This window comes from Oceanobacillus luteolus, from assembly GCF_042678205.1.
GTDB classification, from domain to species: Bacteria; Bacillota; Bacilli; order Bacillales; family Amphibacillaceae; genus Oceanobacillus; species Oceanobacillus luteolus.
The window spans coordinates 1-50870 of sequence record NZ_JBHUDE010000159.1; the positions used below are offsets into that span (position 1 = coordinate 1).

Consider the following 50870-nt stretch of genomic DNA (forward strand, 5'->3'; position numbering starts at 1 on the left):
CTGGGCCATGGTGATGAACCAGCTTCTTCTTCATGATGAACTGAAAGATAGGGTGTTAAAGTACCTTGAGTAAATGGGGACTTACACACTTTATTTGACAAGCCCTATTCGTCTAGAAAAACGAATACCACTTTTTCTCTTTGTCGAGATATTTTAAGCGAAATGTTTTTCGCCCGACAGACGACGGTTCGTTCCGAATAAGTTTTCCCGGAAAGTGTTGCCTTGATAATCTTTTTGGACCAACCCTCGTTCCTGTAGTACAGGCACTACATAGTCTACGAAATCTTTGAAAGTTCCTGGTGTGGTCGCGTAGGCGATATTAAAACCGTCGATTCCGGTTTCATCCACCCATTCTTCCATGGTGTTCGCTATTTGCTCGGGAGACCCTATCGCAGAAGCACCCATTCCCCCAATACCTATCGCATCAATGACATCCTGTACGGTGGAGGCACGATCCGATTTTAATTTCGTGAAGTTTTCTAAGGCTGAACGAATAGCGTCATTTTCAATATACTTGATTTCCTGATTTGGTGCGTAGCCGGATACATCGACTCCAGTCCAACCGCCAAATAATGCGAGCGCACCTTCTTTACTGATATAGCTTTTATAATCCTCATATTTCCGTTTCGCTTCTTCTTCTATACTGCCAGTAATTGGAACGAACATCGTAATAATTTTTACGGCATCTTGTGGTTTTCCTGCTTTTTTCACTTCTTCACGAATTTTCCGGACGGTTTCTTTGGCTACATTTTTATTTGGTGCACCGATGAAAATTACTTCGGCATGTCTTGCTGCAAAAGCTCTTCCCTTTGTAGAGGCTCCGGCTTGGAATATAACTGGCGTCCGTTGTGGAGATGGTTCACTCAGATGTGCACCTGGTACTTTAAAGTATTTCCCCTCATGCTTGATGTCGTAAACCTTAGTCGGATCGGTATAAATCCGGTTGATTTTATCTACTTTGACTGCATCATCTTCCCAGCTTTCTTCCCAAAGCTTCAAGCAAACTTGCAAATATTCCTCTGCAATATCGTATCGTTCATCGTGGGAAATCTGTTCATCAAGCCCCATATTTACAGAGGCACTCTTCAAGTAGGACGTGACGATATTCCAGCCGACGCGGCCATTCGTCAAATGATCCAGTGTACTTATTTTCCGTGCAAAAGTATACGGGTGTTCGTGAATCACGGAGGAGGTTACACCGAATCCAAGATGTTTCGTTACCGCTGACATCAGTGGCACGATGAGAAACGGGTCATTCACCGGTGATTGTACACCATGTGCAACCGCAGTGTCTCTTGATCCGCCGTATACATCGTAGGTTCCCAGCACATCAGCAATAAACAGCCCATCAAAACGTCCTTTTTCTAAAATCTTAGCAAGCTCTATCCAATATTCACTATCCTTGTATCGATGGGATTGGTCTTCGGGATGAGCCCATAAACCTGGAGATTGATGCCCAGGTGTATTCATGTCAAACGCGTTTAAATAGATTCGTTTTTTACTCAATGCTATTCCTCCTATTGTTGTAAAAATACTGGTGTAGCTTGTTTTTGCCTGTTCACGAGATGGATGAAATAGTTCAGTTGTTTTTCTGCACGTTGTAGAAGTTCTTCATCGATTATCGGGGTATCTTTTCGTTTATCGATTTGTTCGTTTATGAGATAAATGCCTTTTAAATTATGTGCTTTAAGACTTGCCAGCAGAGGTTTCAGGGAGTACTCGAGTGCCAATAGATGGGAGGCGCTTCCTCCACTCATCAATGGGAGTACTGGTTTATGTTCAAATACATCTGGTGGCAGCAGATCAATCAGTGCTTTTAATACGCCGGTGTAGGAACTTTTGTATACTGGTGAGCCGACGAGTACACCTTTTGAATTCTGAATGAGTCTGGTGATGCCGACGACAGAAGGACTATTATATCTCCCTTCAAACAAATCTTGATAAGGGACATCTTTTACGGAAAGGTGGGTTACAGATAAACCTTCCTTCTCCAGTAAGGAACCTAAATATAACAATACTTTGTCAGAACCCGAATTTTCAGAAGGACTTCCGGAAAGTATAATAATTTCACTCATGATATAACTCCTTTCTAAGAGTATTTTCATATTTTAAGGTTTCGAATCAGTAGATAACGAACGGCGACTTAGACACTGTTCATCATTTAGAGCATTAAAAAAATCCCTCTCTTTCATAAACTTGAGAAATAGGGATTGGTTACATTCATCTCTTATCTCTCAAGAATTATTTCTTGCCGGATTTAGCACCTTTCTGATTCGATAAATCAGAGGTTGCTGAAGCTTCATCGGGCCAGGTCCCTCAGCTTCTCTTGATAAGAACTCTTAATTATTAAATTATTTCATATTCTATGTGAATTATTCCGATAAGTCAAGTGCGATTTTTTTAATTGACAAATGATTTTAATTACTTTAGGATTGGTAATAATCGAATAATTTCTTATCAAGAGAGGTGGAGGGATATGGCCCACGGAAGCCTCGGCAACAGGTTCTAACAGAGAATACTGTGCTAATTCCATCAAGCATGTATTGCTTGGAAGATAGGAAGAGGAAAGTAATATTGTGATTGGACCCTTTTTCTATTTTTTAGAGAAAGGTTTTTTTATTTTATATAGATTAAGAGAGAGATGAGGAGTGGGGAAGATGAAATATGGATTTTGGTTGCCGATTTTTGGAGGATGGTTACGTAATGTAAAAGATGAAAAAATGCCACCTACTTATGAATATGCGAAGAAAGTCATCCAATCTGCGGAAAATTGGGGCTATGATACAACGTTAATTGCTGAGTTGTACTTGAATGACATCAAAGGTACAGATCACGATTCATTAGAGGCGTGGTCAACCGCAGCTGCATTAGCGGCAGTGACGGAGAAAATTGAAATCATGACAGCCGTCCGCCCAATTTACCATAATCCAGCAGTTACAGCGAAAATGGCTGCAAATATCGACCATATTTCTAATGGACGCTTTACGCTGAATATAGTCTCTGGCTGGTGGGAAGGGGAAGCAAAACAATACGGCGGTGAATTCACAGCGCATGACGAGCGTTATGCACGAACCGAAGAATTCATTCAAATATTAAAAGGCTTATGGACGGAAGATACGTTCTCCTTTAAAGGCAAGTTCTATCATATCGAGGATACGAAACTAGAACCAAAGCCAGTTCAACGTCCAAACCCGATTCTTTATGCAGGCGGAGAAAGTGAAAAAGGAAAACAGGTCATTTCCTCCTTATGTGATGCGTATGTGATTCATGGCCATAAGGTGGAAGAAGCAAAAACGAAAATCGATGAAATAAAGGAACGGAGAAAGCAAGCGGGACGTGAGCCTTTCCGTACAATCGGGATGGCGGCATATGTGATTTGCCGGGATACGGTGGAAGAAGCGCAAGCCGAGTTGGAACGGATTACGACCGTAGATGATTTAAGCGGATATGCTGGATTTAAAGACTTTACAACGAAGTCTGAGCTAGAGCAGAAGATTGCATTACAAGATTATTCTGTATCGAATCGTGGGCTTCGTCCGAATTTAATCGGAACACCTGAGCAAATAGCGAAACAGATTTTAGCGTTTGAGGAAGCAGGAGTAGATTTATTATTATTACAAAGTTCTCCCCAGCTAGAAGAACTCGAACGATTTTCCAAACAAGTCATGCCTAAAGTAGAAGAATTACGCAGCGAGTTAGCAAAAAACTAAACAATAGGAGAGTATGTTGATGAGTAAAATATATGTTCTGCATGAAAATAAAGAATGGACCGATCATTTGACGAAACGCTTGGAGGAATTGAATCTGCCTTATGAAGAATGGCATTTGGATAAGGGGACGGTGGATCTGGCTTCTGTACCACCAGAAGGAGTCTTCTACAGTCGTATGAGTGCGTCGTCCCACACGAGAGGTCATCGTTTTGCTCCGGAGTTGACGAGTGCGGTCTTAACTTGGCTGGAACAACATGGTAGAACCGTGATCAATGGCAGTCGCGTATTGCAGCTGGAAGTCAGCAAGGTTCTGCAATATTTGGAACTTGAGAAGTTTGGGATTGAAACTCCACGGACGGTAATAGCAGTTGGAAAAGATGAGATCTTGAACGCAGCTGAAAACTTCCGAGGCAAGAAGTTCATAACAAAACATAATCGTGCTGGAAAAGGACTCGGCGTCCGATTGTTCGATTCTGTTGAAGCGTTACAGCGTTATGTCGAAAGTGAAGAGTTCGAAGAGCCGGTGGACGGAATTACACTGCTGCAAGATTATATCGAATCACCGGAATCATATATTACACGCTGTGAATTTGTGGGCGGTAAATTCCTTTATGCGGTTCGTGTAGATACATCAGAAGGGTTTGAATTATGTCCGGCAGACGCTTGCTCCATAGAGGATGCTTTTTGCCCAGTCGGTGAAGAAAGCGAAGCGCCAGCTAAATTCAAAGTGAGGGAAGGCTTTGATCATCCTATAATTGACAAATATGAAAAACTCCTTCAAGCGAATGGCATCCAAATCGCAGGTATCGAATTTATTGAGGATAAGGACGGAAAAATCTATACGTATGACATCAACACAAATACGAACTACAACAGTGATGCCGAAGCTGTAAGTGGAAAGTATGGGATGTTGGAGGTTGCGAAGTTTTTAGGGAAGGAATTGGAGAAAACAGCAGTTGTAGTTAATTAATGATGGTACGTAACCATGTTAAAAGTTGGGTAAAAAACCGATGTTCCTTCAGAATTGATGAAGGAACATCGGTTACTCTTATATTACTGATAGTTTATAAGTAATTTCATATTTCTTTTCGGTATTAGCAGGTAAGACAATATCTCCAAAATCAGGGTGATGATTAGCATCAGGTAAAGTTTGGGGTTCCAATGCTACAGCCATATGAGGGAATAGATGATTCCCCTCATTCACCTTTATGTGAGGATGAGTTTTGTTTAATGAATAAAAAACTAGACCGTTTCGATCGGATTGGATTTCAACAATTCGTCCATTATTTAAATTGCTTAATCTAGCAGCCTTTGGCCCGGTTACATGATAAGGATGATCATATCCTGATATATTGAGCTGTTTTAGTGAGTGCAGCATTTCTGATAGATTTTGTTCTTTCCGAAAGTCGAAGGGTGTGTTTGTTACATTTATAAATTCTCCAGTTGGAATTTGTTGCTGGTCCAGCTCTAACAGCTGTTCGGCGCTGATGGATAGTTTATGATTATTCAATCCCTTTAACTTATCATTGTTTAAATTGAAATAAATATGTGTAGTGGGATTAAAGAGTGTAGGTGTATCGGATTTATTTATAGCATAAAATTCAACATGAAATTGATTGTTTTCTCCCCATCTATATGTAATAGTAACTTCCAACTTGCCAGGAAAGCCATCCATTTCCGGATTAATTACTTTAGTGAAAGTTAGTCCCTTTTCAGTTTCCGAAACATCCCACCACATATGATGAAAGCCGTTAACCCCACCATGTAAGGTGTTGTCTCCTTCATTCCTAGGTAATAGGAATTCCTGATTTTTATAGTGGAACAGACCACCTTTTATTCTCCCACCAACTCTGCCGATTGCCTTTCCGAAGAAATACGTCTGGTCATTCAAAAAGTCTGTGGGTCCGTTAAAACCGAGCAAGATGTTATCTATGATTCCATTTCTATCTGGCATCATAATAGAAGTTAATGTAGCTCCATAATTCAAACAGGTAAAAGCGTATCCATTACCATTATTAACAGTATATTGCATAAGAGGACGCTCTAAGTTACTTGCTATTTCTTTTCGTGTAATCACTTGATTCACCAACCTATAGATATTTTAATAAATCGTTAAGTTGAATTGCGCTTGAATTTAGCTTTTGGCAAGCGTTTACAATAAAACATTACCAGTTATACGAATGAAATTTATGTATCTTAATTAGTCCGTATTAAAATGCTTAATTTAAGTATAACTCAATTGACTTGTACGTACAAATATAATATGATGACATTAGTATGAAGAGAATAATACGTAGAGTTAATAGAAGTTTTGAGGCAATCTTTCAAATGATCCATCCAACTTGAACTAAAAAAATGCTAAAAAGGATGACTGATTATGTTAGAACAGCTAAAACTAGAAGTTTATGAAGCGAACATGTTACTTCCGAAATATAATCTTGTTACTTTTACATGGGGAAATGTTAGTGGAATAGATAGAAATGAAAATTTAATTGTTATTAAGCCTAGTGGCATACCTTATGAAGAACTGTTGCCAGAGCATATGGTGGTCGTTGATTTGAAAGGTAATGTTGTTGAAGGGGAATTGAATCCATCGAGTGATACAGCAACGCATGTTGTTTTATATAATCAATTTCCTAATATTAAAGGCATTGTTCATACACACTCTCCTTGGGCTGTAACATTCGCCCAAGCTGGTATTGATATTCCGTCATCAGGAACTACTCATGCTGATACATTTTATGGCCCCGTCCCTGTAACAAGGAAGATGACAGAATCTGAAGTATCTAGTGAATATGAAAGACAAACTGGAGATGTTATCGTTGAGACGTTTGAAGAACGTAAGATTAATCCAGATTATGTTCCAGCAGTGTTAGTCAATGATCATGGTCCTTTTACATGGGGGAAATCTGCACAAGATGCTGTACACCATGCGGTCGTATTGGAAGAGGTAGCTAAAATGACTTACCATACATTACAATTGAATCCACATGGAATTGAGATGGATTCTTATCTTTTGGATAAGCACTTTTTGAGGAAGCATGGCGCAAATGCTTATTACGGTCAAAAATAGTCTTATAGAGTTATAATTAGATTCAAATCTTTCAAGATACTGCCATTAAGAAGCATTCTAATTTCTTAATGGTTTTTTTATTTGATGCAAGTTAAACGTACCTAAATCTTACCGTATAGGTTTAGACTTTTTATTTACAACCAATAATAATGATTATAGGTATGCTATAATTAAACTTGTCTACACATAATAGAAATTTCTGTATATAGAAAGATTATTCTTTATTATAGGTCGTATGGAATTAAAGGGGATTCAATATGGTTAAAAAATATGAACGAATCAAACAAAATATACAAGAAAAAATCCTATCGGAAGTATATCAAGTAAATGATAAATTGCCTACTGAGTCAGAAATGATGAAGGTTTACGATGTCAGTAGATTTACAGTAAGACGTGCGATTGATGAACTTGAAAAAGATAATTATGTATACCGAATTCAAGGTGCTGGAATATTTGTTAACGATTGGAAAAGTAAACCGAAAACACAAATTCAACATAAGACAATCGGGCTTATTTCCACACATATCGCTAATTATATTTTCCCGAATATCATTACAGGAATCGATAATTACCTATCTAATTATGGTTATTCCATTCTCATAACAGACACGCAAAACAGTCCTGAGAAAGAGCGTAGAAGCCTTACAAATCTACTAAATAATAATTTATCTGGTATAATTATTGAGCCAACCAAAAGCGCTCGGAATGATTACAATAAAGGAATTTACGATAATATCAAATCGATGGGTATCCCCATGTTGTCGATTAATGCAGTTTATGATGACCTCGATATACCATATTTGATCATGGATGATGTAAAGACTGGTGAACTTGCGACTAACTATCTAATTTCCAAGGGACATAAGCAAATCGTTGGTATATTTAAAGTGGATGATAAGCAGGGGATTGATAGAATGAATGGTTTTATCAAAGCTTATCAAGAGCAGCCGGAGTTATTAAATATGGGCGATATTATGATGTTTCAGACGGAAGAAAATATTGATAACTTGTTTAAAAAACTTCACATGATGCTGACCCGTTCGAACGATGTACCAACTGCTATTGTTTGCTATAACGATCAATTAGCTATTCAAGTAATTAAATTTGCTAAAGAAATTGGTTTGAGTGTCCCACAAGATATTTCGATAATTGGGGTAGATGATTATCGATTCTCGAATTATATCAACCCACGACTGACAACGATCCGGCATCCACAGGAAAAAATGGGGTTGGACGCAGGAAAAATGATGATTGATCTGATAAATAAACAAGAAGTTACTTCAAAAGTATATGAACCTGAAATCATTGAGCGAGATTCAGTACTTCCCCTAGCTTCTAAGGAAATTATAGAAAAAGAGAGCTGAGACAAACTACGAGTTGTGTCTCAGCTCTCTTTTAAATGGATGCGTCAAATTAAATATATTTTATCGCTGCCTCTTCAACGGGTAAGCCGGCTTTGTAATTATTGATGAATGTCTCATACCCCTCAACCCCTTGAGGTTCCGGACTTAAGGTAGAGCTATTAGGATTTACGAATACATACTGGTCTAAGAAGTCCTCCAAGTTCATATTCTCATTCCCAAACTTGGTGTATGCAGCCAATACCGCCATACCCCAAGCTCCGCCTTCACTCGCAGTGTTCATAACAGTGATTGGCGTATTTAAGGCATTGGACAAAATCTGTTGAGCAATGACTGTTGTTTTGAACAGACCTCCTTGGGCTATTAAGACATTTGTTTGAATCTCCTCTTCATTGTACAAGATATCCATACCAATTTTTAAAGGAGCAAAAGCAGCATATAACTGTGTGAGAATAAAGTTCGCCAATGTAAACGAACTATTGACATCCCTTACAAATAGGGGACGTCCTTCCGGCATTTTTGTAATGTTCTCACCCGAAAGATAACTGTAATTAATCAATCCTCCGGCATCTGGGTCTGCTTTCGTAGTAGTAAGAAATAGGGATTCATATAATTTGTCGGGCTCGATTTCTATACCGAGCCTTTCTGCGAATTCTTTAAATATATTTGCCCAGGCATTAATATCAGATGAACAATTATTGGTATGGACCATTGCAACAGGATTCCCTGTAGGAGTAGTAACAATGTCGATATCTCTATAAACCTTTTTTAGTGGTTTATCAAGCACAATCATTGAAAACGCTGAAGTTCCAACAGAAATATTTCCTGTTTGTTTGCGTACACTGTTCGTACTGACCATACCGGTTCCTGCATCCCCTTCTGGTGGAGCCATGAAACTTCCCGCCTGTAAATATCCGTTCACATCAAGCAGCTTAGCTCCTTCCTCTGTTAAGTTGCCTGCTACATCGCCTGCTTTTAATACAGTTGGTAATATACTTCTAATATTCCACTCATAAGCTGATACACGTTTCATATTTTCAAATTTAAGTAGAAGTTCCTCAGAATAATTACCAGTATTCTCGTCAATAGGGAACACACCAGAGGCATCACCAATACCTAAAACTTTTTCTCCTGATAATTTCCAATGGACATAACCAGCTAAAGTCGTTAAAAAGTTAACATCCTCAACATGTGATTCCTCGTCTAGGATTGCTTGGTAAAGATGAGCGATGCTCCATCTTTCTGGTATATTGAATTGAAATAATTCCGTAAGTTCAATTGCAGCTTTCTCTGTTGTATTATTGCGCCATGTTCGAAAAGGAGTAAGCAGTGTACCATCCTGTGAAAAAGCTAAATAACCATGCATCATGGCACTTACACCAATAGAGCGAATCTTAGTTAGTTTCGTGTGGAATTTGCTCTCCACATCTGCTGCCATTTGGAGGTAACTACTTTGGATCCCTTTCCACACATCATCAAGTGAATAGGTCCAGATACCGTTTTCAAACTTATTTTCCCATGCATAACTTCCAACGGAGATGGTTTCATATTTATCGTTGATTAAAACAGCTTTAATCCGAGTAGATCCTAATTCTATTCCAAGATATACATCACCACGTTGAATTGCCTGAGATGTTTCCTTAATGTACATTATTTCTCCTCCATTCCTGTTGAGCTGTTTCGACTAAGCTCCTTTTTTTTCCAATCCTTTTCTTTCCCCAATCTTCTCAATCTCCTCTAAAGTGCGACCCATAGTTTCAGGGACACGAATGCGGATAAAGGCTACTCCAAGTAAACAGATGACACCGAAAATGGCAAACACAGCTTCTTGAGCCATGGATGCAGTCATTATTGGGAACAGTAGACCAACTAGGAATGAACCTATCCAGTTAAAGGATGAGGCTAAGCCGGAAGCACGTCCACGTATTAATAACGGGAAAATCTCTCCTACAATAACCCATGTTAAAGGTGCCCAAGTAAAGGAATAGAATGCTACATAAATACTCAAGAATACAACGATCAACATTGGATCCGCATTAGGAACCAAAACGTTTAGAATTGCTGGGAAAATAAAAGAAAGTCCCATTACCGTTCCACCAAGTGTCAATAATGTACGGCGTTTAAATTTATCAGCAATTACAAGGAAGACTAATGATCCAATGACAAGAATGATACCTTGGATGATCGGCCACAACAATGCCGAACTTGCTGCTTGTCCAGTCGCTTGTTCAACGATAAGCGGAATATAGTAGAAGATCGCATTTGCCCCTTGGAATTGCTGGAACGCAGCAACACCTACACCAGCTATAACTAGATAACGATACTTACTATCGAGTAAGGCACCCCAAGATACGTTTTGTTTCTCCTGTTTACTGCTTTCTTGGATTTCTTTAATTTCAGCATCAATGGCTTTTTTGTTTGGACGTAGGTATCCTAGAACGGTTCGAGCTTCGTCCAATTTATTATTTTTAATAAGAAAACGAGGTGACTCTGGTAATCTCAATACTCCGATAAATAGGATTACAGCTGGAACCGCTGCCATTGCAAGCATAGAACGCCAAGCTATCGTTGTTGGTAAACCACTAAGTAGAAAGTCAACAATATAGGAAAGCAACATTCCAGACACAATCATTGTTTGGTTAATTCCTGAGAGGCGTCCTCGCAAATGTGCTGGAGCCATTTCTGACATGTAAGCTGGTACTAATGCAGAAGCAGCACCAACAGCTAAACCTAGAAATACTCTGACAAGAATTAAGAATAAGCTTCCGTCTGGCGGTGCCATCCCAGAAAGTATGGAGCCGATGACGAAAATGACGGAAGTAGCTAGAATCATCTTTCGTCTTCCAAAGCGGTCAGACAATTGACCTGCTAAAGCGCCTCCAAAAATTGCCCCTAACATGATAGAAGATGTGATCCATCCGATGGTAGCGGCATTATCAAGTCCCCAATCCTGTTGGAGGAATGGCAACGCTCCTGTCATAACACCGATATCGTACCCGAATAAGATACCGCCGAAAGCTCCAAAGAAGTATATAAATTTATGTGATACTTTTTTTTCTTTAACCATTGTGTTTCCCTCCTTAAGAATAATCCGATCGCTCAGTAAAATTATATTAAAAATAATTTTCTGGTTTTGGAAAAGGCTTACAAATAAAATGATATAAAGGCTGCGAATAAAAATAAATTACCTATACTTATAAGGACAACCATGATCTTTTGTTGAAACTCATCATTACTTTGTAGTACCGCCTCTTTTCTATGAATTCTTTAAAGATAGGTAAAGGCTTTCATAAAATGATGTTAACACCGTTATCCGAATAAATCAACAGTTTAATTTTTGTACGTATCAATTTTGGGTTTTAGATTACTAAACATTTCATTTGCTTATAGTTAATACTGTTATTTTAATGCGATTCGTGATTTTGGTTGTTTGTTAAATTATATAAGCTAAATAAATACCTAATGGATAGCATATAAATTACAACTTATGTTAACAGGAATTGTTTTATTATGCGTATAAATAAAATATCATTTGACTTATACGTATAAATATTTTATTATTTTATGTAAGCGGTTTACATATGGGATTCACTTTTTGAATCTACCATACTAATTTTATATATTTATATTCTTTAATCAGATAGGTAAAGTGGCTTTAAAAATTAGAGGAGGGTGTATGGATGTTAAAAACAAATGAATACGAATTTTGGTTTGTTGTAGGAAGTCAGCACTTATATGGGGAAGAAACATTAAATGAAGTAAAGAAAAATACAGTTGCAATCATTAATGAACTAAATGAAAAGGGTGACTTCCCTTATCCGATTGTATTTAAAACGGTTGTAACCACGGCGGACAGTATTACGCAAGTTATGAAAGAAATAAACTATAATGATCGTGTTGCAGGTGTCATCACTTGGATGCATACATTCTCTCCAGCAAAAAACTGGATTAGAGGAACTAAATTACTACAAAAGCCATTACTTCATTTAAATACTCAATTTGCTAATGATATTCCTTGGGATACGATTGATATGGATTACATGAACTTGCACCAAAGTGCACATGGTGACAGGGAATATGGTTTTATCAATGCTCGATTAAATAAAAACAATAAAATAGTTGTCGGTCACTGGAAAGAAGAACGTCTGCAAAATGAAATCAAGCAATGGATGGATGTAGCTGTAGCTTACAACGAAAGCTTCCATATTAAAGTAGCTAGATTTGGAGACAATATGCGTAATGTAGCAGTAACGGATGGAGATAAAATTGAAGCCCAAATTAAATTCGGCTGGACAGTCGACTATTATGGCATTGGTGACCTCGTAGCCGAAATGAAGGAAGTAACAGAAGAGGAAATAGATGCTGTATATAAAGAATGTGAAGAAAAATATGAGTTAGTTGTTGGCGATAACGATCCTAGTTTTTTCGAAGGGCAAGTTAAAGAGCAAATTAGAATTGAAATAGCCCTAAGGAAGTTCCTTGAGCGTGGGGGTTATAGTGCCTTCACAACAAACTTTGAAGATTTATGGGGCATGAAGCAGCTACCTGGCATGGCTGTACAGCGTTTGAATGAAGCTGGATATGGCTTTGCTGGTGAAGGAGATTGGAAAACAGCGGCTCTTGACCGATTAATAAAAATTATGTCTCATAACAAAGCAACAGGATTCATGGAGGATTATACGTATAACCTTGTTCAAGGACAAGAGACTATTTTAGGCTCCCATATGTTAGAAGTAGATCCGACTTTTGCTAGCACAAAACCTAGAGTAGAGGTTCATCCACTTGGAATAGGTGGGAAAGAGGATCCTGCAAGATTAGTATTTGATGGATCGGAAGGGGAGGCAGTGAATATCACTATTTCTGACTTTGGCGACCGATTCAAATTAGTGATGTATGAGGTGGATGGAAATAAACCGGAAACACCGGCTCCAAATCTCCCAGTTGCCCGTCAAATGTATACTCCAAAATCCGGATTTTATGAAGGCGTGAAAAAATGGGTTGAACATGGTGGAGGACATCATACGGTCCTCTCATTTGCAGTTACAGCTGATCAAATTGAAGATTTAGGTAAAATGTTTGAATTGGAAGTAATTAAAATCAAATAACATAAAAAATATACCTCTTTTGATAAGGGGTATATTTTTTTATGGCTTAGTCCTAACTGACTTAAAGTAGTTACGTTCTTAGATTATTTAAAATCATAACTTATATCTATAACGAAGAGATATGTATAATTTTCCGTCCTTGAGGAAATTTATCTATATATCAGTTCAGGGGATGAGGAGCTATGTTTAGAAGAACAAAACGGTCTGCCAAGAAAAGCGTCGTGCCAAACCAATCGTTCTCGGAGAAGCTGGAAGAGAATGTTTCTTTTTTTACCAATCTATATGAACAAAGTACGGATGTCGTTTTCCATTCAGTTTCTATAGGAAATAGACAAGCTACTATTATATATATATAGAAGGATTAACAGATACACAGAAATTAGATGAGCAAGTTTTGAACATACTCTTAGCAGAGGCTGAGTTTAATGAAGAAAATTTTCTTCAATCCGTAGAGAATCGTATTCCGGTCTCGAATATGAAAAAGATAGCTACATACGTGGAAGGAATCGATGAAATCTCCAATGGTAACCCAATTCTTTTGGTAGATGGTGAAAAACAAGCACTGTCGTTTGGCATAGCTAAATTTGAGATGCGCTCAATTGCAGAGCCTGAAGCGGAAATGGCCATTCGTGGACCGAGAGAAGGATTTACAGAATCAATTGGAGTGAATACATCTTTATTGCGGCGCATCATCAAAGATCCTGCTTTGAAAATGAAAAATCTCCAAATCGGTAAATATACAAAAACGAAGGTTGTCATTTCTTATATAGATGGATTAGCAGATCCGGGATTAATTAAAGAAATCGAGGACCGTCTAAATCGTATAAAAATTGACGGGGTATTGGAAAGTGGGTACATTGAACAGTTTATAGAAGATAATCCGTATTCTCCATTCCCACAAATGTTATTTACAGAACGGCCTGATGTAGTAAGTGGGAATTTACTTGAAGGGAGAGCAGCTATATTCATTGACGGCACCCCATTCTGTTTAATTGCTCCCGTAAGTTTCTTCAGTTTGTTTCAAAGTCAGGAAGATTATTATGACCGTTTCTGGGTAGGAACCTTTGTAAGAAGTCTTCGGTTTTTATTCTTAGGTATTTCATTATTCCTCCCGGCTATCTATGTGGCGGTCACAACATTCCACCAAGAAATGATTCCAACCAATCTCATGCTCAGCATTGCTTCATCGAGAGAAGCGGTTCCTTTTCCGGCGATTATTGAGGTTATCATTATGGAGATTGCATTTGAAGCATTGCGAGAGGCCGGTATACGTCTGCCGAAACAAGTTGGGTCAGCAGTGAGTATTGTAGGGGCTCTTGTTATTGGGCAAGCGGCTGTTCAAGCTGGCATAGTTTCTGCTCCGATGATTATCGTTGTAAGTATTACTGGAATTGCTTCTTTCCTCGTTCCACGTTATTCCATGGGTTTAACGGTCCGTTTATTACGTTTTCCGATTATTTTATTAGGAGGCGCAATCGGATTAATTGGAGTCATGCTTGCCTTTATCTTAATCATAATCCATTTATCCTCCTTGAGATCGTTCGGTCTACCTTATCTAGGACCAATTAGTACCTTGCGAAAGCCAGTGTTTCAAGATACGCTTGTCCGTTCTCCATTATGGAAAATGGATTATCGTCCGCATTTGACTGGTAAGTATAATCCGAGAAGACAGAAGGAAAACTTGAAGCCGGGTCCTAAACATCATAGTGAATAAGCCGCAGATGGGAGTGAAATATAGTTGCTGGAAAAAGGGAAGATATCGACGTTGCAAATGCAATTTATCATTATACCAACCATCATTGCTACGGGGATCCTCTCCATCCCATCAATGGCTGCTCAACTTGCGGTACATGATATGTGGATGACTCCAATTGCAGGCTCTATCATCGGATTTATTACTGTCTTTCTTGTTTGGAAGCTTCATGAACTGTTTCCGAGAATGACTCCGATTCAATATAATGAAAAAATTCTCGGAAAAATACTCGGTTCTATGCTCAGTTTTTTTCTCATCTTCTTTTACCTCCATAATACTGGGCTAATTGTTCGGCAATATACGGATTTTATTACGATGAACGTATTGACAGAAACTCCAGAACTAATTTTCTCCCTTAGCATAATGGTAGTAAGTGCCTTGGCGGTGCGTGGTGGTATTGAGGTGATTGCAAGAAGCGCCGTCATTTGTACGACGATATTCATGCTATCCTCACTTTCTTTATTATTGCTGATTAAAGATATGGATGTAAGCCTCCTGCTTCCTATTATGGAAAATGGGATTACGCCTGTCTTGAAGGGCGGTTTTGTCTTCGGTGCATGGTATAGTGAGCTTTTCTTGCTGGCATTTATTTTTCCATTTCTTAATAGAGAGAAAATCAGTGTAAAGCCAGGGATATTGGCAACTATATATATTATGCTCATTTTTTTTTACGTCAATTTTTTTGTGCTTACTGTACTTGGGGTAACCGCAGGCAATCAACTATATCCAGTCTATTCCCTTATCCGCGCAATATCAGTATTTGACTTTTTTGAAAACTTTGAGGTGATTATTACAGCTTCTTGGGTTCTAGGTAACTTTGTAAAGATATCTATGTTTCTCTATGTAGTTAGCTTGGCGCTTGCTCAATTATTGAGGTTGTCTGATTATCGAATTGTTGTTTATCCGATCAGTCTGTTTATTATACTGTTTAGTCAGTGGGGCTTGCCGAATTATGTAGTCTTAGTGGATTACATGAAGAACATTCAGCCAACTTATTTCCTTCTGGTTCAAGTCATACTACCTCTTTGTTTACTACTTATCGCTTTAGCACGTGGGATGAGGGGGCGGAAAACCAATTGAAGAAAATGATTCTTGTTTTAGTGCTAAGCCTTCCACTCTTATCCGGTTGCTGGGACAGAGTAGAGTTGCAAAACCTTGCTATCATTACGGCTGCTGCAATTGATAAACTTGAAGATGGACAGACGAGGATCTCCGTCCAAATTTTTATACCACGTGCAATTACGAGTGGGGAGACGGGGGAAGATCCCGGTTCAGGGGCTACCTTTGTAAGAGAGGGTGTGGGAGAGAACCTTGCAAGTGCCATCTCCTTATTGCAAGTGAATGTTCCGCGAAGGATTTTTTGGGGACAATGTAAAATATTTATTCTTGGAGAAGAGCTCGCAAAGGATGGGATACGAGAAGAGTTGGACTATTTAGCCCGGCACCCGGGACCAAGAGGAGGAGCTTTTTTATTTGTAAGCCAGGGAGAAGCGAAGGGCACTTTGGAACTGACCCCGCCTCTCGAAAGATATTCTGCAGAAGTGTTAAGTAAATTAACAGATGAGGAAGTAGGTTTAGGTACGACGTTACGGGATGTAGATAAAGGGTTAATGGGGGAAGGGAAGAGCGTTTCGATTCCCTATATTATTCCTTTAGAAGCAGCTGGAAATGCTCAACAGAAGACAATACCAGTTATTTCTGCTACGGCGACTTTTCATGGTGATCAACAGGCGGGCTTACTCGATATTATGGAAACTCAATATTTATTGTGGTTACAAGGGGATGTGACAAGAGGGGTTGTATCTGCAAGTTTACCTGAAGAGAGTGGGGATATTACAATGAAAGTTGCTTCAGGTAGAGTTAAGTACATACCTGAAGTGCAGGATGGGCAATGGAAAATGGATGTTGTTGTTTCTGTAGAAGGAGAAATTATACAGAACGAAACACATTTCAATATTATGCATGAACAGGTAATTAAGCAAATCGAGAAAAGGTATAAAGAAGTGTTGGAAGGAAAAATAGCAGATCTTATTAGCAAACTTCAAGAGATGAATACGGATGTACTTCAGTTCGGAAGAAAGTTTCATCAACATTACCCACAAGAGTGGAAAGAAGCAAAAAGTGAATGGGATAGTAAATATCAAGAGGTGGAAGTCGATATTGATCTTACCGTAATTGTCCAAAAACCTGGTTATATTGGTCCGCCGGGATTCTTGCCGAAAGATGAGGTGAAAGAATAGTGCCGATCATCGTTATGCTTATATTGATTGGTATCATTATCGCTGTTGATTGGAATTTAATAAAAAATGCCTCCAAAACTGAAAAAGCTACTCTAATATTTATTTTTGGTGTATGTGCTATACTTTCATTTTTGCCATTGGAGAAAATGCCTGGACCGACTACATTACTGAATCATCTTATCGGTTTTCTATCCGTAACTTCATGAGAAATCCCCCTCCTAATGTGGAGAGGGGGATTTTTTTATTTTTATTTTAAGAAGTCAATTTCAACATCATTTTTTCTCGGTTCGCGTTTAAATAAGTATTCTCCGTTACGGACAGAAGCTAACACTTCGGCACGCTCTCGAATCGCTTCATAAGCATCCTTTGCATCCAGTACGATAAAGTTCGCTGGTTTGCCTGCTTCAATTCCGTACTCATCGTTGACCCGCATAATATTCGCGCCATTATACGTGATGAGGTCGAATGCTTTATTGATTTCATCGATATGGGTGTAATGTGCCAAATGGATTCCGTTATCTAGGATGTTCATCATGTTTCCGTTACCTAATGGATACCAGTAGTCTGCGATTGAATCTTGGGCAAATGCGACGTTGTTGCCATTTTCGAGTAATTCCTTCACTCTTGTGAGACCACGGCGTTTCGGATAATTGTCGCCACGTCCTTGTAAGTGGGCGTTTTCTGTAGGACAAGAGATGAAGTTGATTTTTGATTCTCTGAATAAGCCCATCATTTTATTCGCATAACTGTTTTCTACTGCACCGAAGCTTGTCGTATGACTTGCGGTTGTATATTCTCCGTAGTCTTTTTCCATCACTAGCGCATTTAGTACTTCGAGGAAGCGGCTGTTTGGATCATCGTTTTCGTCACAGTGGATATCAATCATGACATTATATTTAATTGCCAAGTCAACAATCCGTTTCAGAGACTCCACACCGTGCTCGTAGGAAATCTCAAAATGTGGGATACCTCCAGCGACATCCGCACCCATTTCCAATGCTTGTTCCATTAATTGTTCTGCGCCTTTGTAGCGAAAAAATCCTTCTTGAGGGAAGGCGACAAGTTGAAGGGTAACGATATCTTTTAATTCTTCGCGGAGTTTAAGTAAAGCTTTCATTCCCGTCAGATTCGGATCGGTAATATCAACATGATTACGGATGAACTGCACCCCATGACTTACTTCTTTTTTGATTCCTTTTAAAGCTCTTTCTCGAACTAAGTCTTCTGTTAATGACTTTTTGTTATCGCTCCAGCGCTGGATACCTTCAAAAAGTGTACCGGATACGTTGGCGTTTCCTTCGCCAAGTCCTGAGAAGATGTAATCCAAGTGGAGGTGGGGATCGACATATGGTGGGAGCACAAGACGGCCTTCAAGGTCGATTACTTCGTCTGCGTCTCCCAAGTTATTGCCAACTGCTTTGAATTGGTTATTTTCGATGAGGATTTCTTGAGACTCTGGGTCTCCGTAGATGTTTGCGTTGATAAATTTTTTCATCCATTTCTGTCTCCTTTAATTCTTGTGTTGTCATAGATATTATAGCAAATTTGGCGGAGGGAAGGTATTTTCGCTCCTTCGAGGATTAAAATATGTTTCGCGTTATGCTCTTTATGGAGCAGTTATTTCAACCCTTATTCAAAACGAAAACCAGGAAAAACGTACTGGAGGGCTGTCTTGTTTAGAACTTTGAAGCTATTTCATTTTCTCTTAAACTTTCCTAAGATATGGATAGACTAGGTTTGGGGGGATGATGCCGTGAAACGGTTAGCCGTTTTAGCATTAATTTTTATTTTATTTTTGACAGCTTGTCAGGGGGAAGCAGAGGAGGAACCTGCTGAGGATGAATCAACGAAAGAGAGCGAAATAGTTGAGGAAGTGGCAGCAGAAGTAAATGAAGAAGATGACATAGAAGACGCGGAAAAGGTTGAACAAAGTGCTGAGGTTTCTTTAGGAGGAAAAGTGACGCTTACGGATGATGCCATGATTGTAGAAGGAGAAAGTAACTTACCTGAAGGAACGAATGTTCAAGTTACCCGTTACCGCTCTCCCTTTACATTAAGACATCTAATTTGTGTAGCTTGTGGGTCAGAGAATGCAAAAGTGGAAAGTGATGGAAGCTTCCATTTCGAATTTCCTCCACCTGGGGAAAGTTTTGATCAAAGTTATATTGAGTTGGCGATCGAAGTGAAAATGTCGATGCAACCAGAAGAAACAATCTTACTCTATGGTGAAAAGGGAGAAAAAATGGAAGGGCCATTTATTTATCCATATGATCAATCAGGAGAAACGAAATATAAGGCTTACGCTCCAATTTATATTTTAGTCGGCGGCGAAGAAACGGAATATTTGATTGAGGCTCCTGAATACACAGATCCTCCGACTGACTACGGAGAAAAGGAAGTATGGGTTGATACGGACGTAACGAATGATCACCGTTATTTATATGTGGAAGGAAAATCAAATCTATTAGAAGGAACGAATGTCAGGGCTGTTTATTATTCCTCAGAGAAAGCTGCACTACCACAACATTGGTTCAGCAGTGAAGATAACGTAAAGCGGGATGGAACTTTTTTATTGCGGATTCCGTATGACTCTATCACAGATGTTGGTTTCATCGAGTTTTCAACATGGGGGAATTATAGCCATCAAGACCCTGATGAGACTTTTAATGTTTATGGGGAGGACTTTGCTTACATGGAAGGCGAGCAAGTGATAGAGAATGAAGAAGGGGTAAAAGGAATTGAATTAAAACTTTATCCGAATTTTCCTGAGTTCGATTATAACTTGCCTGAAGATTCCCAGATAACGGTTGATGGGGAAGAAACGAAAATCCAGCTGCCGGATCATATTTTATTTGATTTTGGTGAAAGTGAATTAAGGGAAGAGGCAGAAGCGGCTCTTGATGATTTCCTCGGGTCATTGGAAAAGGTAGAAGAAGGAACGGTCATCCAAATTAACGGACACACGGATAACTCAGGCAGCGAAGAGTTGAACCAGAAATTATCGGAAGAACGGGCAGAAGCGGTGGAAGTTTATATCCAGGAAAATGGTGGCCTTGATCATTTAACATTTGAGACGAACGGTTACGGATTGACCAGGCCGATTGCTTCAAATGAAGATGAGGATGGTAGGCAGAAAAATCGTCGAGTGGAGTTCGTGATTAATCCAAATGAATAATCTGCTTGTGGAAACTTTCGGAAAATGGTAAACTGTAATTATATTGATGAACGGAGGTGGGAAAGGATGTTTAATGATACTGTTTTAGTGCATGGATTTGTAGAAGATTTTCTTTATTTTGTCCGTGCAAAATTTGCATGTTTGGTTGTTAACGGGATAAGTGTGTCCTTTTTTAACAACTAAATAGCAAGCTGAAACAGTGGAAACATCTCTTTACCCATAAAAGAAATCAAGGATTGACGGATTTTTAATTCTCCACCTCGTATTTGAAGGGGATATAGCCGTCGTCTGTTGATTAAAAGCTATATTGGAAAAGGAGTGCATTTTCATGTACTCCTTTTTATTTTGATGCTGATTTGCAGCATCTATAAACCATGGGGAGTATGTCTTCTCATGGTTTTTTGTGTACTTACAATGAAGGAGGATAAAAATGATAATTTGTAGTGTAAACGATATTGCCAAAATGTACGGTGGTAACATGATTTTTGAAAATCTATCGTTTGAGATAAAAGAAAATGAAAGAGTCGCTTTAGTGGGAAGGAACGGAAGTGGAAAAACGACATTGCTTCGTCTGCTTTCAGGTGAGGAGTTGGTCGATGCCGGAAAGATTCATTGGAAAAAGGGTGCCTCCATCGGCTATTTGAAACAGCTTCCGGAAGAGTCGCAGGGTACAGCATGGGATGTACTGAAAAGGGCTTTTTCAGATTTAACTAACATGGAATATAAAATGAAGAAGATGGAAGAACGAATGGCAAGTGAGTCTGACACGGAGGAATTGGAAAAATTGGTGTCCGAATACGGCAAGCTGCAGGAACAGTTTTCTATACAAGGCGGCTATGAAATGGAAGCAAGTATGGAGAAAATTGTTCACGGGTTAGACATGGTCGATTTTATAGATCAAGCTTTTTCCAGTTTAAGTGGAGGAGAGAAGACGAAGGTCGGACTCGGTCAGCTGTTGCTTCAGGAACCAGAATTGTTATTGCTGGATGAACCAACGAATCATCTCGATTTACTGGCTGTAGAATGGCTCGAAGAATTTTTAAAGAATTATAAAGGAACTGTCCTCGTCATTTCACATGACCGCTATTTCCTTGATGAAGTGGTCGATAAAATACTTGATTTAGAGGATGGGGAGCTGATGACGTACCACACCAATTTTTCTGGATTTGTGGAAGAAAAAGAGAAAAGGTTATTAAAGGCTTTCCAAGATTATGAGGAGCAACAGAAGAAAATCAAGAAGGTGAAAGAAGCGATCAAGCGGCTTCGGGACTGGGCTAACCGGGCAAATCCACCGAATGCTGATCTACATCGAAGGGCGCGTAATATGGAAAGAGCGCTAGAAAGAATGGAGAAATTGAATCGCCCAGTAATGCAACGGAAGAAAATGGACTTGGAAATGGAGGCCTCTGATCGAAGCGGGAAGGACGTCATCCAATTGCGGAACGTCTGTAAAAGATTTGGGGATAAGCAATTATTCCAGGATGTGTCGATGCATCTTGTTTATCAAAATCGAGCAGCAATCATCGGTCAGAATGGTACAGGAAAATCTACAATACTGAAAATGATATTAGGAGAAATGACGGCTGACGAGGGCGAGGTTCGTGTCGGTAGTAATGTTAAAATCGGATATTTGTCACAGCATGTTTTCCAAGAGGCCGCCGATGAAACAGTATTGGATGCATTCCGGGATAAGGTGAAGGTGACTGAAGGTGAGGCAAGGGGGATACTGGCCAAGTTCATGTTTTATGGTCATACAGTTTTTCAAAAAGTTTCCGGCTTAAGTGGTGGTGAACGTATGCGGCTAAGATTGGCGCAGCTTATGCACCAGGATGTGAATCTATTGATTTTAGATGAACCGACAAACCACTTGGATATCGACTCACGGGAAGTATTGGAAGAAGCGCTGGAGGATTATAATGGTACGATTCTAGCTGTCTCTCATGACCGTTATTTCTTGAATAAATTATTTGAGAAGATCTATTGGCTTGAAGATAGGAAAATGTATCATTTCGACGGCAGTTATACATGGGCAAGGGAGAAGATGTAAGAGCAGAGACAGCATCGAATCGAATTGGGTGCCAGTGAAAAGAAACAGGCTCCAAGACAGCGAAATTCATCGTTGCAAAAAGATTCGGGACTTAAAGTAGAGGAAGAACTAGATGCTTTAGAGAAGAAAATAAATGAACTGGATGACAAACTGTTAGAGATTGAGGATGTTGAGATATTACAAGAGATGTATAGTGAAAAAGAAGCTTTGGAAAAGAAATGGGAAACATTAGTCGAAAGCATAGAAAGGTAGATGAATATGAAAAATCAATCGGTCATAAACATGTGGAATGAGTTCTGTAAGACAAATCCAGCTGCACCTGAAACATATGATGCGTGGGCATTTGGTGATTCTAAAGAATCGGCGGATGAGCTTGCAGAGTTGGTCTTTGACGGAACAAAAACAGCAACATCATCATTGCATTTACTGTACGAATTGGAAAACGAGGAGTTGCCTTACGTGGGATTACACAATGTGATTCTTAATGGTAAGGAACAAGCGGTTGGCATGATCGAAACGACATCAATAGAGTTGATCCCATTTCATGAAGTCTCGGCAGAACATGCTTATCTGGAGGGTGAGGGGGACCGTTCACTTGCTTATTGGAGGAAGGTCCATGAAGATTTTTTTGCACGTGAATTGAAGGGAATAAAAAGAGAATTTGAAGAGGATATGTTGATTGTCTGTGAACGGTTTAAAGTGGTATATAGGTAATCAGGAATGAAGAAAAGCAGATCGATCTAAAGGATTGATCTGCTTTTCATGCATAGTGCTAGATTCTATTTCTCATCGTTCCCGTCCGTAAATACGGTCGTTGTTTCTCTTCTCTTGTATCTGCATAACCAGGCAGTGGAACCATAGAAAAGATGAATAGACAAATAAAGATGGCGACATTACCTGTCATCGTCAATTCAAGATGCGGAAACAGGGTAGCAATAACCAGTGGATATAATAGGATCAAGCAGCTGGTAGTGAGCAACTGGCATGCTGTACCGACAAGTTTTGTTTCCAAGTATTTGTGGCTCCGCCGGTAAGGGAAAATCATCCGGATTTTCCTTGCGATGCTATAGAAGAATTTTGTGACTCCTGTCTTGGCAAGGAATCGTAAAGCGATAAAATATAAGATAATGTACATGATTCCATAAGTAAAAGCAAATTGCATCAGACCATAACCATCAGGTTCAGGTGCCAGAAGATGAACCGCTTCTCCATTCGCAAAAAATTGCGGCTCTCCTAATACCAACGGGTGAATGAAGATGATCAACCCGACGAGCAAGCTGATGATGACAGTAAATACAGCAAGCATAGCAACCTGCAACAGTACCAACAACAGCTTACCTAAAAACTTGAATAGAGAAGAAAGTATACGAGAACGGCTCACCAAGGAGACAATGATCACAAAAAATATGACAACTCCGAAAAGAATCCCATAATTAAATAATGTTTCTATCAAACTTCTCCCTCCCTTTCTTATGATTTAACTATACTATCCATTATTTTCCTAGGGGCCATTCTGCCTATTTAGGTCTGCCTATTAGAGCGATAGTAATGATATATAGAGAGTTATCTAGCTAATTTGATTTGAAGGTTCGGCTCATCCAGTATATATTCAAATCAGATAGGGAGCTGAATGAGTTGAGAGCAGTTTTAATATATAGTCTATGTTAGGAGGCAGAATATGAAGGTGTTGATAGCTATTGATTCTTTCAAGGGCAGCATTACTTCTAAAAAAGCGAGTGAAGCTATAGCTTCAGGTATTTATGATGTATATCCAGAAGCAGAGATTAATCGAATTCCTCTCGGAGATGGTGGGGAAGGGACGGTGGAAGCACTTATTGAAGCTTCGAACGGTAGATGGGTGAAAAAGGAAGTACAAGGGCCATTGACAGAAAAGGTCATCGCTTCATATGGAATTTCTGGGGATGGGAAGACCGCTATGATAGAGGTAGCTGAAGCTTGTGGACTTCCGCTCGTACCAACTGAGCGAAGAAATCCATTAAAAACAACAACATATGGAGTCGGCGAGCTCATAGTTGATGCGATGGAAAAAGGTTGCCGGAAATTTATCATTGGTTTAGGTGGCAGTTCCACGAACGATGCTGGTGTAGGTATGCTGCAAGCGTTAGGTTTTCAGTTTCTGGATGAACAGTTACTAGAAGTGACCTCAGGAGGAGAGGCGCTGAAAAAGATCGAACATATTCGTACAGACAACGTTCATCCATTATTAAATAAGTGCCAATTTCAAGTAGCCTGTGATGTGAATAATCATCTCTACGGTGAAAATGGAGCGGCCCACGTGTACGGCCCACAAAAAGGTGCCTCCCAAGAAATGGTCGAGCAGTTAGATGAAGGTCTTCGGCATTTCGCGGATATTGTGCAAGATGTTTTGGAAATAGATATTCATGCTATTGAAGGAGCAGGTGCAGCTGGAGGTCTTGGTGCAGCATTTGCAGGATTTTTACAAGCAAGCTTAGAATCCGGAATAGAGCTCGTGTTGGAATTTACGGCTATGGAAACGTATGTAAAAGAGGTGGATATAGTGATAACCGGGGAAGGGATGTTGGATGGACAGACATCAATGGGAAAAGCTCCACTCGGCATTGCAGCGCTAGCTAAAAAGCATGGTGTACCAGTGATTGCCCTCGCTGGCGGTGTGAATCATGAAAACTTCCAATTGAATGAACAAGGGATGACAGCCTGTTTTTCTATCTTACATGCTCCTTTGTCTCTGGATGAGGCGATGGACTTTGATACAACTTATCGAAACCTAGAGTTTACTACTAATCAACTATTTCGTTTGATTGAGGGAATGCAGTTGAGAAAGAATCGTTAAAGCATTGATGATACAAAGTATGGATGGATAAGGGGTGGGTTTGTCATGGAAATAGAACGATTGACTCTTCAAACTAAAAGCATTAGGGAAATGAAAGAATTTTATGTAGATACTTTCGGATTTCCGCTAGTAATGGAAGATGAAAATAGATTTCGTATCCAAGCAGGCTCTAGTGAGTTGGAATTCACAACAGAAAATGTAAAAGGTGATCCGTATTATCATTTTGCTTTTAACATTTTTGCAAATAAATTCGAAGAAGCTAAATCATGGGTTAAAGAAAGAGTGCCATTGAACGAAAATGAGGGGGAAGATGAAGTTTATTTCTCCTACTCTGATGCCCATGCATTCTATTTTTATGATCCTGCTGGTAATGTAGTAGAGTTTATCTCCAGACATTCTATCTCGGAAAGGGGAGAAGGGCCATTCTCTGTAGAAGATGTACTAAATATTAGTGAAATTGGCCTTACAGTTGAGGATGTTGTAACTGTTGGAAATAGATTGATTGAAATTGGTATCCATGAACGGGATGATAAACCAATCAGCATCACATCGCTTAACTTTATGGGAGAGAAATCTAAGGGGATTTTTATCATCCTCAATAAACCTGGAAGGCAATGGTTCTTCTCAGATAAAATATCTGCGGTTTACCCATTGGAGATTACCACTTCCAATCAGTATCGAATTTCTGTTGATTCCAATAAAGTAGATGTATATCGAAAGTAAAAGAGCGGATTAATCAGGTTTTATGCCTGATTGATCCGCTTTAGCAGTAAGTTTGAACAGACCAGCTTCTTTTGCTGTTTGAAATGCGATATAGACGAATGGCCCGAAAATCAACCCGAGTATGCCTCCGAATACATATCCAAAATACATCGATAAAACCGTTGGAAGGGCAGCTAACCCAATAGAGTCACCCAATACTTTCGGTTCAATGATCCGGCGCAGAACAAGTAATACAACCGTCAGCACGAGAAGCTGGATTCCTGTAAATGTATTTCCGAGAATCATTGCAAATATTCCCCATGGTACAAGGACCAAAGCTGGACCGACATAGAGCGGAATGATGTCGACCACCCAAATAACTATCGACATGATCAAGGCGGATCCAGGTGCGATAAATTTGAGGCTGATATAACATAAAATGAATACACCGACACTCAAAATGAACTGTGCTTTCCAGTACCCGAGAAACACTTCACCCATCCGCTTAGAAACGACTTGAAGCTTTTTGGATAGATCAGAGCTGAACCAACTCCAGAAGATTTTCTTCACTCTTGGTAATTCCAAGCTGAATAAAAAAAGAGCAATCAAGAAGAAAAGCGATACAAAAATCAAATTTGGAATCGCAGACACCATACTTTGTACAAAGGAGCCAATCCCAGTAATAATAGAGGTGGTGATACTTAAAGCAGTCTGCATGAAGTCAGAAGACAGAGCCTCCAATTCTTCAATGATCACATCCGCCATCGGTACTTCCTGGAGAAAGAGATAGAAGCTTTCAATATTTGTTTCGATGAATTTCTGTATTTCCACCGCATAGCTAGGAATCTGAAATGCCCAGCTGTAGAGAATATCAAATACAACGACGACAGTAAAATAAATCAACAGTCCGCTAAGAACTAAAAAGGAAAGAAAGGTGATGAGTACGGGTAATATTCGTTTTTGCCATTTAAATCGCTTCATCAGAAAACGGACAAATGGCTCAAAAATCAAAGCGAGTAAAAATGCCAGCAGAATCGGGGAGATTTGTGAGAAATAAAAATATGTAATAAGTATACCAATAACGATAAGTATTCCAATTATAATACGTTTTGCAATTACGTTCATTGTGCCCATCTAAATAGCAGCTCACCTTTCGAATTCAGATTGATAAATTCATATAAAAGTTATACTTATTATAACAGGTTAAGAGATGAAATTCGTGATTGAAATCATTTTATTTCGAATGAATCGTGTTATTCAAGAACTTTACAAACTGTGAATCTTGTGATAAAACATAATTACAACTTAATCAGTTATCAAGAGTGAATGAGAGAACTGGCTCGATGACTTCACAGCAACCTGCTCGAACAAGTAAGGTGCTCCACCCAGCAAAGCGAAACTGCTTTGGATGATAACAAGAGGAACGGAAAACTTTCGCCCTTTGTTGCACTCCGTATGCAGCAAAGGGCGTTCTTTTTGTTATCCTCCAGGAAAATTAAAGGAGGAATAGAATAAGATGAATACGAGTGGATGGATTAGAGGAATGATTGCCAAAAATTATGAGAGTGAAGACTTCCTGCTATTTGTTGGTGAGGGAATAGAGCGGCAACTTCTGGAATGGGACGGAAACTATGCGGTGAACATTATGAAATTGGCAGATTATCATTTTATCGTGAGATTAGAGGAAACATATTATGAAACTGTCATCTCTGAAAGACGAATTGCTGAACTGCAGGCGACCGGTCCATTTGCTTTGGATGCGGAAATTTGGAATGGATTGGTACAGGATGGATTGTCGATCGTCAAAGGGTATGGGAATTATTTGGAATATGTAGGGTTATGATCTGTACGGAAGAGGGGAGTCATTCACAATGACAAGGTTAAAAGCTGGGTATGGTCTTGACAATCAAGGATATATTATAAGTGATGTAAGTGTGGAGAAGATAAATCCTGTTTTCCTGCCTTGCATTAGGGATTCTGTTGAACGTCTTCGAGTGTTATTTCAATATCAGCTTCACAGTGTTTATGTGTACGGAAGTGTGCCCAGAGGAGATGCGGTAATTTCTAAATCGGACTTGGATGTCATCGCGATGTTTCATGGTGAACTAAGTTCGAGAGAGAAGTCTGTGTTAAAGGAGCTTGCTCAAGGGTTATCTGCCCAATATGAATCCTTGGTTCGTGATGTCGGAATAGCAGTTGCGAATTATCAAGATATCATGGATCCTAAGAATTATTATGAAAATGCCTTTATCAAGGAAATATCTGTTTGTGTATTCGGTGAAGACGTAGGGGAGCAATTTGGTCCGTATAAATTATCAGCTGAAATCGCAATTAGTTTTAACGGAGATATTGGTGACATGCTTGCTAGAACGCTGGAAAAGTTAAATAAGGCTTCTGAGAAAGAGTGGCATACAGTTGTGCAAAACTTTTCCCGTAAACTGATTCGAACCTATTATTCCATGGTGATGGTACGCTCGCAAATATGGACGACACGCCTTGCTGAACAGGCGGAAGTCTTTATAAAGTATTTCCCTGAGAAAACATCTGTTGTCAGGAGGCTACTGGAATGGGTGAATGAACCACCACAGGACCAGGAAACAGTCTATGAATTATTTGAAATGGAAGGAAACTGGGCTGCTCATAACTTTCATAAGGAAGTTATTATAAATTAGCAGGGTCCTCTTGGGTTAAGGGCCCGGATACAGGTTCTTATAGAATATTAGAGAGCTAACTCTTTTCTTTCTTCCTCCGTAAATACCCTTGAGCGTGTTAAAAAACGCTTCCCTTCAGGACCTTCCAAGGAAAACATACCGCCTCTGCCATCGACGACATCAATGATCAATTGAGTATGTTTCCAGTATTCATATTGGTCTTTTGACATGTAAAAGGGTGTGTCGCCAATTTTACCGAGTAAAACATCTGATTCTCCGGTACGGAATTCATCACGTGGATAACACATCGGCGAGCTTCCATCACAACAGCCGCCAGATTGATGAAACATGAGTGGCCCATGGATATATTTCAGCTTATCGATTAACTGCAATGCGGTATCTGTTGCAATCACACGTTCAACCATCGCAATCCCTCCTTGCTAGTAACCTATGCAAAAAAGGAGCTAATCTTTCGTTGAATTAGCTCCTTTCCTTCTATTAGAACAATCCAGCAGGCCCTTCACTATAGCTGATCAGCAAGTTCTTTGTTTGCTGGTAGTGGGAGAGCATCATTGCATGGTTTTCCCGACCGATTCCTGACTTTTTATAGCCTCCGAATGCTGCGTGGGCAGGGTATTGATGATACGTGTTCGTCCAGACACGTCCAGCTTGAATCTCACGTCCGAAACGGTATGCCGTATTAATATTACGTGTCCAAACCCCGGCACCTAGTCCATACAGTGTGTCGTTCGCAATCTCCAGTGCTTCTTCTTTATCTTTGAATGTTGTTACGGAAACTACGGGACCGAAAATTTCTTCTTGGAAAATCCGCATTTTATTGTTTCCTTTGAAGATAGTCGGCTCTACATAATAACCGTTTGAAAGTTCTCCTTCGAGACGATTCACATTGCCGCCATGAAGAACTTCCGCGCCTTCTTGTTTTCCGATATCGAGGTAGGAAGTGATTTTTTCCATTTGCTCCGTAGAGGCTTGAGCACCCATCATTGTTGTAGTATCAAGTGGATGACCGATCTTAATTTCTTTCACGCGTGCAAGGGCTCGGTCCATAAATTCATCATAAATCGATTCATGAATCAAAGCGCGGGAAGGACAAGTACAAACTTCTCCTTGGTTTAACGCGAACATTGTAAATCCTTCCACCGCTTTATCGAGGAATCCGTCATCCTGATCGAACACATCTTCAAAAAAGATATTCGGAGATTTTCCGCCGAGTTCTAAAGTTACTGGAATGATATTCTCTGACGCATATTGCATGATGAGTCGGCCAGTAGTCGTTTCACCAGTGAAAGCGACCTTTTGAATGCCAGGATGTGTGGCAAGCGGTTTTCCTGCTTCGAGTCCAAAGCCATTTACTACGTTGAGTACTCCCGGTGGTAATAGGTCATGAATCAACTCAAGCAGAACATGAATTGATGCAGGTGTTTGTTCCGCTGGTTTTAATACGACACAGTTTCCAGTAGCAAGTGCCGGAGCCAGCTTCCAAGTTGCCATCAAGAGTGGGAAGTTCCAAGGAATGATTTGTCCAACAACTCCAAGCGGCTCATGGAAGTGATAAGCTACCGTATCATTGTCGATTTGGCTGATGCCGCCTTCTTGCGCACGAATCGCACTTGCAAAATAACGGAAATGATCAATTGCTAAAGGCAAGTCTGCTGCTAACGGTTCCCGGACCGCTTTTCCATTATCCCAACTCTCTGCAACAGCGAGCTTCTCCATATTTTCTTCCATGCGCCTGGCGATCTCATTTAATATATTTGCCCGTTCGGCAACCGACGTTTTGCCCCAAGTATCTTTTGCTTCCGTCGCTGCTTGAACAGCCAGGTCCACATCTTCCTTCGTCGACCGTGCAATTTCACAGAACGCTTCTCCTGTTACCGGACTGACATTTTCGAAATACATCCCTTTAACCGGCTGACGATATTCGCCTCCAATATAGTTATCATACCGAACCTTGAAATGAACGACTGCACCTTCCGTGTTCGGATTTTTGTACCTCATATTAAATTCCTCTCCTTTGATTATAGTTACTAGGATGAATGAGCATGATGCTTGTCCTTATTACAAACGTATGCTGTATGAACGGGAAAAATTCTAATGTTCATAGGAATAAATCGAGGAGTAGAGAGGGAAGCTGTCATCAGAGATGTTATGAAGTTTAATATGGAAATCGATTAATTTACAAAGGAGTGACTCTTAATGGTCGGAGTAGAACTGGATATGGTGGTGCCGGATAGTATTAAGGCTCTGGAATTGTATGAGAGGATTTTTGATATTGAACGTGAAGAAGTAACTGACTTTTCGCGTGGTGAAAATGAAGTCATCTTTACTTTATATGGTGTTCGTTTTCATCTTTTGGATGAAAATCCGCAATTTCATTTGATTGCTCCAAAGCCGGAAGATTCGAAAACGAGTTGGGTAAATGTAACAGTCCCTAACATTAAGGATACATACAAACAGGCAATGGAAGCGGGATGTACGGAAATACAAGCCGTCACTGAAATACCTGAGATGGGGCTTTCGAATGCAATTTTTACCGATCCATTTGGTTATGTTTGGATGCTGCATGAAGTACATCGGGAAATCAGTAAAGAAGAGATGATGGAGTTTTGGGAAAAGCATCGGAAGCAGTGATGCGGGATGTTGAGTTGAAATGCTCAAGTCGATGGTGAAAATGCTCAGATTTACAAATAAATGCTCAAGTTCACAGCAAAAATGCTCAATCTCACATGTTTTATGCTCAAGTTTAACATTCATCGGGTTAGAAGGTGACTCCTCCTAACCCGATTTTTTATACGAGCTTACGAAACGGGTGGAAAAAAAGGCGAATAAACAATATGAACAAGATGCACGATGAGATGGCAAATAAAATAGGAATTGGCAACCACTCGGCCCAGAGGCCTGCAATTAATAACCCGAGTGGAAGGGTTAACTTCATAAGCATGGAAGAAGTCCCTGCTACTCTGCCAAGCAAATGATTCGGCGTGAATTCTTGCCGGATTGTAAAATAAACAATGTTAGATAATGTGGTGGAAAATGTACGGATGCCAAGGGCAATTCCGATTGTCCACCATGTTGGCGCAAAGATTAAGCTCGTGATGCCAATCACATCAATCAACAAGCAAAAGGTATAAATATTTCCTCTACCGAACTTTTTCCGGATTTGGCTGATGAAAGCCGCCCCAATCAGTCCTCCTGCAGCAGAAATCGTAAACATCAGTCCGACTTCTGCCTCGGTCGCCCCGAGTTGATCGGTGACGTAAAAAACGAGGACGCCAATGACAAGACTCGCAGCAAAATTGACAAATAAGACTGTAATCGTCGGAGTGAGTAATGTTTTATTCTGGAATAATTCTACCAGCCCCTCTTTCATTTCTGTCCAAATACCGGTTTGTCTGCTCGTTTCTTTTGCAGCAGAAGGCAATTTAATGGAACGGATGCACAGCAATAAAATAAGCAGGCAAAATAAATACAGGGCGAATGTCGACGTAAAAGAAAAAGCAGCAAGGAATGCTCCGGCCATTCCTGGTCCAGCTGTTTGAACGATGGTGCTCATAAAGGTCAGCTTGGCATTAGCTGATGTAAGCTGCTCTTTTTCCACAATCTGCGGGATAATCGAGTGGCTCGCATTTCCAAAAGTGTAGCCTGCACAGGAAAGGATAAAGCCTAAGATGTACAAATGCCAAAGTTCAAGCTGACTGACAAGGAGCAACAGTACAATGCCGAGCACACAGGCAAATTGGATAAAACTCGTCCATTGCATCATTTTTTTCCGATTGAATCGGTCGACAAGCACTCCGGCAATCATACCTATAAAAATATTCGGTAGAAATTCAATTGCTCGCATAGCACTCATCGCTATGGCGGATTGGCTCATACTGTAGATTAATAACGGAATTGCAATACTATAAATTTGAAAACCTAAGCTGGAGACGACATTACCTCCCCAGATTAATAGGAAATTTTTATTTTTCCATAGTGTCTGTGTTTCTTCATGAACTTCTCTATTTTCCATATCCTCACCCCGAACGTTGATTGTTCTGTTTCTAATCAAAGTGTATGATAGAAAAAGAGGAACATAAAGTGAATTTTATGAAGATTAGCAGTTCACCTTTTTGGAGGTAAATATGAAATATAGTAATCATTTAAAAAGAATGAACAAATTTTTTACCATACATAAAACATATGAGACTACAATTAAGGATCTTGCAGAGATATTGGATTGTTCAGAGCGTCATGTCAAGACGGTTGTTCGTTATCTGGATAACGAAGGCTATATCACATGGTCTATTCAACGAGGAAGGGGAAAGAAGCCAAGCATCGTATTAAACTACTCTTTAGATGAACTTGAATTGGAAGAGGCGAAGCAGTATATCCGGAAGGGACAGTATAAAGAAGGATTTGCGATGCTGGAAAAAATGGAAGGAAGAATTCAGCTCCAATTTCAGGAATGGATGACAAGTTATATAGCCAGCATCAATAAGAGTGAAGAGGATCTCGATATATTGCGCTATCCATTCTATGAAACAAGGCTGGTGATGGATCCGCTCCATGCGATTTCCAGGCATGATGCCCATATGGTGAAGCAAATCTTTGACCGTTTGGTAGACTTTGATGCTGAAACGAGACAGGTTGTTCCGCAGATTGCCCATCATTTTGAAAGTGAGGATGGAAAAACCTGGACCTTTTATTTGCGAAAAGGTGTCCTGTTCCATCATGGTAAAGAATTGACGAGTGAAGATGTGAAGGCTAGCCTTACTCGTATGATGCCGATAGAAGCGCCGTTGCAAACCATCGATCAAATTCTATGTCAATCAAAATATGTCGTGGAATTTCAACTGCAAGAAATCAATTATTTGTTTCCGCGATATTTGGCTAGTTTAAAAGCATCCATCATTCCGATGGATATTATTGATTCATCCAATTTTCAGGATTTCCCTATCGGTTGTGGGCCATATCAATTGGTTCGGCATGACGATGAAATGATCATATTGGAAGTTTTCAAGGATTACTACGGGTACCGACCTTGGTTGGATCGTATTGAAATTATAAAAACTCCTTTTCCATCGGATGTTTCTGTCCCGGTTTTATTAAGTCCTCCCGATGCCTCGTGGAAAGCGGTAGAGAGGATAGAGGAGGGCGCAGATTTTATTATGTTTAATTGCCGGAAATCTGGCCACTTTCAGAAGGAGAGTTTGCGAGAAAAAATATATAGAATCATCCGACCAGAAGAATTTTGCCTACCTGTGGAGAGGGTTGCGGATAGTTTTTTGACGGAGAGAAATGGGAAGCGACAACCTTCTCTTGATTTTGGTAAGGTGAGGTTTGCAGGGGAAATAAGGATTGCCGCACAACAAATCCGTGAAGGGGTAAATCATCTCCGGGAAGCTGAAATATTAAAACAACAGCTGAATCAAAACGGCATTCAAGCTAAAGTTGAAGCCGTACATGTGAATGATCTTAAGGACAGGCGAGTGCTTGAACGATATGATTTAATCGTATCCGGTGTTGCACTCGGAGAAGACCGGTTACTTTCCTTAATATCTACTTTAACATCGAAACGGATTCCGATATTTAATTGTTTAGTGCCAGATATGCAACAATTCGTATTGGAACAGCTGGAGAATATCAAGGGAACGGACGATGACGGGGAGCGCATGATGTACTACAAGAAAATCGAGGACTATTTGACAGATCATCATGTGATTCGTTTTTTGACCCATCGCTCACATATCGTTTATGAATCTAATGATCACCTTTTTGTAAATATGACCCTTGATAGTAATGGAAGGATCGATTATCGAAAAGTGTGGAAGAGGGGGTGATATCACGTGATAGAGATAAAACGAAGGGTGCTCCTCCTGTTGAAAGCACCCTTTAGCTAGTGACATTATTATTCCTTATCAAAGGCTTTACTATATATTTCTCGTAACGCAGCTGCATTATCTTTCCATTCCACTTTTTCCCCATTAACGATTTGACTCAGTGCACCGAGACAACGGTGCCAACCTGCAGCAGTTTGCACCGCCCAAGAATCATCATCGAAAGTATGGATGAAAATCAATCGGCTGCCCTCATTCTCTTCCTGTAAGGTTATGTTTACTAAGTCACCCACCTCATCAAAGCCGAATTCATGGGGTGGATCTAATTCAGTGATAATCCCTTCATATGTCGATCCTTCTCCATTGTCGAAAGCTATTTTTCCGCCAAGTTTCACATCCATATCTCCAGTGGCAAAAGGATACCATTGCTTGAAGGCTTCAGGGTCTGTTATTACGCGGAAGACATCTTCTCGTTGCAGCGGGAAAAACCGTTCAAATCGTAAAGAATAACGCCCATCTTTCTTTTGTAGTGTACCGTATTCATTCATACATGCATTCTCCTTTGATCTTGTAATTTACTTTAGGAATCTGAAATATTTTCATTATCATGCTCAATCAATTCTTTCAATATCCTGGCCTGATTATTTTCCTCATTTTTCGCGGCAAATAAAAGTGTAACTTTCTCCTCGGAGTTATAGATACTTTTTAATTCCTCGAGTGCTTCTTTTTGTTTCCCTGAGGTCAATTCTTGAAGATACTTTTCTTTAAATGCTGTAAAACTCAGTTCATCATGATGAAAAGACTTTCGCAGTTCGTTTGTTGGGCCGATTTCTTTTAGCCAATGGTCGAGCTTTGCTTCCTCTTTTGATATCCCCCGCGGCCAGAGTCGGTCTACCAATATACGCATTCCATCTGTCTCGGCCGGTTCATCATAAATTCGCTTTATTTTAATCATACATGAATTAATCCTCTCGAGTCGATGTAATCCATAAATTTTTAAATCCGAAGCAGCTTTGTTAGAATAATGATATTCAATTATGGAAATGAATGCAAAAAAAGAGAGGAAATGGTCGATGGTTAATGCAGGACTAGTGCTTGAAGGCGGAGGAATGCGCGGATTATATACAGCTGGTGTTCTTGAATATTTTATGGAGCAGGATTTATATTTTCCTTATATCATTGGAGTTTCAGCTGGAGCTTGTATGGGCGCATCCTATCTATCAAGGCAAAAAGGCAGAAATAAAAAAGTGAATCTCGGATACATAGATGATAAACGCTATATCTCATTTTCAAATTTTATTAAGAAACGGGAAATCTTCGGCATGGATTTTATTTTTGATGAAATCCCCAATAAGCTTGTACCGTTTGATATGGAGGCATTTCGGGAGAGCCCGGAGGAGTTCGTCATTGTTACGACAGATTGTGAAACAGGGGAGCCTGTATACTTTGATAAATCGCAACAGGGAGATGATCTCGTCAAGCTCCTTCGTGCTTCCAGTTCCTTACCGTTTGTGTCATCGAGTGTAGAGTATAAGGGCAAGCATTTGTTGGATGGTGGCATCGTAGATCCAATACCTGTAAAAAAAGCGGAAGGGGATGGCTACCAAAAAAATGTGGTTATCCTCACGAAGCCTGAAGGTTATTTTAAACGTCCAAGCAAATTGTCATCAGTATTGAAATATAAACGCCATCCAAAAATTAGTGAGTTATTACGCGAGCGATATAAACATTATAACGCGACAGTAGAATACATAAATGAGCAGGAAAAGGCCGGTAATGTATTTGTACTAAGACCAAGTGTTTCTTTGCCCGTCGGGAGGATGGAACGTAATAGGGAAAGGTTAGAGGAACTTTACGAGTTAGGCCAGAATGATGCCAGGGAGCAGTTTGCTGCCTTGAAAGATTTTCTTGGATGAAAGAGGGTTGATTTTATGAACGTTAACATCAGGCAAGAAACTCCAAATGATTATAATGCAACTGAACAGGTTGTGGAGCAAGCTTTTGCCAATGCGGAGTTTAGTGATAAAAATGAACATCTGTTAGTTTCCCGAATTAGAAATTCGGAAGGCTTCTTACCAGAGCTTTCCATTGTGGCAACAGAGCCGGAAACCAATAAGTTAGTCGGGCATATCCTTTTGTCGAAAATACAAATTAGAAAAAATGACGGAAAAACGGTGGAATCACTTGCTCTTGCTCCGGTATCCGTTTTGCCAGAGAAGCAAAATAAAGGAATCGGTGGCCTTCTGATTTCCGAGGCGTTAAGAAAAGCGAAAGAACTTGGATATTTTTCAGTTATCGTTTTGGGGCATCCCGAATATTATCCGAAGTTTGGCTTCAAGAGTGCATCTCTTTGGGGGATCAAAGCACCTTTTGAAGTACCGGAATTCGAGGAAGTATTTGAGGAATTGCAGCTAAAACAATGGCGACAAGCAAAGCGAATGAAATAAAGAATGGTGATAAGATTGTTGTGATATCTTCTTTTACCGCCGGCTCTTCTGTAAACCATTTTACGTGAGCACTTATGATGAGTGGAGCTAGGGTGGTACAAAGTATAATTGCTATGATAAACAAACGCCTTTTCATAGAAGCACTTCCTTCATATCAAATCATTCGTCCATAGCTTTTGTTATTATTTTAATTTTATTAGTAACGCCCTCAAGGCAAAAAAATAACAATTTGAGGCAGCATACACCTCAAATTGTTACTTTTTCTTTTCTTCAACTTTCGTGATAATTTCTTTCCGTACAGAAGAAGTTTCCTCTTGGATTGCTTTATTGATTGTTTCAATCAATAGTTCCTTGTTTTTATAGTATGCTTCTTGGGATTTCGTATAGTAATACTTGACGATATCCAAATCAGCAAAATATTCTTTGCCTAAACCTAATAGGAAGGTAACAGGGAGACCGCTGACATCCACTTCTGGCTGCTCAGCAATTACTTCTTCATCTGTATGTACGGCTTGCTCCATAGAAGAAAGTTGAGTGATTATTTTTTTGCGGAATTTCTTTTGAATCCTTTTCTTCTTCGATCGTAGTTGTATTTTATCTTCAACGAAAAGTACAGCATCTTCTTTAGATTCCTGGAGCAGATTTTGCAATTTCAGTAATTCGTCTTTTGTCATGATTTCGGTAATGATCAAAAAGTAAAACTCCCTTGCAATTGATTCTAATTTTCCTAACTATACTATATTACCAAAGAATCCGTGGTTCGTGGTAAAAATAATTAATTTCTTATTTGCCAATTAAATACAAATATTTAAACTCCGTCGATAATACTGAGGCGAAAGGCCCTTGTTGTCGTATTTTATAGGCGTTTTATAGGTATTAAACCTCTAGAAAAATATCTTCACTTTTATATGATTTATACAAATTGTAAATCAAAGAAGAGGTGTCGAATTGAAGAAGTTTGGACTATTTTTGTTGATTACTATGTTGTTTATTTCAGGTTGCAGTGAAGACGAGGAAGCCTCTGCAGAAGATGAGGAGGAAATTTCCCCAGTTGAGGAATCGGTAGAGGATGACACCAATACCGAAGAGTCAACGGAAGATGAACAAAAGGCTTGGTGGGAGGAGGAAGTCGAAGCTTATCAGTTAGAAGATCTCCCACGGGAATTGGAGGAACTGGAGCAGGATCTCGTGCTGAAAGAAGGTATGTTCAGTGGAGATGATTATGATTTTGAGGAGATTAAATTGTTGTTGGATGAACTGCCGATGGATAGCAGTGAGGAAGTATTGGAGTCGGCGATTTTACAATTGATTCGTGAAGATTATCATGAAGAAGTGGAAGTTTTCGTCAAATTTGACCCGACAGTTGATGTTCAAGTTGAAAGTCGAGACGAAGACGTGGACGGACCAGAACAGAAGATTTCCTCCAGCCATTTTGCCATTTTACTGGATGCTAGTGGCAGTATGAATGCAGACAATGGTGGGAAAACGAGAATGGACGCTGCAAAGGAAGCTATCACAGACTTCGTTGATACACTGCCTGAAGACAGTACGATTTCATTACGTGTGTATGGCCATGAAGGCTCGGGAACAGAACAAGATAAAAAGATGTCCTGTGAAGCTACTGAAGTAATTTATAATGACAAAGTTAATCATGAGGACTTTACTAAGTCATTAGAATCCGTAACCCCTGCAGGCTGGACTCCGATTGGATTTGCGCTGGAAGAAGCGGAAAAAGATATTCCTGAAGTTGCTTCCGGTGCCATTGTCTATGTTGTAAGTGATGGGATCGAGACATGTGATGGTGATCCAGTGGCCGCTGCTAAAGCGTTGACTGAAAAAGGCATCGAGCCAATCATCAATATTATTGGTTTCCAAGTTGATGATGAAGCAAGAGAATTATTAGAGGAGGTAGCAGAAGCGGGTAATGGAACTTTCACGTATGCAGGGAATCAGCAAGATTTAGAACAATATTGGCATGATGAATATACTCGGATACAAGAAGCTTGGGAAGAATGGCAACAGGAAGGCATGAAAAATGCTGAAGAAATCTCGAATGAGTTGATGGATTTAGCTGAGGAAAATGGTTTTTCAATCATGGATAAATCCGAACTGGAGTTTGAACGAGCAGAGGAATAAATCGATTATCTTGTAAAGGAACGCGAAATGGAAAAAGCGGAGAATTTATGGATGTTATTTTATGACCGCTCCAGTGCGATATGGATGTATGGATACGATAATCAATCGAAAAACTGGCTGGAAGCTTATGATAATGGGGTAGAAGTATGGCTCCATTATTATGATACTGGAGTAGATAAATGGACGGAGTATTATAATAAAATGTATCGATAAGATAGCTAACATGAGGCTGAAATTCTGTATGTTTCTTCCTCTCATTCCTTTTTAAGCCCTCAATTTCATGCATGTTTATCTCCAAAAAAGGAAAACGTAAAATCAGGAGGAGATACTATGGAGCAGCAACGATATTTATCGATACAAGAATTTAATGATTTATTGCGGCAATGGAGTGGGAAAAGGGTAAAAGTAGTGAAACATGAAATGAGTGACCTTGACGAAACATTAATCAATCTGGACGAAGTTTCATATGCAAAGGAAAATCATGATGAAGATGATTATGAACCCCGTTATGCTCTGCATTTGAATGGTCCGGGGAAGATTGGAACGACGGAGAACAACTTTGAAGACCTGCCATCGGATAAATTTGAAATACCACTGGAAGACGACGCCCTTTATGAATATGACGGTTCACGTTTTCTTTTGACGACATCACGTGGTGTTTATTCGATTGAACTGTTGGAACATTAATGGAAGGAAAGCCATAAACGAAAATGTTTATGGCTTTTTTATTTTTAGCGGGTTTGAGGTTCAAGAAGGAGAAGGGTACTTTTTGTTGAATTTATAGGTAGATAGACAATGTAGCAGTAAATAAGAAAGAAGCTCGAGAGGAGGGAGACGAAACCAATGTATACCATTGAACCTATTGCTGATGTAACTAATCAGCGAACAAGTATTACAGATGACTATTGGGGCTCGGTGTTATCAACCATTGTATTACGTGAAGATATTCCTGCATCGTCATTAAAAGGAATCGAAGCGTTTTCTCACCTGGAAATCATCTTTTTGTTTGATAAGGTACCGGATTCAAAAATTGAGTATGGGGCAAGGCATCCAAGGAACAGAAAGGATTATCCGGAGGTTGGGATTTTTGCTCAAAGAGGAAAAAACAGACCGAATAAATTAGGTGTGACGATGGTGGAGTTGATGGAATTAAAGGATCGAGCAATAATCGTTAGGGGATTAGATGCCATAGATGGAACCCCGGTTATCGATATAAAACCAGTGATGAAAGAATTCCTGCCAAGAGGTGAAATCAGGCAGCCACATTGGTCCAGCTCACTCATGGAACAGTATTGGGAGGGTAAATCGTAGCTTTGACATCTGATTCCTATGTGGCAGATAATATAGATAAAGGAGGATTTTTCTTGTCAAAAGGGGTCATTCACCATATTGAAATTTTTGTATCGGACCTCCATAAGACCGTAGAATTTTGGGGTTGGTTTCTTGAAGAATTGGGCTATTCTCCATTTCAGGAATGGGGAAGTGGACGGAGTTGGCAATTAGGTGATACATATATTGTTTTTGTTCAAGCAGAGGAACGATTTTTAAACGTTCCGTATCATCGTTCCCGAGTCGGACTTAATCATCTCGCATTTCATGGGCAATCACGTCAGCATGTGGATGACATGACTGAGAAGTTAAGGAATAGAGGTGTTAACCTTCTTTATCCTGAAAAGCATCCTTTTGCCGGTGGGGAAAATCATTATGCCGTTTATTTTGAAGACCAGGATAGGATAAAGGTCGAACTTGTGGCACCTGAAGGCGGATGATTTTAGTTGGAGTATTTATTATCAATGTAATTGGGGGAGAATTTGAATTGATTAAAAAGCACGCTCTAGTAATAGGCGGAACAGGAATGCTGAAAGATGTTTCACTGTGGCTGGCAGAGCAAGGATACATCACCTCGGTTGTCGGAAGGAGTGAAAATAAGCATTTGGATTTGAAGAATCAAGCAGAAAATCCGGAGGTAATCCGAAGCATCATGGTGGATTACAACCATCATGATGCTTTGGAAGAGGCAATCAAAAATGCGATAGAACAAGATGGCCCCATATCGTTAGTGGTGAGCTGGATACCTTCTTATCCAGCGTTGGAGTTGGTGGATAAAATAATTTCGCAACATAGTAATACTTGGAAGTTGTATCAAGTAAAAGGCAGCAGAAGATATTTTCAGGATGACCCTTTACATCTCTCGTCCAATTGTGAACATCACAAAGTTTATTTAGGTTTTGTTTTGGAGGATAATCATTCGCGGTGGTTGACTCATAATGAGATAGCAAAAGGGGTCATCAGGAGTATCGAGAATGATTCCAAAGAGTCCATTGTAGGTCAGCTTCATCCGTATGAAAAACGTCCACAATAAAATAAGAAGCAGGATATTCCTGCTTCTTAGATAGATTAAATCTCATTTAAGCTTCTATAAAGATTACCCATTTCAATTGCTGTAACAGCTGCTTCAAATCCTTTGTTGCCCGCTTTTGTTCCAGCTCGTTCGATTGCCTGTTCAATGGAATCGGTTGTCAGAACTCCAAATATGACCGGTACATCGCTATCTAATCCAGTGTTAGCAACACCTTTTGTCACTTCACTGCTTACATAATCGAAATGTGGTGTTGCTCCTCTAATGACGGCACCTAACGTGATGACTGCATCGAATTTACCTTTATCGGCCAACTTTTTAGCTGCCAGTGGAATTTCGAATGCACCTGGTACCCATACAATCGTAATATCTTCTTCGTTTACCCCATGTCTACGGAGTGCATCTTCTGCTCCGCTCAGCAATCTATCCGTAATAAATTCATTAAATCGTCCAGCTACAATCGCTACTTTAAGTCCAGTTCCAATTAAATTTCCTTCGATAATGTTTTTCATTTATATTTCTCCTCTTCTCATTTTATCTGTTATGTGATACGGCCCATTCAGTTTGAACGCTTAAATAATGAATGAGATCTTTAATAGTAATCATTTTCAAATCAAATTTCTCAGCTACGAGCTGTAGATCATTTACCCGGGCCATCGTTCCATCTTCATTCATGATTTCTACAATGACTCCAAGCGGTTTGGCTCCGGCGAGTTTAGCTAAATCAACCGCAGCTTCTGTATGTCCCGGTCTTTCTAACACACCACCGTTTTTCGCGACGAGGGGAAAAATATGTCCTGGTCTTCTGAAATCTTCTGGTGAAGAATCAATTTCACACATTTTTTGAATCGTTAGGGAGCGCTCGTAAGCACTGATGCCAGTTGTCGTTTGAACGTGGTCGATACTGACTGTAAAAGCAGTTTCATGATTATCGGTATTGTTCTCTACCATCGGATGGAGATTCAGTTTTTTAGCAATACTTTCCTCAATAGGAGTACAAATCAAACCTCGACCTTCTTTGGCCATAAAATTTATCGTTTCTGGTGTGATGTAATCAGCCAGGCCGATAAAATCCCCTTCATTTTCCCGATCCTCATCATCACAAACGATAATGACTTTTCCAGATTTTAATTCTTTTACTGCATCCTCGATAGTGGCAAACATACAACCATCCTTTCTATTACATAAAGCCGTTTTTACGTAGGAACTCTGTAGAAATATCTTCCTTTGGTGTTGCCGCTTGCTCTGATTTTCTTAGGAAAGAATAAAGATATTTTCCGATCATATCAAATTCTATATTAACGATATCACCTGTATCTTTTAATCCGAGAACCGTTTCTTTTGCGGTGTGCGGGATAATAGAAACAGTAACGATATCTTCTCGAATGCCGAACACGGTCAAGGAGGTACCGTCCAGTGCGATAGAACCTTTCGGTAAGATGTAATGGATATATTCTGGTGGAAATGAAATATCAATATAGATGGCATTTTCACTAGATTTTTTTCGAACAATTTTTCCAACGGTATCGATATGGCCGGAAACAAAATGCCCGCCAAATCGGCCGCCTGCTCCCATTGCCCGTTCCAGGTTTACTTGCGAACCAGGTTTTAAACGAGAAAGGGAAGTATCTTTATACGTTTCAGGCATCACATCTGCCATAAATGAACGGTTACCGAAATCCGTTACGGTTAGACAAACTCCATTCACAGCGATACTATCACCCAAATTTAAATCGCTCATGATGATGTCACCTTGAATGATGAGGACCAGCGTATTTCCTTTCGTCGTAATTTTTTCAATGGTCCCTAGTTCTTCAACTATACCAGTGAACATGAATAGCCTCCTTTCTATTTTTTTAAAAATGATTAAATGGAATATGGTTAGCTTCGGGGTAAGCAGTCGAGAAGAATGTTGGATGGATGAATCTGCAGCTATGCCAATGAAGAGTATAGAAACACGAAAATAGAGACGTGTCTCCTCATCAATTAAAAATCTCCCTATCTAATCGATAGGGAGATTTTTGCATACGTAAATAAAAGTCCTAAAAAATATGGACTGATCCGTTTCCTTCTCCCATCCAGACTTTACTGTCGGCTTTGGAATCTCACCAAAATCCACCGGTATCAGATAGCTGACACCGGGTCACGGGCTTAGAGAAAAAAATCTCATCACCGCCGGTTGGGAATTTCACCCGACCCCGAAGGAATTCTATTTAATTATTTTCTATTTTATCATAGATGGATACAAAGTAAAGACAATTAGGAAAAATAGCTGTTTAGTCATAGATTTTACGTTAAATGGAAGCTAGCTTTTGTTTGCGATGCACTCGCGGTTTTGTCGCTTTGTACCATTGCGCGCACAGGATAATAATAATGATAAGATCCACTGCATCTCCACCATAATACATAATCATGCCGCCAACCTCCGCTTCATATGGGGGGACCCCAATCGGCGGGGTATAATAAATATATTTGGACAGTATTCCGTGCGCGGCCAGAGCAAGAACTAAAATGATCGAACGAGAAAAAAAGCTTCTGCGGTGTGGAATGGGATCGATGTAAATCATCGAGACTGTAAACAAATAGCCAGCTAAAAAAACATGAAGATGGACAACGATATGCAGCCACATATACTCATGCATCATCACGTAAAGGTTCGTTGTATAGAGTACCCAGAGACCCCCTATATTCAATGTGGAAGTTACAAGTGGATGACTTAGAAACTCGGCAATTTTACTTCGGAACAGTTTTGTCACCCTACGTGCTTGCCTTACGGGCAGAGACCGTAGAAGCAGCGTCACCGGTGCACCAAGTACCATTAGGAGCGGACCTAACATGCCAAGCAGAAGATGACCAATCATATGTACCCGAAAGTCTGTATGTGATAACTCTGCAAGTGGACCAGCAACTGCAATGAGAGAAAGGAACGACCCACTTACCCAGAGAAAGGCTCGATAGATTGGCCATTTTCGTCCTTGTTTATTTGTATATATCATCATGAACAAGTAGATGACGATACCGAGAATAAAAGGGAGCGAGAGAATGATTTCTGCGGTTTGTGGAAAGTCATTTCCGTGATGTGGATGCGCCATTAAGAATTGCTCCTTTTCAACATGTGCCTAGTTTTTAAAGTAACAATGATACCGATGATAAGGATGACTGCTGCGATACTGTTCCAAACGACATCATAGAGGAAAAGATTATCCGTGTCGTAGCGAATCTGATGGACCTTTAAAATTTTATGATGCACAATCCCATCATACAAATTAAAGCCCCCAGCACCTAAAAGGACACCACCATACCATCTTTTCAACCAAAACCCATTCCTTCTGCGCAAGTCAGCAACCATAAAGAGAGATCCGACTGTCGCAAACCAGCTAAAGGCGTGAAACAATCCGTCTGACAGCAGTCCAATCTCTGTCGTCGATTTGTCGTAAAAATGATGCCAGCCGAGGATTTGGTGAAATAGTGCTTCATCCAAGAATGCAACCATTCCAAGACCGAATAAAACTCCCGACCAGAGATTGCGTGATGCGTACTGTATTTTATATGCTTGTTCCTTGCCACTAATCTCCATCACATCTACCTTCTTTCTTATAAAACCAGCTTTACGTTAGTTTAACCCAAAAATGTGCGTGAAAAACGCCACCGAAGAAATGTTAGAAGGAATATACGCAGTGATGTGGAAGTAATAAGTGGTAAAAATCTGAATGGATAGGAGTGCTGTGTTGTGTTTGAAAGAATCGACACGATATGTCTCACTGTAAGTAATATCGAAGAAGCAACCGCTTGGTATGAGAAGTTAGGATTTACTGTTTCGTTTAAAGGGGAAGGGTACCGTGTTTTAAACGTCGGAAATAGTGGGGTTCCCTTAACGATTGAAGAAGGAGTGGTGACGAATAAAGATCATTCCATTTACCCGATTTTTTATACGAAGGATATTAACGATACGTATCTCCAATTAGAGGGAAAGGGTGTACGAGTTACTGGGATACAAAGTGATGGTCACAATCAATTCTTTGATTTTTATGACCCCGACAATAATAGATTACAAGTCTGCTTTTGGAAGTGAATGCTAACTCTTGCCTATTAATTCTTGAATTGGACATAGGAGACTTCATTATATTTAAGTAGGTTTAGTAAGTTTATCTATACTCGTTATTTCACCTCCGCATATTCTATATTACTCCTATGAAAAAGAGGTGATTAGTATGTCTGAAGAGAGAAGAAGACGCGAACGCGATGTCTTTATCGATGCGGATAACGTATTCATTAATGCCGACAGAGTGGTTGTTCGTGCAGATGATATCCAAGTCAAAGAGAACAGAGACCGACACGACCGACATGATAGACACGATCGTCATGACGAACGCAGAGGCGACCGAGATAGAAAAAGAGACTTCTGGTGGTAATCCATCCTTTTAATCGGACCACCAGGATTTTTAGGTTTCCTTGATCGACGAATAGCTGAAGTAAAGATATCTACTTCAGCTATTTTTTTATTTTCTAAGATGTAGGGAAAGGTGAAAAGCAGTTAGCCGCAATTTTCTAATCTCATTTCTAATAAATGGGTTCGTTTAGATAAATATAAAAACACGATAGGTTATAGTAATTAATAAGTAATAATCTATAAATATTACATATATAGCTACCTAGATTTGATCATAAGATGTTGAAACCTCTAAAGTGGTTTCTGGTGACGTTAAGAACGCTGTTCCAATACACTGTCTTCACTAAATAATTCGCTTTGATCTGCTAATCCAAACCGTTCCAGGACATGCCGTAATAAAAGGCTCAGTTTACAATAAACCCCAAAAGAAACAAAAACCACAGATGCTCCGTATAGGAAACCGGCAATAACATCAGTCGGATAATGTACCCCTAAATATATTCTGGTGACAAGAATAAATCCAATCAAACCAAGTGTGATGAAGCCAATGACTATTCGTTTCCACAGCCCTCTCATTAGAAGAATAATTGCCAATCCTATAATTCCATAAAACACAGTTGCTGCGGTGGCGTGGCCGCTTGGAAAACTTTCTGTCGTCTTTTCCATTAACGGAAGAATATCCGGTCGCTCCCGATCAACTACTTTTTTAATTATTTTTGTAAGGATGGCTGCCCCAAACAGTATAGTCCCACCTAACCATAGTCCTGTTGCATACCATTTTTTGAAGAAAAGAAAAAGCACTAGAATGATTGTTAATCCAATGACAAGTCGAATGTTACCTATCTCTGTTAAGGTTGATAGAATTGCCGTTTTGCTGGTTGTTATATTTGATTGAACAGCTTCAATAATAGCTAAATCAAGCGATTGTAACCAACTGATTTCGATATGGACTCCCCAGCTCATCATCCCAAACATGATGAAACATAATAATCCGATGAGAATAAATAAACTACTTGGTAGCTTTTTCATGCCCTTACCTTCTTTCTTTCTCTGAAAAATAAAGATGATTTTACTAGTTTATCGCATTGTTGACATTTTGTCACCAAAGCTGTATCCTTCTAAATGAATCTAAGCTTGAGATAGAAAGGAAGGTTATATGGAAAACCATGCTAATTTTAATAGACTCTTAAGGCAGCTAATGGAGGAAAAATCTTTATCGGTAAGAAAGTTAGGGCAGATTTCTGGAATTGACCATGCCACTATCTCAAAGATTATGAATGGTAAACGAAAAGCGAATCTAACACACTTAGAAAAACTTTCAAAGAGTTTGGATGTTGGAATGACAACACTTCTGGAAGCGGCGGGATATGAAACGGATTCCAAGAAGGAAGATGCGAAAGAAAATCAGGATATTTTAAAAACGATACAACAGTTAATAAAAACAACCGGTGTATATGATGGTGAATTTACGTTAGACCAGGTGAATAGAGAAATAGATAAGTACAAGCAGATCAGCCAAACAGATGAAGGCAAAAAGATGATTCGGCAAGAGTTTCAAGCTAAACTTAACCGACTTGATGGAAAGGGTCCATATGTAGAGAAATTACAATGGATGAATTCTCGAATTACAAAGCAAAATGGGACAACTCGACAACTTGTCTTTATGGGGGCTGCTTTACTATACTTCATTGTCACCACTGATTTACTACCAGATTATTTATTGCCTATTGGATTACTAGATGACGCATTTATCGTTCAAATCATTTCTCAGCAATTGGAAAACAATAGATTATCGTAATGTTAAGGATGAGAGTAATGGAATTGAATCCTTTCTCCTCTGTTGTCTATGATCTTTAGTAAGAATAGTAATCTCTAGTAAAGGGGGCGGATTAAAATGAAATCCATCATCCTGAAAAGGTTAAAGAACTTGGATTATTCGTTGCTGGTTGCTATTCTATTGCTCGCGGGATTTGGACTGATGATGATTTATAGCAGCAGTAGCACACTCGCATATTTAAATTATGATTCAAGCCAATATTTTTTCGTTAAACAATCTCAATGGCTGCTCTTAAGCCTTTTCTTTTTAGTGTTGACCATATTTATCCCGTATCAACTTTATAATAAACTAAGTCCATTACTAGTACTTTTTTCCATTGTGTTGTTAATTCTTGTCTTAATTCCTGCTTTTGGTGTAGAGAGGAATTATTCACAACGCTGGATTCAAATGGGCTCTTTTCAATTCCAGCCAACTGAGTTCATTAAATTGTTTATGATTATCTATTTTGCATCCTTTTATTCGAAGAAACAGCGGATCATCAACCAATTTAAACATGGTGTACTTCCACCTTTACTGATTTTAGCGATCGTCTTTCTATTGATCTTACAACAGCCAGACTTAGGCTCAGCAGCATTAATATTATCGGCATGCGGGATGATTGTTATCTGTTCTGGGGTTAAGTTTCGGCATTTATTCATGCTAGGCACTGTCGGTGTATTAGGCGTTGGCTACTTTGCTTATTCTTCTCCATACCGGTTGGAAAGGTTAACCTCTTTCAGGAATCCTTTTCAGGATCCATTTGGTGATGGGTATCAATTAGTCAATAGCTATTTAGCCATTGGAACAGGAGGGCTCAAAGGGAACGGATTAGGGGGGAGTATCCAAAAGCTAGGATTTCTTCCGGAGGCTCATACTGATTTCATTATGGCTGTTACATTGGAAGAGCTTGGAATCGTCGGTCTCTTTATTATCATTGGAACTTACATATTTATTATGCTTCGAGGTATACAGATTGCTAAAGGGTGTCAAAAGATGTTTCCTAAATTACTTGCAATTGGGATAACCTTTCAAATCATGACTCAGGTTGTCATTAATTTAGGTGCAGTTTCTGGAATGCTCCCGATAACGGGAATTCCACTCCCATTGATTAGTTATGGAGGATCATCTATCTTGATAACGATGATTTCATTTGGTATATTACTTCATATTTCGACAACAAATAGAAGTACGGAATCCCATCAAACTTAGAAAGGGGGATTTTCATGTTACGTTCAACTGAAAGTCGACTCTTACACAAGGTTATCCAAGCTATAAAAGAAGATAATAAACAAGTTTTTGAAACAACCATAGAAGAATTACAACCCTATGATTTAGCGCAATTATATGTGAATTTTCCAGTATCCGATAGAAACAAATATCTTAGTTACTTATCGCTTGATCAATTAGCGAAACTCATTCAAGCATTAACGAATAAGGAACAACTGGAAGTTCTGAAAGCATTAAGCGTTGAAAAAACTTCACAGGTGCTCGAGCGAATGGATAATGATGATCTTGTTTCCTTGTTAAGTAGTTTGGAACCGGATAAAATCAAGAAATTATTAGCCGGGTTGAAACAAGAAGCTTCTGACATGATTCAAAATCTGATGAAATATCCTCCTGAAACTGCTGGTCGGATTATGAATAATCAATTTGTATGGATCTATAAATCTTATACCGTCCGCGAGGCAGTCGATAAATTAAAACATTTTGCCGAATTAGCCGAATACCTGAACTACCTTTATGTTATTGATGATCGAAAGAGGCTGGTTGGTGTCGTATCTTACCGCGACTTATTGCTTGCTGATCTATTTGAAAAAATCGAGGACATTATGAAGACGAGGGTAGTACATGTAGATGCATGGATGGACCAGGAAAAAGTAGCGCAGTTAATACAGCGCTATGAGTTTGTTACGATGCCAGTTGTAAAAGAAGACCAGACTTTACTTGGTGTGGTAACGGTCGATGATATCATTGATGTTGTTTATCAAGAGGCAAATGAAGATATTGAAAAGTTATCTGCTTCAGGAAAAGCGATTGATTTTACTACCAAACCACTTGTTGCCGCTTCCCGGCGTTTAACTTGGCTGATTTTACTTCTATTCATCGGGATTGTCTCCGGGAGTATCATTGCCAGTTTTGAGGAGACGCTTGATCAAGTCGTGGCCCTGGCGTTTTTTATGCCTATGATAGCGGGGATGACAGGGAATACAGGTACGCAATCGTTGGCGGTTGTTGTGCGTGGTTTAACGACGAATGATTTGGGCTGGAAACAAGTTATTAAATTGATTATAAGAGAATTATGGGTTGGGATCATCATTGGGGTCGCATGCGGAATACTTATATTTATTATTGCACTGATTTGGCAAGGCAGTGCTACATTAGGATTTGTTATTGGTATCTCGTTGCTCTGCACACTAATAATTGGTACCCTGGCAGGGACGATTATTCCACTCATCCTCTACCGCTTGAATATAGACCCGGCGGTAGCCTCAGGTCCACTAATCACCACAATTAATGACATTCTTTCCTTGCTCATTTATTTTGGAATCGCAACTTTATTTATTTCAAAGTTAATGTGACAGGATGGTTAACATGTAACTTTTACGGAAGAAGCAATAGGGATAAATTCTAAAAAAGGAAAATCATTTTTTTTGTTGAATTTATTATATAGAGAGAGATTTGATTTATTGATGGAGGAATCTAAAGTATCTGCTTATGATAGGTATCTTATTAGGAGAACTTCTAAATAAAGGTTATTGGAACTATATTTAAATAAATGGGAGTAATTGAAGAGAAGCGCTATTGCTTTGACTAGTAGAAGTGATGGAGGTGTCCCCAATTTTTAGAAAGGTAAGATCAATTATAGGGTTGATTGGTTGTGTTTTATTATGCTTATTAGGTATTTCACAATTAATTGCAGAGGATTCAAATGGGATATTCATTCCTATACTTTTTGCAGTCGGAGGCTTTATAGGAACGATTGCTGCGTTTATAGAATTAAGGAAAATTAATACTTGATAAACAGTAGTTGTGATTTGAGGCAGTCGATAATTTGGGACTGCCTTTTTTTATGAGAATTGAATGTATTTTTTCTATATTATGGTAAAATTATGGTGGTTATATTGACAAAGACCTGCGGTGATATGTCAAGAGTAAAATAAATGATTATTGAGTTATCAAGGTTCAATTATCTTAAAAAAGGCAGCACTAAACTAACCCAGTAATATTTACA

53 protein-coding genes, 1 pseudogene and 4 riboswitches are annotated in these 50870 nt (G+C 39.5%); of the genes and pseudogenes, 34 read left to right on the plus strand and 20 right to left on the minus strand.

The features are described from left to right. Positions 1 to 153 precede the first annotated feature (153 nt). A complete protein-coding gene (locus ACFSBH_RS18025; RefSeq protein WP_379598942.1) occupies positions 154 to 1506 on the minus strand; it encodes an LLM class flavin-dependent oxidoreductase in 1353 nt (450 codons plus the stop codon). 11 nt (positions 1507 to 1517) lie between these two features. Continuing rightward, positions 1518 to 2075: an NADPH-dependent FMN reductase gene (gene ssuE / locus ACFSBH_RS18030; protein WP_251515588.1), complete on the minus strand. Its 558-nt coding sequence runs from the start codon at positions 2073 to 2075 to the stop codon at positions 1518 to 1520. Between the two features lie 149 nt (positions 2076 to 2224). Then, a riboswitch (SAM riboswitch) is annotated at positions 2225 to 2336 on the minus strand. A gap of 115 nt (positions 2337 to 2451) precedes the next feature. Beyond that, positions 2452 to 2561, plus strand: a riboswitch (SAM riboswitch). Between the two features lie 96 nt (positions 2562 to 2657). Here ssuE and ACFSBH_RS18035 point away from each other — a divergent pair. Continuing rightward, entirely contained in the window at positions 2658 to 3710 is a 1053-nt protein-coding gene (locus ACFSBH_RS18035; RefSeq protein WP_379598944.1) for an LLM class flavin-dependent oxidoreductase, read from the plus strand. A 19-nt stretch (positions 3711 to 3729) separates the two neighbouring features. Next, a complete protein-coding gene (locus ACFSBH_RS18040; protein ID WP_379598946.1) occupies positions 3730 to 4680 on the plus strand; it encodes an ATP-grasp domain-containing protein in 951 nt (316 codons plus the stop codon). Between the two features lie 78 nt (positions 4681 to 4758). Here ACFSBH_RS18040 and ACFSBH_RS18045 read toward each other — a convergent pair whose 3' ends face one another. Then, complete coding sequence (locus tag ACFSBH_RS18045) at positions 4759 to 5787, minus strand: aldose epimerase family protein (protein WP_251515581.1); 1029 nt, start codon at positions 5785 to 5787, stop codon at positions 4759 to 4761. Positions 5788 to 6087: 300 nt separating this feature from the next. On the opposite strand from ACFSBH_RS18045, the gene ACFSBH_RS18050 reads away from it, so the two are divergent. Together ACFSBH_RS18050 and ACFSBH_RS18055 are read left to right on the plus strand one after the other, a co-directional pair. Then, the gene (locus ACFSBH_RS18050; RefSeq protein ID WP_251515580.1) at positions 6088 to 6783 is read left to right on the plus strand and encodes an L-ribulose-5-phosphate 4-epimerase; all 696 of its coding nucleotides are present in this window, start codon (positions 6088 to 6090) and stop codon (positions 6781 to 6783) included. 257 nt (positions 6784 to 7040) lie between these two features. Beyond that, positions 7041 to 8147, plus strand: a complete 1107-nt coding sequence (locus tag ACFSBH_RS18055) for a GntR family transcriptional regulator (protein WP_379598949.1) — start codon at positions 7041 to 7043, stop codon at positions 8145 to 8147. A 49-nt stretch (positions 8148 to 8196) separates the two neighbouring features. Here ACFSBH_RS18055 and ACFSBH_RS18060 read toward each other — a convergent pair whose 3' ends face one another. Then, a complete protein-coding gene (locus ACFSBH_RS18060) occupies positions 8197 to 9795 on the minus strand; it encodes a xylulokinase (protein ID WP_251515579.1) in 1599 nt (532 codons plus the stop codon). 33 nt (positions 9796 to 9828) lie between these two features. Then, positions 9829 to 11211, minus strand: coding sequence for a sugar porter family MFS transporter (locus ACFSBH_RS18065; protein WP_251515578.1), 1383 nt, complete (start codon positions 11209 to 11211; stop codon positions 9829 to 9831). Between the two features lie 613 nt (positions 11212 to 11824). Here ACFSBH_RS18065 and araA point away from each other — a divergent pair. The 6 genes from araA (at position 11825) to ACFSBH_RS18095 (ending at position 17448) form a co-directional block, all read left to right on the plus strand. Then, positions 11825 to 13249 carry an L-arabinose isomerase gene (gene araA, locus ACFSBH_RS18070; protein WP_251515577.1) on the plus strand — a complete coding sequence of 475 codons (1425 nt, stop codon included), beginning with the start codon at positions 11825 to 11827 and terminating at the stop codon, positions 13247 to 13249. A 182-nt stretch (positions 13250 to 13431) separates the two neighbouring features. Beyond that, the gene (locus ACFSBH_RS18075) at positions 13432 to 13605 is read left to right on the plus strand and encodes a hypothetical protein (protein ID WP_379598952.1); all 174 of its coding nucleotides are present in this window, start codon (positions 13432 to 13434) and stop codon (positions 13603 to 13605) included. A 38-nt stretch (positions 13606 to 13643) separates the two neighbouring features. Next, positions 13644 to 14963 (plus strand): spore germination protein, encoded by a 1320-nt coding sequence (locus ACFSBH_RS18080; RefSeq protein WP_379598954.1) that lies wholly within the window; start codon positions 13644 to 13646, stop codon positions 14961 to 14963. Positions 14964 to 14987: 24 nt separating this feature from the next. Next, on the plus strand, positions 14988 to 16082 hold the full coding sequence (locus tag ACFSBH_RS18085) for a GerAB/ArcD/ProY family transporter (RefSeq protein ID WP_379598956.1): 1095 nt from the start codon (positions 14988 to 14990) through the stop codon (positions 16080 to 16082). 5 nt (positions 16083 to 16087) lie between these two features. Further along, positions 16088 to 17242, plus strand: coding sequence for a Ger(x)C family spore germination protein (locus ACFSBH_RS18090; RefSeq protein ID WP_379599000.1), 1155 nt, complete (start codon positions 16088 to 16090; stop codon positions 17240 to 17242). Then, a complete protein-coding gene (locus tag ACFSBH_RS18095) occupies positions 17242 to 17448 on the plus strand; it encodes a hypothetical protein (protein WP_251515574.1) in 207 nt (68 codons plus the stop codon). The genes ACFSBH_RS18090 and ACFSBH_RS18095 overlap by 1 nt, the downstream gene beginning before the upstream one ends. A gap of 41 nt (positions 17449 to 17489) precedes the next feature. Here ACFSBH_RS18095 and ACFSBH_RS18100 read toward each other — a convergent pair whose 3' ends face one another. Continuing rightward, entirely contained in the window at positions 17490 to 18737 is a 1248-nt protein-coding gene (locus ACFSBH_RS18100; protein ID WP_379598958.1) for an amidohydrolase family protein, read from the minus strand. Between the two features lie 258 nt (positions 18738 to 18995). On the opposite strand from ACFSBH_RS18100, the gene ACFSBH_RS18105 reads away from it, so the two are divergent. From ACFSBH_RS18105 to ACFSBH_RS18125, 5 genes are all read left to right on the plus strand, one after another. After that, complete coding sequence (locus tag ACFSBH_RS18105; protein ID WP_251515572.1) at positions 18996 to 20417, plus strand: OmpA family protein; 1422 nt, start codon at positions 18996 to 18998, stop codon at positions 20415 to 20417. 66 nt (positions 20418 to 20483) lie between these two features. Beyond that, positions 20484 to 20600, plus strand: a complete 117-nt coding sequence (locus ACFSBH_RS18110) for an RAxF-45 family protein (protein ID WP_285853793.1) — start codon at positions 20484 to 20486, stop codon at positions 20598 to 20600. Positions 20601 to 20847: 247 nt separating this feature from the next. Next, positions 20848 to 22464 carry a ribosomal protection-like ABC-F family protein gene (gene abc-f, locus ACFSBH_RS18115; RefSeq protein WP_379598961.1) on the plus strand — a complete coding sequence of 539 codons (1617 nt, stop codon included), beginning with the start codon at positions 20848 to 20850 and terminating at the stop codon, positions 22462 to 22464. A gap of 24 nt (positions 22465 to 22488) precedes the next feature. Then, the gene (locus ACFSBH_RS18120) at positions 22489 to 22716 is read left to right on the plus strand and encodes a hypothetical protein (RefSeq protein ID WP_379598963.1); all 228 of its coding nucleotides are present in this window, start codon (positions 22489 to 22491) and stop codon (positions 22714 to 22716) included. After that, the gene (locus ACFSBH_RS18125) at positions 22717 to 23178 is read left to right on the plus strand and encodes an ASCH domain-containing protein (RefSeq protein ID WP_379598965.1); all 462 of its coding nucleotides are present in this window, start codon (positions 22717 to 22719) and stop codon (positions 23176 to 23178) included. A 58-nt stretch (positions 23179 to 23236) separates the two neighbouring features. Here ACFSBH_RS18125 and ACFSBH_RS18130 read toward each other — a convergent pair whose 3' ends face one another. Continuing rightward, positions 23237 to 23917, minus strand: a complete 681-nt coding sequence (locus tag ACFSBH_RS18130; RefSeq protein ID WP_379598967.1) for a hypothetical protein — start codon at positions 23915 to 23917, stop codon at positions 23237 to 23239. Between the two features lie 225 nt (positions 23918 to 24142). Between ACFSBH_RS18130 and ACFSBH_RS18135 the strand changes: the two genes are divergently transcribed. Beyond that, positions 24143 to 25297 carry a glycerate kinase family protein gene (locus tag ACFSBH_RS18135; RefSeq protein WP_251515568.1) on the plus strand — a complete coding sequence of 385 codons (1155 nt, stop codon included), beginning with the start codon at positions 24143 to 24145 and terminating at the stop codon, positions 25295 to 25297. Positions 25298 to 25342: 45 nt separating this feature from the next. Beyond that, positions 25343 to 26020: a VOC family protein gene (locus ACFSBH_RS18140; RefSeq protein ID WP_379598970.1), complete on the plus strand. Its 678-nt coding sequence runs from the start codon at positions 25343 to 25345 to the stop codon at positions 26018 to 26020. Between the two features lie 9 nt (positions 26021 to 26029). Here the strand turns inward: ACFSBH_RS18140 and ytvI are convergent, their stop codons facing one another. Continuing rightward, positions 26030 to 27124 carry a sporulation integral membrane protein YtvI gene (gene ytvI / locus ACFSBH_RS18145; protein WP_379598972.1) on the minus strand — a complete coding sequence of 365 codons (1095 nt, stop codon included), beginning with the start codon at positions 27122 to 27124 and terminating at the stop codon, positions 26030 to 26032. 185 nt (positions 27125 to 27309) lie between these two features. Then, a riboswitch (SAM riboswitch) is annotated at positions 27310 to 27417 on the plus strand. A 98-nt stretch (positions 27418 to 27515) separates the two neighbouring features. Here ytvI and ACFSBH_RS18150 point away from each other — a divergent pair. Continuing rightward, positions 27516 to 27842 carry a hypothetical protein gene (locus tag ACFSBH_RS18150; RefSeq protein WP_251515564.1) on the plus strand — a complete coding sequence of 109 codons (327 nt, stop codon included), beginning with the start codon at positions 27516 to 27518 and terminating at the stop codon, positions 27840 to 27842. A 28-nt stretch (positions 27843 to 27870) separates the two neighbouring features. Continuing rightward, on the plus strand, positions 27871 to 28671 hold the full coding sequence (locus tag ACFSBH_RS18155; RefSeq protein ID WP_379598975.1) for a nucleotidyltransferase domain-containing protein: 801 nt from the start codon (positions 27871 to 27873) through the stop codon (positions 28669 to 28671). Positions 28672 to 28718: 47 nt separating this feature from the next. Here ACFSBH_RS18155 and ACFSBH_RS18160 read toward each other — a convergent pair whose 3' ends face one another. Both ACFSBH_RS18160 and adh read right to left on the minus strand, forming a co-directional pair. Then, positions 28719 to 29075: a DUF779 domain-containing protein gene (locus ACFSBH_RS18160; RefSeq protein ID WP_251515562.1), complete on the minus strand. Its 357-nt coding sequence runs from the start codon at positions 29073 to 29075 to the stop codon at positions 28719 to 28721. 73 nt (positions 29076 to 29148) lie between these two features. Next, positions 29149 to 30669, minus strand: coding sequence for an aldehyde dehydrogenase (adh, locus tag ACFSBH_RS18165; RefSeq protein WP_379598977.1), 1521 nt, complete (start codon positions 30667 to 30669; stop codon positions 29149 to 29151). Between the two features lie 198 nt (positions 30670 to 30867). Between adh and ACFSBH_RS18170 the strand changes: the two genes are divergently transcribed. Continuing rightward, entirely contained in the window at positions 30868 to 31302 is a 435-nt protein-coding gene (locus tag ACFSBH_RS18170) for a VOC family protein (RefSeq protein ID WP_379598979.1), read from the plus strand. Positions 31303 to 31459: 157 nt separating this feature from the next. On the opposite strand, the gene ACFSBH_RS18175 is transcribed toward ACFSBH_RS18170, so the two are convergent. Beyond that, a complete protein-coding gene (locus tag ACFSBH_RS18175) occupies positions 31460 to 32683 on the minus strand; it encodes an MFS transporter (RefSeq protein ID WP_251515559.1) in 1224 nt (407 codons plus the stop codon). Between the two features lie 139 nt (positions 32684 to 32822). Here ACFSBH_RS18175 and ACFSBH_RS18180 point away from each other — a divergent pair, with 139 nt between their 5' ends. Next, on the plus strand, positions 32823 to 34493 hold the full coding sequence (locus ACFSBH_RS18180) for an ABC transporter substrate-binding protein (RefSeq protein ID WP_379598981.1): 1671 nt from the start codon (positions 32823 to 32825) through the stop codon (positions 34491 to 34493). Between the two features lie 68 nt (positions 34494 to 34561). On the opposite strand, the gene ACFSBH_RS18185 is transcribed toward ACFSBH_RS18180, so the two are convergent. After that, on the minus strand, positions 34562 to 35038 hold the full coding sequence (locus ACFSBH_RS18185; protein ID WP_379598983.1) for an SRPBCC family protein: 477 nt from the start codon (positions 35036 to 35038) through the stop codon (positions 34562 to 34564). A gap of 32 nt (positions 35039 to 35070) precedes the next feature. Beyond that, positions 35071 to 35445, minus strand: coding sequence for a DUF488 domain-containing protein (locus tag ACFSBH_RS18190; RefSeq protein ID WP_379598985.1), 375 nt, complete (start codon positions 35443 to 35445; stop codon positions 35071 to 35073). Between the two features lie 118 nt (positions 35446 to 35563). Here ACFSBH_RS18190 and ACFSBH_RS18195 point away from each other — a divergent pair, with 118 nt between their 5' ends. Together ACFSBH_RS18195 and ACFSBH_RS18200 are read left to right on the plus strand one after the other, a co-directional pair. Further along, a complete protein-coding gene (locus ACFSBH_RS18195) occupies positions 35564 to 36406 on the plus strand; it encodes a patatin-like phospholipase family protein (RefSeq protein WP_379599002.1) in 843 nt (280 codons plus the stop codon). A 15-nt stretch (positions 36407 to 36421) separates the two neighbouring features. Further along, positions 36422 to 36937, plus strand: a complete 516-nt coding sequence (locus tag ACFSBH_RS18200) for a GNAT family N-acetyltransferase (protein WP_379598987.1) — start codon at positions 36422 to 36424, stop codon at positions 36935 to 36937. 254 nt (positions 36938 to 37191) lie between these two features. On the opposite strand, the gene ACFSBH_RS18205 is transcribed toward ACFSBH_RS18200, so the two are convergent. Beyond that, on the minus strand, positions 37192 to 37629 hold the full coding sequence (locus ACFSBH_RS18205; protein WP_251515546.1) for a hypothetical protein: 438 nt from the start codon (positions 37627 to 37629) through the stop codon (positions 37192 to 37194). 256 nt (positions 37630 to 37885) lie between these two features. Here ACFSBH_RS18205 and ACFSBH_RS18210 point away from each other — a divergent pair, with 256 nt between their 5' ends. From ACFSBH_RS18210 to ACFSBH_RS18235, 6 genes are all read left to right on the plus strand, one after another. Then, positions 37886 to 39073 carry a vWA domain-containing protein gene (locus tag ACFSBH_RS18210; RefSeq protein WP_379598989.1) on the plus strand — a complete coding sequence of 396 codons (1188 nt, stop codon included), beginning with the start codon at positions 37886 to 37888 and terminating at the stop codon, positions 39071 to 39073. 27 nt (positions 39074 to 39100) lie between these two features. After that, positions 39101 to 39286, plus strand: coding sequence for a hypothetical protein (locus ACFSBH_RS18215; protein ID WP_379598991.1), 186 nt, complete (start codon positions 39101 to 39103; stop codon positions 39284 to 39286). A 117-nt stretch (positions 39287 to 39403) separates the two neighbouring features. After that, entirely contained in the window at positions 39404 to 39760 is a 357-nt protein-coding gene (locus ACFSBH_RS18220; protein WP_251515540.1) for a hypothetical protein, read from the plus strand. A gap of 156 nt (positions 39761 to 39916) precedes the next feature. Next, complete coding sequence (locus tag ACFSBH_RS18225) at positions 39917 to 40384, plus strand: SAM-dependent methyltransferase (RefSeq protein WP_251518054.1); 468 nt, start codon at positions 39917 to 39919, stop codon at positions 40382 to 40384. Positions 40385 to 40437: 53 nt separating this feature from the next. Next, on the plus strand, positions 40438 to 40842 hold the full coding sequence (locus ACFSBH_RS18230) for a VOC family protein (RefSeq protein WP_379598993.1): 405 nt from the start codon (positions 40438 to 40440) through the stop codon (positions 40840 to 40842). Continuing rightward, a complete protein-coding gene (locus tag ACFSBH_RS18235) occupies positions 40839 to 41435 on the plus strand; it encodes a Rossmann-fold NAD(P)-binding domain-containing protein (protein WP_379598995.1) in 597 nt (198 codons plus the stop codon). Before ACFSBH_RS18230 ends, ACFSBH_RS18235 begins: the two co-directional genes overlap by 4 nt. 35 nt (positions 41436 to 41470) lie before the next feature. Here ACFSBH_RS18235 and ribH read toward each other — a convergent pair whose 3' ends face one another. From ribH to ACFSBH_RS18260, 5 genes and pseudogenes are all read right to left on the minus strand, one after another. Continuing rightward, complete coding sequence (ribH, locus tag ACFSBH_RS18240) at positions 41471 to 41944, minus strand: 6,7-dimethyl-8-ribityllumazine synthase (protein ID WP_251517631.1); 474 nt, start codon at positions 41942 to 41944, stop codon at positions 41471 to 41473. Positions 41945 to 42008: 64 nt separating this feature from the next. Continuing rightward, a pseudogene (gene ribB / locus ACFSBH_RS18245) lies at positions 42009 to 42596 on the minus strand (3,4-dihydroxy-2-butanone-4-phosphate synthase); the annotation flags it as partial. A 16-nt stretch (positions 42597 to 42612) separates the two neighbouring features. Further along, positions 42613 to 43266, minus strand: a complete 654-nt coding sequence (ribE, locus tag ACFSBH_RS18250) for a riboflavin synthase (RefSeq protein WP_251517635.1) — start codon at positions 43264 to 43266, stop codon at positions 42613 to 42615. Positions 43267 to 43494: 228 nt separating this feature from the next. Continuing rightward, positions 43495 to 43642: riboswitch (FMN riboswitch) on the minus strand. Positions 43643 to 43726: 84 nt separating this feature from the next. After that, entirely contained in the window at positions 43727 to 44524 is a 798-nt protein-coding gene (locus ACFSBH_RS18255) for a cytochrome c oxidase assembly protein (protein WP_251517638.1), read from the minus strand. Continuing rightward, positions 44524 to 45009 (minus strand): DUF2243 domain-containing protein, encoded by a 486-nt coding sequence (locus ACFSBH_RS18260; RefSeq protein WP_251517641.1) that lies wholly within the window; start codon positions 45007 to 45009, stop codon positions 44524 to 44526. The genes ACFSBH_RS18255 and ACFSBH_RS18260 overlap by 1 nt, the downstream gene beginning before the upstream one ends. A gap of 153 nt (positions 45010 to 45162) precedes the next feature. On the opposite strand from ACFSBH_RS18260, the gene ACFSBH_RS18265 reads away from it, so the two are divergent. Together ACFSBH_RS18265 and ACFSBH_RS18270 are read left to right on the plus strand one after the other, a co-directional pair. Further along, complete coding sequence (locus ACFSBH_RS18265) at positions 45163 to 45504, plus strand: VOC family protein (protein ID WP_251517645.1); 342 nt, start codon at positions 45163 to 45165, stop codon at positions 45502 to 45504. Positions 45505 to 45643: 139 nt separating this feature from the next. Next, the gene (locus tag ACFSBH_RS18270; RefSeq protein WP_251517647.1) at positions 45644 to 45844 is read left to right on the plus strand and encodes a hypothetical protein; all 201 of its coding nucleotides are present in this window, start codon (positions 45644 to 45646) and stop codon (positions 45842 to 45844) included. A 290-nt stretch (positions 45845 to 46134) separates the two neighbouring features. On the opposite strand, the gene ACFSBH_RS18275 is transcribed toward ACFSBH_RS18270, so the two are convergent. Next, entirely contained in the window at positions 46135 to 46851 is a 717-nt protein-coding gene (locus ACFSBH_RS18275; protein WP_251517649.1) for a phosphatase PAP2 family protein, read from the minus strand. A gap of 127 nt (positions 46852 to 46978) precedes the next feature. Between ACFSBH_RS18275 and ACFSBH_RS18280 the strand changes: the two genes are divergently transcribed. The 3 genes from ACFSBH_RS18280 to mgtE all read left to right on the plus strand — a co-directional run bounded on the left by ACFSBH_RS18280 (position 46979) and on the right by mgtE (position 50217). Further along, entirely contained in the window at positions 46979 to 47620 is a 642-nt protein-coding gene (locus ACFSBH_RS18280; RefSeq protein WP_251517652.1) for a helix-turn-helix domain-containing protein, read from the plus strand. A gap of 90 nt (positions 47621 to 47710) precedes the next feature. Then, positions 47711 to 48847 (plus strand): putative lipid II flippase FtsW, encoded by a 1137-nt coding sequence (gene ftsW / locus ACFSBH_RS18285; RefSeq protein ID WP_251517657.1) that lies wholly within the window; start codon positions 47711 to 47713, stop codon positions 48845 to 48847. Between the two features lie 14 nt (positions 48848 to 48861). Next, positions 48862 to 50217 (plus strand): magnesium transporter, encoded by a 1356-nt coding sequence (gene mgtE, locus ACFSBH_RS18290; protein ID WP_251517655.1) that lies wholly within the window; start codon positions 48862 to 48864, stop codon positions 50215 to 50217. Positions 50218 to 50870: the final 653 nt, after the last annotated feature.

Excerpts from the sequence above, each read along its gene's own strand:
- ACFSBH_RS18100 (WP_379598958.1), bottom strand. The coding sequence starts at position 18,737 with ATGAAAAAATTTATCAACGCAAACATCTACGGAGACCCAGAGTCTCAA.
- ribE (WP_251517635.1), bottom strand. The coding sequence starts at position 43,266 with ATGTTCACTGGTATAGTTGAAGAACTAGGGACCATTGAAAAAATTACG.
- ACFSBH_RS18220 (WP_251515540.1), top strand. The coding sequence starts at position 39,404 with ATGGAGCAGCAACGATATTTATCGATACAAGAATTTAATGATTTATTG.
- ACFSBH_RS18225 (WP_251518054.1), top strand. The coding sequence starts at position 39,917 with ATGTATACCATTGAACCTATTGCTGATGTAACTAATCAGCGAACAAGT.
- ACFSBH_RS18075 (WP_379598952.1), top strand. The coding sequence starts at position 13,432 with ATGTTTAGAAGAACAAAACGGTCTGCCAAGAAAAGCGTCGTGCCAAAC.
- ACFSBH_RS18175 (WP_251515559.1), bottom strand. The coding sequence starts at position 32,683 with ATGGAAAATAGAGAAGTTCATGAAGAAACACAGACACTATGGAAAAAT.
- ribH (WP_251517631.1), bottom strand. The coding sequence starts at position 41,944 with ATGAAAAACATTATCGAAGGAAATTTAATTGGAACTGGACTTAAAGTA.
- ACFSBH_RS18215 (WP_379598991.1), top strand. The coding sequence starts at position 39,101 with ATGGAAAAAGCGGAGAATTTATGGATGTTATTTTATGACCGCTCCAGT.
- abc-f (WP_379598961.1), top strand. The coding sequence starts at position 20,848 with ATGATAATTTGTAGTGTAAACGATATTGCCAAAATGTACGGTGGTAAC.
- ACFSBH_RS18270 (WP_251517647.1), top strand. The coding sequence starts at position 45,644 with ATGTCTGAAGAGAGAAGAAGACGCGAACGCGATGTCTTTATCGATGCG.
- ACFSBH_RS18160 (WP_251515562.1), bottom strand. The coding sequence starts at position 29,075 with ATGGTTGAACGTGTGATTGCAACAGATACCGCATTGCAGTTAATCGAT.
- ssuE (WP_251515588.1), bottom strand. The coding sequence starts at position 2,075 with ATGAGTGAAATTATTATACTTTCCGGAAGTCCTTCTGAAAATTCGGGT.
- ACFSBH_RS18275 (WP_251517649.1), bottom strand. The coding sequence starts at position 46,851 with ATGAAAAAGCTACCAAGTAGTTTATTTATTCTCATCGGATTATTATGT.
- ytvI (WP_379598972.1), bottom strand. The coding sequence starts at position 27,124 with ATGAACGTAATTGCAAAACGTATTATAATTGGAATACTTATCGTTATT.
- mgtE (WP_251517655.1), top strand. The coding sequence starts at position 48,862 with ATGTTACGTTCAACTGAAAGTCGACTCTTACACAAGGTTATCCAAGCT.
- ACFSBH_RS18260 (WP_251517641.1), bottom strand. The coding sequence starts at position 45,009 with ATGGAGATTAGTGGCAAGGAACAAGCATATAAAATACAGTACGCATCA.
- ACFSBH_RS18190 (WP_379598985.1), bottom strand. The coding sequence starts at position 35,445 with ATGATTAAAATAAAGCGAATTTATGATGAACCGGCCGAGACAGATGGA.
- ACFSBH_RS18125 (WP_379598965.1), top strand. The coding sequence starts at position 22,717 with ATGAATATGAAAAATCAATCGGTCATAAACATGTGGAATGAGTTCTGT.
- ACFSBH_RS18040 (WP_379598946.1), top strand. The coding sequence starts at position 3,730 with ATGAGTAAAATATATGTTCTGCATGAAAATAAAGAATGGACCGATCAT.
- ACFSBH_RS18280 (WP_251517652.1), top strand. The coding sequence starts at position 46,979 with ATGGAAAACCATGCTAATTTTAATAGACTCTTAAGGCAGCTAATGGAG.
- ACFSBH_RS18055 (WP_379598949.1), top strand. The coding sequence starts at position 7,041 with ATGGTTAAAAAATATGAACGAATCAAACAAAATATACAAGAAAAAATC.
- adh (WP_379598977.1), bottom strand. The coding sequence starts at position 30,669 with ATGAGGTACAAAAATCCGAACACGGAAGGTGCAGTCGTTCATTTCAAG.
- ACFSBH_RS18155 (WP_379598975.1), top strand. The coding sequence starts at position 27,871 with ATGACAAGGTTAAAAGCTGGGTATGGTCTTGACAATCAAGGATATATT.
- ACFSBH_RS18255 (WP_251517638.1), bottom strand. The coding sequence starts at position 44,524 with ATGGCGCATCCACATCACGGAAATGACTTTCCACAAACCGCAGAAATC.
- ACFSBH_RS18185 (WP_379598983.1), bottom strand. The coding sequence starts at position 35,038 with ATGAATGAATACGGTACACTACAAAAGAAAGATGGGCGTTATTCTTTA.
- ACFSBH_RS18090 (WP_379599000.1), top strand. The coding sequence starts at position 16,088 with ATGATTCTTGTTTTAGTGCTAAGCCTTCCACTCTTATCCGGTTGCTGG.
- ACFSBH_RS18150 (WP_251515564.1), top strand. The coding sequence starts at position 27,516 with ATGAATACGAGTGGATGGATTAGAGGAATGATTGCCAAAAATTATGAG.
- ACFSBH_RS18065 (WP_251515578.1), bottom strand. The coding sequence starts at position 11,211 with ATGGTTAAAGAAAAAAAAGTATCACATAAATTTATATACTTCTTTGGA.
- ACFSBH_RS18195 (WP_379599002.1), top strand. The coding sequence starts at position 35,564 with ATGGTTAATGCAGGACTAGTGCTTGAAGGCGGAGGAATGCGCGGATTA.
- ACFSBH_RS18180 (WP_379598981.1), top strand. The coding sequence starts at position 32,823 with ATGAACAAATTTTTTACCATACATAAAACATATGAGACTACAATTAAG.
- ACFSBH_RS18170 (WP_379598979.1), top strand. The coding sequence starts at position 30,868 with ATGGTCGGAGTAGAACTGGATATGGTGGTGCCGGATAGTATTAAGGCT.
- ACFSBH_RS18110 (WP_285853793.1), top strand. The coding sequence starts at position 20,484 with ATGTTTAATGATACTGTTTTAGTGCATGGATTTGTAGAAGATTTTCTT.
- ACFSBH_RS18135 (WP_251515568.1), top strand. The coding sequence starts at position 24,143 with ATGAAGGTGTTGATAGCTATTGATTCTTTCAAGGGCAGCATTACTTCT.
- ACFSBH_RS18050 (WP_251515580.1), top strand. The coding sequence starts at position 6,088 with ATGTTAGAACAGCTAAAACTAGAAGTTTATGAAGCGAACATGTTACTT.
- ACFSBH_RS18035 (WP_379598944.1), top strand. The coding sequence starts at position 2,658 with ATGAAATATGGATTTTGGTTGCCGATTTTTGGAGGATGGTTACGTAAT.
- ACFSBH_RS18235 (WP_379598995.1), top strand. The coding sequence starts at position 40,839 with ATGATTTTAGTTGGAGTATTTATTATCAATGTAATTGGGGGAGAATTT.
- ACFSBH_RS18140 (WP_379598970.1), top strand. The coding sequence starts at position 25,343 with ATGGAAATAGAACGATTGACTCTTCAAACTAAAAGCATTAGGGAAATG.
- ACFSBH_RS18060 (WP_251515579.1), bottom strand. The coding sequence starts at position 9,795 with ATGTACATTAAGGAAACATCTCAGGCAATTCAACGTGGTGATGTATAT.
- ACFSBH_RS18200 (WP_379598987.1), top strand. The coding sequence starts at position 36,422 with ATGAACGTTAACATCAGGCAAGAAACTCCAAATGATTATAATGCAACT.
- araA (WP_251515577.1), top strand. The coding sequence starts at position 11,825 with ATGTTAAAAACAAATGAATACGAATTTTGGTTTGTTGTAGGAAGTCAG.